Below are 55,318 nucleotides of genomic sequence, written 5' to 3'. Positions count from 1 at the left end.
CTCACGGAAAGCTCGCATCCACCGTCTATGTGACGACGCTCTCACCAAGCCGATGACCTGGCAGTACTACAGGAACCCACTGCTCGCCCCTTGTTGATCACGGGAGGCGGGGATAACAATGGCGCATGGGCCGCTCACCCCTGGCGAGCCACGTGCTGTGCCACGATTCAGGCTTCGAGGATTTTCGCGAACGCCTCAACGACCTGTTCTATCCGGCGGATGTCATCTCCCTGTCGGGCGCCGAGGGCACCGGCGGCGAACTCCGTGGCACACGCACGGAACACATCACCATCGGACTGATGACCTTCGGCCAGCGCACACGCGTCGATCCCGGGCGAACGCCGTCGCATTACCACGTCAACGTCGTGCTCCAAGGCTCCATCGAAGCAGCCACCGGACGCCAGGAGATGACGGCCACCGCCGGCGAAGCCATGGTCTTCACACCGACACAGCAGCACCGGCTGCTGAGCTGCGAGGACGGTGCGAAACATCTGGGAATCAAGATCGACCGGAGTCTTGTCGAGGCCGAACTGCAGGCCCTCCTGGGCCGCCCTCTGCAGGCCCCGCTGGAATTCGCGTTCGACTTCGATCTGACGTCCGCGCCCGGGCGCAGTTGGCGCAACACTCTGGACCTGCTGCTGGCCGAGTCCGACAGCGCCGGCGGGCTCATCGGCCTGCGTGCGGTCCAGCAGCATTTCGAGCGCCTTCTGGTGAGCGGCCTACTGCTGGCGCAGACACACAACTACACGGAATCGCTGCTGCGTCCACAGCCGCCCGCCTACCCACGGACGGTACGCAAGGCCGTCGACCTGATAGACGCTCGCCCCGAGACCCCCTTCACCGTCGGGGACCTGGCACAGGCGGCGGGCGTCAGCGCCCGTCGCCTCCAGGAAGGTTTCAGGGAGTACCTCGGCGTGACCCCGATGACGTATCTGCGCAACGTTCGTCTGGACCGTGTCCACGCCGAACTCCTCACGGGCGCCACGGGGGTCACCGAATCGGCCGGACGGTGGGGTTTCACCCACCTCAGCCGGTTCTCCGCCGCCTATCGCCGGCGCTTCGGTGCCGCGCCCTCCGAGACACTGGCCGGGTCCGGCGGCCAGGACCGCGGCGGGTTCGGGGACCTCAGACACGGCGGCAAACGTATGTCGACTGAGCTGATGTGATGAGGTCTGGCCAGGGCTTCTGCCACAACAGGGGGAAGGCACTTTCCGCGTGCACACTGCCGGGTCGCGTCCCAAGTTCATCGTATGGGCCGACGGTCGCGGGGTGGTCAGTCGCGCTGTGTCCCGTCTGCTGGCCATCTGTCCGATGCCGCCGGTGTGACCGCGGCCTTCACCGACGCGCTGCGTCAACTGCGACCGCGCGGCTCCGGTCACGACCTCGATCTGATCGCGGTGGACCTGGCGCTGATGCCGACCGACGACGGTGAGGCGATCGCCGGCCCTGCCCGCCGCGGAACCAGGCCGAGGTGTTCGGCCTGGTCGCGTCCAATCCCAACTCGTGGCGACTGCTGGCGGACGTCGATCCGGCCACACTCAGCGCTCTGCGCTCGGCCTGTGCCACCGCCCATGAGATCGCCTGGCTGCACGGCGACGAAAATCCGGACATACCAGCCTCCCGTGCGGGAGGAAACGAGTGCCGGCTCTGGTCCTGGACATTGACGCCACCCTGGTCACCTGCCACTCCGAGAAGGAGCACGCGGCATTGACCTACGAAAAGGCTTCGGCTACTACCCGCTGCTGTGCTTCCTCGACAACGATGGAGAGGACCTGGCCTGCCTGCTGCGGCCTGGCAACGCCGCGGCGGAGGCCGCACTGGCCGCCGTCACATCGCACGTGACATCCCGGCCGGTTCCTTCGTCAACCTCGGTATCGGCCAGCCCACCAACCTCGCCGACCATCTGCCGGCCGGCTCCGGGGTGGTACTGCACACCGAGAACGGCATGCTCAACATGGGCCCGAAGGCCGAGGGCGACGCCGTCGACCCCGACCTGGCCAACGCCGGCAAGGTCCTGGTGACCGAGTCGCCCGGAGTGGCGTACTTCCATCACGCCGACTCCTTCGCGATGATGCGCGGCGGGCACCGCGACGTCTGCGTCCTCGGTGCCTACCAGGTCGCCTTCGACGGCGACCTCGCCAACTGGACGACCGGCAAACCCGACGACATCCCAGCCGTCGGCGGCGCCATGGACCTCGCCATCGGCGCCAAGGACGTCTACGTGATGATGACCCTCTTCACCCGCTCCGGCGAACCGAAACTCGTGCCGCGGTGCACCTACCGCCTGCACATCCGGGAGACGTACGGCATCAGTGCCCACGACCTCGCGGAACGACGCGGCGTCACGCTGTTTTGGGTTGGGCCTCGCGCCGTTATACGGCGGGGACGGGAACCAGGCTCGATCGGAACCACCGGCTCCCGCCCCGCCTGGCCGGTCAGGCGCCGTCGCTCTGCGGGATGAGCACCCGGAGCTCCGTGATCAGCCCGTCCGCTTCGATGGTCACGTGCTCGATGCCGCTCTGGGATCCGAGTCGGCCGTCAGCGGCGCGCCACGCCGTTATGAAGCGGACCTCGATCGTTCCTTCGTCGAGCACCGTGGTGGTCCACACGTGCTTGCTGTCGGCCAGGTCCGAGTAGAGGTTCCGGTAGAACTCCGTGATGTCGGCCAGGCCGGTCACCGGAGGGAGTTCGCCGAACTGCACGGTGGCCTTCGGCGCGAACACCGCCTCAAGCTGCTTGAGTGCTTCGGGGTCGTGCACCACGCGGTCGACGGTCGTCATGTAGCGATCGACCGCTGTCTCGGTCGTCCGAGTCATTGCATTTCCTCTTTCTGGTGTCAGTCCATCAGGGCTTTGCCGAGCTTGGCGCCGACCGAGGCGGAGGCGGCGCGGATCAATGAGCTGCGGGCTATGCGGCCGAAGCGGTTGGCGGGTATGAAGAAGTGCCATATGAGCAGGGCCTTCTTCTGCTAGCGGCGGCAGAGCGGCCGCCGTGGCGAGGGCTCTGACGAGCACGCGTGCCGGGCTCAGGAGCGCCTGCAGACGCGACAGTTCGTGCCCGTCGGCGCGGTGGATCAAATTCCGCTTTTCGCCGTCGGTCGCGTGCACCCACTCGGCGGCGGTGGCGGGTGTGTCCTGGTCGTAGCGATGATGTGGGGCTCATCCGCAGCTGAGCGAGGCTGAGCAGGGCCCGGCGGCCGACGCCCAGACACCGCCGACGGGAACCCATCTCGCGGCGGCGTCACCAAAACTGTCGGGTAAGCACACGCGGGGCAGAGCTGGACACGTCGACGTCCGACGGTTGGCGAGCACGTGAAGCCTCTGGCCGAGGCCTCATCTACCAGGGGCTTCACCACGTTGTCAGCCCAACTGCCGTGCAGCGGCAGTAGGGTGGCATGGCTCGTTCGCCCTAAATGGTGTTCAGGTCCAGCCCGAAGTGGGCCCTTGCCGTCATGACAGTGATGACAGGCACGTGCTCCGCGATCTGCGCCTTCGACATCTGCGTCACCAGGAAGTAGTCCTGCAGCGGCAGACCCTTCCGCGCCACTGAGGATCCCACCGAGCGGAACAGCAGTTCAGTGGCCTCGTGCGACAGCCGACACGACGCGTACAGCACGTTGCCGAGGGCGACCCAGTCCTCGAAGGAGGGGTGGTCGCCGCTCACCCAACGCTCGCCCAGGCGCTCGTAGTCGCGGGCTGCTGTGAGAAGGACCGCCTGTGCGGCGTCGATCGTCGCCCGCGCCTGGCCCCAGATCCTCTGGCCCTCTTCGTGCTTGTACCGCTCGACCAGCGGCGGGTACAGGCGCTTCTTGGTCAGGATGGTCTCTTCATAGGCATCGAGCGCCGCCCACGCCGCACCGACCTGGACAGCCGCGAGCGAGGCCGGATACAGCGGCTGGATCTGGCCCAGGTACAGGGGGTTACCGGTGGAACGGGTGCCGTGCGTGCCTTCAGGGAAGTTCGAGTATCCCCACTCGAACAGGGGAGACACGTTCTCGGCCGGGATGAAGACGTCCTCCACGACGACCGTGTTCGACCCGCTCGCGCCGAGGGCCATCGTGGCGTGTGCTCCCCAGTCGTCCCGTACGGTGTAGTCGCCGCGCGGGAGGAGAGCCACGGCCGGGACGGGGTCACTGCCCTCGGCCAGGATGATCGTGCTCACCATCGCGTGGGTCGAGTACGGGACACCGGACGAGTACGGCCACACCCCCGTGAGGCGGAATCCGCCGTCCGTGGGGACGAGCGCGCCTCGGGGGGTGGCGGAGTGCGGCGCGATGAAGACGCCGTCCTCGCCGAAGGCCTCCCGCACGACCTCCTCGGGAAAGTGCGCGACCAGGGGGATCGTGTGACCGGTCCCCAGGGTCAGGCACCAGCCGATGCCGGGGTCTCCGCGCGAGATCTCGATCATCGTCCGGTAGTACGTCTCCAGGCCGAACTCGTACCCGCCGTACTTCCGCGGCTGCACCAGGCGGTAGAAGCCGGCGTCCTCGAACGCCTCATGGATTTCGGCGGAGTACTTGCCCTCCTCTGCTGCTTTCACGCGATTCTCGCGGAGAGTCGGGCGCATCGCCGCCGCACGGGCGATGACGTCCTGCGGGGTGAGGTCCGGCTCCGGTACCCGGAGATCGCCGATCACAGCAGTTGTGTCGTTCGACGACATCGTCGTTCCCTTCGTCCGCTCCTTCTCACCTGGCCTCATTGCCGTGGGATGAGGAGTGGACCGAGTCAATCCCCCCACACCTGCGTGTCGCTTGCCCCGATCCGCCAAATCCGTTGCAGCGGATTGCCCCAGGGAGGCAAGCGAAATCGGCGCGCGCCGAATGAGCATGAGAGACGGCTGCTCGACGACCGCGCAGTCCTACGACGAAACGACGGAAGAGTTGGTGACGATGGTCGACGAAGACTTTTCGTACCCACTGACGGATCGGGCAGCGAGCCTGCGCGAGCTGGTCGAAGAAGGGCGCGTCTGATGGCGAGTGTCCAGCACCTGGCCGTACGCGTCTCGGACATCGAGCGCTCCACGAGGTTCTACGTCGAGACATTCGGCGGTAAGGAAGTCCTCCACCCGTATCACACCGGCAAGCAGATGACCGAGATCATCTTCGGCCTGAAGGACACCGACTACCGCATCGGATTCATCGAGCTGCCCGACGGCTTCGGCCTCGAGCTGTTCCAGTTCCTCCCCGATCGCAACCCCACGATCGGCGTGCCGCAGCCGGAGGCGTCGTTCATGCACTTCGCCATCGCCGTCGACGACGTCGCGGCCACGTTGGCGCGTGCAGTGGCGAACGGCGGGGAGAGCTTCGGCGATCCGGCCGGATGGGCTCCGGGCGACCCCGCGAAATACGCCTATGTCAAGGACCCGGACGGGAACATCCTTGAAGTGAACGACACCACGTGGGAGCGCATCCTGCACTCCGCGATCGAGCTGTACCCCGAGGCCAGGCGGTAACACGGGCTGGATCGAAGGGAGGGTCGGAGCGCGGTCCCCGGCCCTCCTGCTGACGCAACCCTTCAGCGAGCCGCGCGCGTATAGTTTGCTGCCATCAGGCCCGACGATATCGGGCGCTCGCAACGATGCGAGAGGGGATGCGGATGTCCGCCACCGGGTCCTGGGTGTGTCGGCTAAGCCCGACCGCTCCCCCTGATGAGCTCGAGCCGGCCTGCCTCCCGGAGACCTGGAACCGGACCGTTGCCGGCATCGGAATCGGGGCGTCCTCGTGGGCCGTCGAGTTCTGTCACGAGCTCGCGGGGCTCGCGGTCGACCCCGACGTCCTTGCCCTCCGCCGCGCAGAGGCCACGGAAGAGCTGCGCCCCACCGCCGAGGCGGTCGTCATGGAGGCCCTGGTGGCTCTTTGCCAGGGCCGTCCTGTCCCCACGACGGTCCCCCCGGAGACGACCCGACAGATCGCCCGAGCGGTGAGACAACGGATTCCGCTAGAGCGCATACTCGCGTTCCAGCGAGCCTCCCATGCTCGCTTCAGCGACGCCCTTGTCAGTGAGTTCCGCCGCCTTGTACCGGCCGATCAGCAGTCGGAGGGACTCTCCGACCTGTCGCGCTTTCTGGTCGACCTGGTGAGTTCGTTCTCGCTCGCATGCAGCGCCGCCTACGCGGCCGAGGAGCAAGCGTGGCTCGCGAGCATCGACGGCTCGCGTGGGGAGCTGGTCAGGACTCTGCTGCGTGGCGACCCCACGGACCTGGACCCCGCCAAGGCGCTGCGGTACGAGCTTGCGAACCGGACCCATGTCGGCCTGATACTGCGATGCGACGCGCGCGACGACGACACGGCGCCAGAGGGACTCGATCGGGTGGCCGCCAAGGTTTTGACGCGCATCGGCGCGACCGCACACCTGGTGATCCCGTCGGACGATCGTGAGGTGTGGGCATGGGGCGGGTTCACCGACCCGCGGAGTGCGGCGGTCCGCTCGATCCCCGTGGTGCCGGATGCCCTGGTCGCGGTCGGTCGCCCATCGCGCGGCCTCGACGGCTTCCGGGCCACGCACGAAGAGGCGAAGGCAGCGGCACGCGTCACGTTGTACTCGCCCGCCCACTCACGCGGCCGCGCAGTCCTCTTCGAAGACGTCCGACTCGCGGCGTTGCTCACCTCGGACCCGGAGCGGGCGCAAGGCTTCGTCCGAGACGAGCTTGGGGCCCTGGGGCATCCGCGAGAGTCGCTGCTCCGGGAGACCGTGCGCGTCTACCTCGAGTGCAACTGCAGCCCCGCGATGGCCGCGGCGCGGCTCGGCGTGGTGAAGAACACCGTCGTGTACCGCATCCGACGTGCTGAAGAGATGCTGGGGCGGAGCGTGAAGGATCAGCAGGGCATTCTGTGGGCGGCGCTCCATCTCGTCGACGTCGTCGACCCCGTGGAGTCGCAGTATTCGGCCTGACGACGGATCGCACAGGCAGAGCGCCGTTGCACCCACTGATCAAACGGTTCGAGCAGCATCTCGCCCGCACGCCGACAGCAGGGGCCGCGTCATCGACGGCACGTGGAGCCGGGTGCGCTTCGACTTCGTCCGGTGGCTTTCGGTGGCACCGGCGAGGCGGTTGGTTCACTCCGGGACGGGTGATTCGGGGGTCTGCACAGCCGAACACCGGCCGCCGACCGCCGACCGCCGACCGCCGACCGCAGCAAGCAAAGCAGGTGCTGACCTGCCGCCCCACAGCCGTTGCCGCGGCGCTGAGCACAACGGATTGCCGCAGGTAGTTGGCCTGCCCAATAAGGCCGCCGGTAAGGTCGTCCCTGTGACAGGGGAAGAGACGACATCAGGAAAGTCGGGAGCGGCGTCCGGCAGGCAGCAGCGCCGGAGGCACCCCGATGATCGCGGTCGTCAACGTGACCCGGTGGGCACTCGGCGGGCCATCCTGTCCGCCGCCGCGACGGAGTTCGGCACCCATGGTTTCGACGGGGCCCGGGTCGTGCGGATCGCGGAGTCGGCCGGTGTCAGTCATCAGCTGATCACCTACTACTTCGGGGGCAAACGCGGGCTGTACGAGGCGCTGAGCGATCAGTGGCTAGAGGAGTCCATGCGCGTCAGCCAGGCCCGCACCTTCGCGGATGCCGCGCGGCGCTACGTCCACTGGGCGCACGAGGACCCGCGGTGGGTGCACACGCTGACGCGCGAAGAGCCCGGCACTCGCCCGCCCGCCGAGGACGAGCGGGCCGCCGAGCTGTTCAAGCATGTCGAGGAACTCCGCGAGCGGCAGGCGCGCGGTGAATTCCGGAGCGACCTCGACGTGGGCGCCGTGGCCCTCGTCTTCTTCGCCGCCTCGATCGCTCCGGTGGCCATCCCGTGGATCGCCCGTGAACTCGGCCAACAGGACCCCGAATCACCGGAGTTCATCGACCACTACGCGGAGCAGGTGGGCCGGATCGTCTCCGCGCTCGCCGAAGCGACAACGGCGACACAAGAGGCACAGGAGCCACAGGAGGCACAGACGACACAGGACGAGGGCTCGCCGGTGGACGGCGAACCCCGGGACTGACGACCACCGGATCCCCGTTCCGGGAGTCCGCGGTCCCGGGAGCGCGCTCCCGCCGTAGGTCTCGACCGGCAAGACGTTCTGGACCGGGCAGGCGATCGAGCACCAGTGAGGGACCGCGGCGTATGGGTTGTCGGGCCACGGCGACGGAACGGCTGCTCTCCGCGTCGTGTGGCCTGCACCTCGACCCGCCACCGCCGCGCTGACGTCGCTGTCGGGCGGTGCAGGACCTCAGCTGATCCGCCAGCACGAACCGGCCGCATTCTGTCGACGACCGCGATGCGGACCGAGGCCGTTGCCCATCTGGGCGCCAACGGGCCGGTCAGCTCCCGCTCCGGGGGGAACACCAGCCCTACAGCGAGGTCACCGCTTGTATGCCTCCAGGCCGGGACGGAACGACTTGTCGTCGAGGAACTGCTTGAGCCCTTGGGCTCGGCCGTGTTCGGAGTCGTTGTAGAGCGCCTCGGCGAACTTGGCGTTGATGTAGTTCTCGGCTTCGGTCCAGCCCATGCCCCGGATGTGGCGGACCGTCTCCTTGGTGCCGCGGACGATCGCGGTGTTCTTGGTCTTCAGCATCTCGGCGATCTCCAGCACACGGGCACGCAGTCGATCAAGGGGAACGGACTCGTTGACCAGACCGACCTCCGCTGCCTTGCGCCCGTCGAATGTCTCGCCGGTGATGCTGTAGTACATCGCATCACGCAGGTTCATGGTGTGGGCCACTGCGAGGGGAACGTTACCCCCCGGGATGATGCCCCAGTTGACCTCGGACAGACCGAACACCGCGTCGTCGGCCGCGACGGCGAGATCACAGTTGCCGAGCGGGAGGAAGGCGCCGCCGAAGCAGTACCCGTTGACCATCGCGATGGTGGGCAGCGGGAACTGACGCAGCCGCGGCCCCTGCCATTCGAAGCAGGAACGCTGCTTGATCTCCCTCTCGGCCTGTGACAGGGCGTCGGTGTCGCGGAAGAACTCCTTCAGGTCCATGCCGGCGGAGAACGCATCACCGGCGCCGGTGAGCACCATCACCCGGGACTCTCGGTCGAGGGCGACCGTGTCGAGCACGTCGAGCATCTCGTCATTGAGGGTCGGGTTCATGCAGTTGCGCTTCTCAGGGCGGTTGAGCACCACCCACGCGATCTCGTTCTCGACAGAGGCCTTGACGGTACTCCAGGTGCCGAGTTCCCTGCCGGCCGCAGGAGCGGCGGCAGAGGTTTCGCCGGTGGTCGCCATGTTCGTGTCTCCATTCCCTCTGGTGAATGGTCAACGGGGCCGATGCCATCACCCCGGAGCCCCACATTAGATGTTTTTACATCCCACCATCAAGGATTGTGACGAAGGTTTGGGTTGGCTATCATCCCTGGCATGGCGGGATCGCTGGACACTTCTTCACCGCTCGAACCCGAGGTCGCCCGTGCGCGGCGCCCCAAGTGGATCGCCCTGATGCTGCTGGGATTCCTTGTTCACGAGCGACCACTCGCGCTGTCGACCGGCACGTTCATCGAGCTGCTGTCCCGGCTCGACGTGTCCAGTCACGCGGCACGATCCACGCTCACCCGGATGACGGACCGGGGGCTCCTGGAGCGCCATCGGCAGGGCCGAGAGACCTACTACGCCCTCACCCCACACGGTTCCCGCGCCCTCCGTGAAGGCAACGCACTCGCCTGGCACTCCGCTGATGCGGAGCGGAACGGCACATGGACCGTCCTCGCCTACTCGATTCCCGAGGAGCGACGTGCCCTCCGGCTCCGGCTTCGATCACGACTGGCCTGGGGCGGGTTCGGCATGCTGCGCAGTGGTCTGTGGATCGCACCCGGGTGTGTCGACGTCACGGGCCTGCTGGACGGCATGGGCGTCCTCGACGATGTGCGCGTCTTCTTCAGCACACCCGCCCCCCTGACGAAGACGACTGATCTCATCGAAGAGGCCTACGACCTGGACGAGATCGGCGATCGCTACCTTCGCTACATCACGCGGTGGAGCGGCGACCCGTTGGCCGGACTTCCCGACGAGCTGTGTGCGTTTCTCGTACTGCGCAGCGAGTGGCAACAGCTCGTGCAGGCCGATCCCCGCCTCCCCTCCGAATATCTGCCGGCCGGATGGCCTGCCGCCGACGCGGAAAAACTGTTCCGGGGTCTCTACGAGCGCCTGGAAACCCCGGCCAGGCGGATCGTGAAGGAGTTCGCGGGTCTGGTGAGTCTCAAGTAGGCCATCACGCCGGTGACCACGGTCCGGCCATCCAGACACACATGGCCGGACCGTGCCGTCGCGGAACTACTTGAGGTGGCGGATCGCGTGGTCCTCGACGTACTCAGGCAGGGCCGCGGCGCCGAACTCGCGGCCGATGCCGCTCTGTTTCACGCCACCGAAGGGCATGCGCAGATCCAGCGATGCGAAGGAGTGCGTGTTGACGAAGGTGCTGCCGGCCTCTATGCGACGCGCCACGGCAAGGCCGCGCTCCGGGTCCGTGGTCCACACCGACGCGCACAGACCGTAGTCGCTGTCGTTGGCCCAGCGGACGGCCTGCTCCTCGTCGTCGTATGCGATGAGGGGGACGACCGGGCCGAACTGCTCCTCGCAGGAGACCGGCGCGGAGTGCTCGACGTCCCGTACGACGTGCGGCAGCAGGTAGTAGCCGTTCTCCCAGGAGGAGGCGTCCAGCTTGCGGCCGAGCTGCACCACCTGGGCCGAGGAGTTGCGGGTCTTGTCCAGCAGATCCAGCACCTTCTTGAACTGTGCCTCGTTGTTGAGCGGGCCGAAACCGGCCCGCGGGTCGAGGCCGTGACCGACCGCGTACTCGTCGACCCGCCCGCACAACTCGTCCGCGAAGCGCCGGTACATCCCGCGTGGCACGTAGATCCGCTTGACCGCGAAACAGATCTGCCCGCTCCGGGTGAAAACACCGGTCAGCATCCGGTCGAGGACGGCGTCGACGTCGGCATCGTCGAGGATGACCGCCGGGTCGTTGCCGCCGAGTTCCAGGGTGACGTTCTTGATGGTCGGGGCAGTGGCCTCGATGACCTTCTGCGCGGTCACGCCTCCACCGGTGAAACCGACCTTGCGGACAAGCGGGTGGGCACACAGCGCCGCTCCCACGTCGCCCTCGCCGTGGACCACGTTGAGCACGCCGGCCGGGAGCTCGGCCGCCATCTTCTGGAGAGCGAGCGTCAAGGCGGCCGGCGCGAACGGCGAGGGCTTGAGCACGACGGTGTTCCCCGTCGCCAGCGCGGGCGCCACCTTCAGCATGGCCAGGACGATCGGCATGTTCCACGGCACTATCGCGGCCACGACACCGCGGGGAACCTTCTCCACGCTGATGAAGCTCTGCTCGTCGTCGAACTGGACGGGGCGGAGGAACTCCTCCACCAGGCCCGCCGTGTACTGGAGCACCCCGGTGCCCAGTGCGAAGTCGGTCTGGGCCTCCCCCAGCACGCCGCCGCCTTCGCGCACCAGCAGCGGGCCGAGTTCCTCACCGGCGGCCGCCAGGGCGTCCGCCGCCGCGAACAGCCGCCGGACCCGCTCCGGCGCGGGGGTGTCCCGCCAGGCCGGATAGGCGGCGTGCGCGGCGTGGACCGCGCGGTCCACGTCGTCGGCGGTCCCGACGGCGACCCGGGCCACGACGTCGTCGAGGCGCCCCGGGTCATGTACCTCCCTGAGATCGGAGGCGAAGACTTCTCCCCCGATCAGATGTCCGATCTGCGGCACTGCGATATCGGTCATGATGCGGCTCTCTTCCGTGGTAACGGCGTTGTCATCACTCGCTCCGCGACCGCACCGCAGGCGACCGGAAGCACACTTACGGCGGTAGTTCGAGTAAGGGGACGGGGTGACGGGCGGTCAGGTGCCCACCTCGGCCACGTGGTTCACCAACACCTTGTCGATGGCGTCCGTGAGTGCGCAGGGCTGCTCGTCCATCGGATAGTGACCGGAGTCCTTGAGGACCTTCAGGCAGCTGTTGGGGTACCAGGACAGCCATGTGTCGGTCATCCGCCGAGGGCTCAACGAGGGGTCGTGCTCCCCGGTGATAACCCCTACCGGGACGGTGCTGCCTCGGATCTCGGTGTGGAAGTCGCCGTCCGCCCATGAGTCGAGGTAGCCGCGGACCGCATCGGCCTCGGAGCAGGCCAAGGATCGCTCCGTGAGGTCCCGTACCCAGCGGTCGCCCCGCCTGCTGCCGGTGGAGCGGTCGATGACCGTGGCCCGCGCCTGGAAGTCCTCGACGGCCCGGTCGAACAGGGTGCGCCGCTCCCCCACCAGTCCTCCCCCGCTGGCCGGCACCGGCGTCACCCCGACGAGGGCACGGACCCGCTCCGGCGCGGCGATCAGAGCCCGCTGGATGGCGAGGCCGGTCATGGAGTGCCCCACCAGGGAGAACTCCTGCCAGCCCAACGCGTCCGCGACCGTCAGCGCGTCCTGCGCGATCTCGGTCATGGTGTATGTGCCGCGGCGCTCCCGGGAGAGGCCGTAACCGCGGGCGTCCATGAAGCACCAGGTGAAGGTGTGCCCGTCCGCCGTCTGCCAGACGGGCAGCCAGGATGCGGCGTCCGAGAGCCAGCCGTGCAACACGATGACCTTGCGGGGGCCGTCTCCGACCAGGTAGTAGCCGTTGCGGGCTTCGGTCGCCGGCCTCGGCTCGGCATGCACTGCCCGCATGCTCAACACTCCCACAGTGTCTCGTTGACACCGACCTGGACGAGCTTGAAGGCCCCGGTGTGGAACAGCAGCGGCTCTCCGTCGCGCATCTGAAGGTGCTCCACCTGCCCGATGAACAGGGTGTGGTCCCCGGCCGGCTGCCGGCCCACGATCCGGGTGGTCAGCTGCACCAGCGAACCGGCGATCACCGGCACCCCGCCGAGCCACTCGAACTGCGGTGGCGGCATCGGGTGCCTGCTGCCGGCGAACCGCCGGGCGACCGACTCCTGGGAATGGGCCAGGATGCTCACCCCGTAGTGGTCCGACTCGGCCAGCCGAGCCGTCATCCTGGCGTTGTTCCCCAGGGAGACCAGCACCAGCAGCGGGTCGAGGGACACCGACATGAACGCATTCGCCGTCATGGCGTGGACATCCTCGCCCACCGTGTTGGTGATCACCGTGACGCCGGTGGCAAAGCGCCCCATCGCGGAGCGCATCGCGGCGCGGTCGATGCCGGGGTGCGTGTCCGCCATGGGGGTCTTCACCGCGCTGCTCATGAGCCCGTGACCGCCGGCTCGGTGTGCTTGGCGATGAAGGCCTGCGCCTCGTCGGCATCGGCCCAGGCCGGGAAGAACTCCTTCGGGTCGCTCCGGGAGTCGGCGTGCCACTGCCGGATGGCCTGCGACCGCGTCCCCGCCCGGACCAGGTCGCGCACGTGCTGCGGGCCCTCCAGCGTGATGTTGGTGTACGCGGTGGCCCACTGGACGTAGTCCCAGTAGGTGTCGAAGGTCCGGTTCATCCACGCCTCGTCGAAGGGCTCGCTGCCGTGCTCGACGATCGCCTCCAGGTAGGTCCTGGCGCACTTGACGGCGTTGTTGGCGCCCTCACCGGTGATCGGGTCGTTGAGCACGACGAGGTCCGCCATGCCCAGCACCTTCCGCCCCGACGGGAGCGTGGCGACGGGCTTGCGCACGGTGGGCGGGTAGCAGCCGCGCAGCACGGCGTTGTCGTCGGTGAGGGTGACGTCGGCGACACGGTCCGCGGCCCAGGGCACGAACTTGCTGACCACGGTCTTCGCCTGTCGCAGGTAGTCGGCGGGCGTGTCGATGCCGTCCCAGCAGTCCATCGGGCCGCCGATCCTGCCTTCGAACATCAGCAGATCGGCGGGTCCGGTGATGGTGAGGACGGGGAAGAAGAACACCTCGCCGACGCCGGGGATGACGGTGACCTCGGTGGCCAGTCGCTGCCCCGTCTGCAGGCCGTCGACATATACGGCCGAGATGTACCGCTGCGGGGTGTCATAGGTGCATCGGGCCTTGTCCTTCTCGAACAGCTTGCCGATCTCGCCCTTGCCCGTGCTCATGATGGTGAGGTCGTGCGAAGCGGCCAGGGACTCCAGCTCCGCGACATCCACCGAGGCGATCAGCAGGCGTCCCCCGCGGCGGCGGAAGGTGTTCATCCAGTACGGGACCCGCACCCGGTAGTCCACCGAGGTGGACGGCCCCGGCCGGTACTGCGCGTTCCAGGTGAAGTCCAGGCCTCCGTCCGGGCCGGTGACCGTCACCTGGAGGTCCTCGGCCGGCGGTGCGGACTGCTGCCAGAAGTCCAGGCCCAGCTCCCGCTCGATGCCGCGGGCGGCCGGGTACAGCAGCTGGGTCGAGGTGATGCGGCCGGTGGCGATCTGGGCCGGGGTCCGGTCGGACACCAGGGTGACCTGGTAGCCCTTGTCCTGGAGCCCGAGCGCGAGGACGAGGCCGGCGTGCCCGGCACCGATGAGCGCGATGGACGGCTTGGTCGACATGGTCAACTCCTTGGTCGACAACTGGTGGCGGGGTCGGTCAGGTGATGGTGACGGAGTCGCCGCCCGTCTTGATCAATCGTTCGGGAACCAGGTTCTGCCGGCGGGCGCTGGCGATCATGGAGGCTTCGAGCATCCACTCCCTGGCCCGACGGGGGTCGCGGGAGATCTCACGCAGTGCGTCCAACCGCGCGTCGCGGGCCTCACCCTCGTCCAGGGACAGGTCCCGGGTGTTGCGATGAGTGATGCGCTGAATCTCGGACAGAGCGACCTGCCGGCGCTGCTCCGCCCAGGAGTCCAGGTCCGGCGCCCCGTGGGCGCCGGCGAGGGTCCGGCCCAGGGTCCAGGCGTCATGGACGCCGGAGTTCAGCCCCAGTCCGCCGATCGGCGAGTTCACATGTGCTGCGTCTCCGATGAGCACCACGGGCCCGCGGCGGAACTCCGCGGCCACCCGCTGGTGGACCCGGTACACCTGCCGCGAGAGGACCTGCGGCATCGGATGCGGGTCGAGCAGGGCCTTGAGGCGTCCTTCGATGAACTCGTCCGTGACCACCTCGTCGTCCGCGGGCCCGTCGGTGACCTCGAACATCACGCGCCAGCAGTCCGGTATCCGCAGCAGCATCATGTGCTCCGTCGGGTCCGAGACGTAGTTGACGTAGGAGATGCCGGGGAAGTACTCCTCCAGCGGCGCGTCGATGCCCAGCAGCAGGTAGCGGTGTTCGTAGGTGATGCCCTCGAACTCGACGCCGAGGTCCTGCCGGACCGTGCTGCGCGCCCCGTCGGCGCCCACGAGGTGGCCGCCGGTGACGGAGAGGTCGCCGGAGGGACCGCTCACCCGCACGTCCACCGAGGCCGGACCGGTGACCCGGTGGCCGGTCACCCGGTGGGAGAAACGGACCTCGACGGTTTCCTCGTCGGCAAGCTTGTCGAGCAGCATCCGTACGTACTTGTACTGCTCGAGTTGCAGACGGTACGGGTACTGGGTCACGTCCGACAGGGTGGAGAAGTCGAAGTCGGCGATGAGACCGCCGGTGCGGTCGCGCAACTGGTAGGTGGGAGCCACCAGCCCCTCGGCGAGCATGTCGTCGATGAGGCCGAGCCCCTCGGCGAGCTCCAGGGTCGGTGAGTGGAAGGTCGAGGCCCGCCACTGTGTGGCCGGCTCCGCTTCCGACTCCAGCACCAGTACGCGCTTGCCGGCCCGCCCCAGCACCAGGGCCGCGGTCAGACCGACCGGGCCGGCACCCGAGACGATGACGTCGTGGCCGACGGCCTCACCCTGCCCGATGGAATCAGACACAGCACTCCTTTCCGCAGGTCAGGGGTGTTTCTCCGCAAACAAGCGGATGTGGTGTGTCGGTGACGTTACGAGCCAGGGCCGAGTTCCGGAACATCGCGGAATCAGGTCGCCTAATATTCCTCCATGCGGCACGCACGGTCCCAAGGAGCGGCACCAACGCTGAGTTCGGTCGTGAACGCCCTGCGGGTGATCGCCCTGGCACACAAGGACGGCAAAGTGACTCTGCCGTCGATCAGCGACCACCTGGGCGTGGGGAAGTCGACGGCGCACCGGCTGGTGACCACGCTCACCGCGGAGAACTTCCTGCAGCGCAACCCGGCGCACCACGCCGAGTTCATCGTCGGGCCGGCGCTGCTGGAGATCGGCGCGGCCGCGATCCGCAGGGCCGATGTCCGGCGTCACGCACGGCGCCCCATGGAGCGCCTGTGCGACCAGCTCGGCGAGACGGTGAGTCTGGTCATCCTCGAAGGCAACTCGACCCGGGTCGTGGACGGCGTGGAATCCCGCCAGGCGGTCCGTGTGGGCCTGCGCACGGGCGTGGTACTGCCGGCCAATGCCACGGCGGCAGGCAAGGTGCTGCTGGCGCAGCTGCCGGAGAAGGACCTTCTTGATCTCTTCCCGCAGGGACTGCCCGCACTGACCGGCGCGACGAAGTCGACGTGGCCCGAACTGAAACGGCAGTTGGCCGAGGTCCGCGCCGAGGGGTTCGCGTTCAACGCCGACGAGAGCGAGCCCGCCATGAACGGGCTCGCGGTGCCGGTTCGCGATCACACAAGTGAGCCTGTCGCCGCCCTGGCCATCGCGGCGCCCTACTACCGGCTGCCCGCGCACACGGCCCAGGCCAAGGCGAGGTTTCTTCGGGAGGCCGCCGCGGTCATCAGCCGCGCTCATGGCTGAAGCGGCCGGAGATGGCTGTCACGCGGCGGAGTTCAAGGGCTGCTGACGCGTCCCAGCTCGGCCGACAGCTGCGCCCCGGCTTCGAGCAGGGCACCGATGTGCTGCGTCACGGAGCCGGTCCGACTCGTCGGCACGAGAACGGCCAGGCTGGCGAGGGCCTGTTCGCTTCCGTCGAGGACCGGTACGGCGATTCCGTGGACGCCCAGCTGAAGCTCGTCGTGCGACAAGGCGTAACCGACGTGCCGGACGCCCTCGAGTTGACGGCGCGCCGTTTCGGGATCCTCCGCCTGACCGGTGATGCGCTCGACGGCCTTGGGATCGAGGAAGGCGAGGATCGCACGGCCGCTGGCGCCCGCGAGCAGTGAATGACGGGACCCGATTTTGTGCTCGACACGCACGACATGCTCGTCCGAGACGGCCTGCAGGAGGACAACGGCGTCGTCGCCGTCCCGGACGTGCATCACAACGGTTTCGCCGATCGATTCGCGCAGCTTCGCCGCGGCGGTTCTTCCGTGCGTCGCGAGATCGGGTTGCACGCGCTCGGCGAGTCGGAGCAGCGCGACACCCGGCGCGTAACCGTCGTCCTGCCGGATGACGAAGCCGCGCTGGTGGAGGGTCGCGAGCAGCCGATGCACTACCGTACGGTTCATCCGTAGATCGCGGGCCAGCTGAGCGGGGGTGCACGGCTGGCCCTCACCGACCGCCAGCAGCACGGCAAGGGCCTGGTCGGCGGTCTTCGAGATCTCAGCCATGGCGACAACCATACCGTCCCCACCGAGGCACACGAACACCCCCGACCGAATATCGGACAGGGGTGTCGGGGGTCTTGCGTACTGCGGGCATCCGGCGACAGCCCGGTCAGCCGGGGAAGCCCTTCGCGAGCCCCTCCCAGACAGCGTCATAGTCCGTCTGCAGATGAGGGGCGCCGACGGCGGCCGACGTGAGCTGTAGGGGCAGACGCGTCTCGAACATGAAGGCGAGCGTGTCGTCGATCTTCTGCGGCCTGAGTTCGCGCGTACTCGCCTCGCGGAAGGTGCTGGCATCCGGGCCGTGCGAAGTGAACGAGTTGTGCAGGCTCGAGCCGCCGGGGACGAAGCCCTCCGCCTTGGCGTCGTACACACCGTGCACCAGCCCCATGAACTCGGTCATGACGTTGCGGTGGTACCACGGCGGGCGGAAGGTGTCCTCACCGACGAGCCAGCGCGGGGCGAAGATCACGAAGTCGGCGTTGGCCGTCCCGGGCACCTCGCTCGGCGATGTGAGGACGGTGTAGATCGAGGGATCCGGATGGTCGAAGCTGACGGTGCCGACGACCATGAACTTGGCGAGATCGTACTTGTACGGCGTGTAGTTCCCGTGCCAGGCCACCACGTCCAGCGGCGAGTGATCGTACTGGGCGGCCCAGAGCCCGCCGCCGTACTTCTGGACCACCTCGACACTGCCGTCGGTGTCCTCGTACGCGGCGACAGGCGCGAGGAAGTCACGATGATTGGCGAGTCCGTTCGCACCGATGGGGCCGAGTTCGGGGAGCGTCAGCATCGCGCCGTAGTTCTCCAGGACGTAGCCGCGGGCCTGGCCGTCCGGCAGCACGACACGCCAGCGGATGCCTCTCGGCACCACGGCGATCTCCCCCGGCGACACGTGGAGAACGCCCATCTCGGTGTGCAACAGCAGGGTGCCCGACTCCGGAACGAGCAGCATCTCCCCGTCGGCGTTGACGAAGTAGCGCTCGGTCATGGATGCCGTGGCCGTGTACTGGTGGATCGCGACGCCGGTCTGCGCCTCGGCATCTCCGTTGGCGCCGATGGTGAACAGCCCCTGGACGAAGTCGGTCGGCGCCGTCGGCATGGGCGGGGGATCCCAGCGCAGTCGGTTGGGGTTCAGGGGCTCGTCCCGGACGGGCGCGGTCCGCAGGTGGCCGGACCCGATGGGGGTGAACGCGGGGTGGGCTGCGGACGGCCTGAGCCGGTACACCCAGCTGCGCCGGTTGGTCCGGCGCGGTGCGGTGAACGCGGTACCGCTGATCTGCTCCGCGTACAGCCCGAGGGGCGCTCGCTGCGGCGCGTTGCGTCCTTCCGGAAGCGCACCCGCCACCGCCTCCGTGGCATGGTGATTGCCGAATCCGGAGAGATACCGCAGCCCGGAAGCCGTCGGCCCGTCCGAAGGCAGCGCGGTTTTCACCTGTGTCTCAGTCATCGAAACCTCTCGTGGGTGTCGTCCGTTCGTCGGACGCGGGGAGCACACGGCCACTGACCTGCCCGAAGTCGACGCGGCCACCGCCCGGTGCCGTCGCCGTAGCCGAGGCGGCGACCACGTCGTGATCCTGGAGGAACCCCCGCCGTTCGCCACCGGGCAGCTCCATGGGCTGCCGACCGTTCCAGGTCAGTTCCATAAAGCTGCCGTATCCCGACGCGTCCCAGGCGGAGACCGTTCCCGTCCCGTAGAGGTCGCCGGTACGCAGCGAGGCACCGTTGGAGGTCATGTGCGCGAGCTGCTGGGCCGGCGTCCAGTACATCGACGCGAAGCTCGGGGTGGAGACCACATGATCGTTGAGCCGTAGTTCGAACGTGACGTCGTAGGAGAAGGGTGTGGTGCCCGTCAGGTGAGGCAGGGGCGGCGGGTCCTGCGGCGCCGGCTCGACCTTGGCGGCGGCCAGCGATTCCAGGGGGATCACCCAGGGGCTGATGGTGGTGGCGAAGGACTTGCCGAGGAACGGCCCGAGCGGAACGTACTCCCACGCCTGGATGTCACGGGCACTCCAGTCCAGCAACAGCACGGCGCCGAAGACATGTTGCTCGAACTCGTCGACGGTGACGACTTTCCCGAGCGTCGAGCCGGCGCCGACCACGAAGCCGAGTTCGACCTCGATGTCCAGCTTGGCGGTCGGGGCGTAACAGGGTGCGTCCGAGGGCACGGCCCGGTACTGCCCACGGGGCCGTCGGACCGGTGTCCCGTCCACCACCACGGTGCCTGCCCGGCCGTGGTAACCGACCGGGAGATGCCGCCAGTTCGGTTTCAGTGGTGCCTCGCCCGGCCGGAGTATGCGGCCGGCGTTGCTCGCGTGCTCGATCGAGGAGAAGAAGTCGACGAAGTCCGCGACCTCGACCGGCAGGTGCAGCCGCACCTGCTCCTTCGGGATCAGGTACGGCTCCATGCGGGCCTCGGTCCCCGGGCCGCCGCCGTTCAGCGCGTGAAGCAGGGTCGCCCTGGTCTCCGACCACGCCGCCGGGCCCCGCGCCAGGAAGGGGTTCAGGCTCGGGTGGTCGAAGACCGGGTCGCCGAGGGCTGCCGCGAGATCCAACACCCTGTCTCCGACCGCGACGCCCACCCTGGGCCGCTGGGCGCCCACCGAGAACACGCCGAACGGCAGGGGGAGGAACGGCGGGCTCACAGGTGCTTCCCTCCGTCCACGACGAAGGTGGTCCCGGTGGCCGTCCGGAAATGGGTCACGGCTCCGACGACGGCGACCGCCACGTCGTCCGGGGCGACGACGACCTGGAGCGGGGTGTCCCTCGCCTGGTCAAGGACCGCCTGGCGGTCACGGCCCGGGACGAACGCGGTGTCCACCGCGGCAGGAGCCACCCCGATCACCCTGATCGCGGGGCCCAGAGCGCGCCCGAGCGACATGGTCAGGTTGTCCAGAGCGGCCTTCGCGGCACAGTAGGCGATGTTGCTCCCCGATGCGGTGCTGCCCGAGATCGAGGACACGTTGATCACGGTCGCCTCGCCCGTGCTCCGCATCAGCGGGGCGAAGGCCCGTACCGCGGCGAACGGGCCACGGACGTTGATCCGCATCAGCGAGTCGAACAGTTCGTCGTCCAATGCGCCCAGATCCGTGTGCGCCACCTTTCGCGTGACACCGGCGGAGTTGACCAGGACATCGCACCTGCCATATTCGCTCTCGACAAGCCGGGCGACCTCGCTCAACCGCGGCGAGTCATCGATCGGCATTGCCAGGTGGCGATGTCCTGTTCCCGGCAGCCGGGCGACCACTTCAGCCGCCCGCTCCGCCCCGTGGTGGAACCCGACCAGGACCGATGCGCCCTGTTCCGCCAGCCGGCCAACGGTCGCGGCGCCGATGCCGCTGCTTCCGCCGGTCACCACAGCGACTTTCCCCTCGAGAGACAGGGTTCCCAGGCCGCCGATCCGAGCTGCGTTCATCTGATCACTTCCCATCTGGACAGCGAGGCTACCCATGGAACGATAATCGAGCAACAACCGACCGATAATCGGTCTACTTCACCCTTGGAGGGGTGAAGGTCGGTCGAGGAAGAGGCGCAGACAGACGCCCCGGGCTGCGCCGGAACAGGATCGGGCGGCACGGTTCGATATTCGGTCTCAAGTATTGACAGAAGCGACTGACGCGCGGAACGCTCACTTGCCCGAGGGCCTGGAGATTCGTCCCGAACAGTGAGGTTCACCGCATGACGAACATCAACGTTGCCCGTCTCGTCACACCGGGCAAACCGCTTGAGGTCGGTACCGCCGAGAAGCCGGTTCCAGGCCCGAAGGACGTCCTCGTCAAGGTCGCCGCCTGCGGCTTCGTACCCAACACCTTCAACGTGGCCAGCGGGTACACTCCCTTCGCCCTGCCGACACTGCCCGGCGTGTTCGGGCTCGACGTGGCGGGGACGATCGAGGCGGTGGGCACGCACGTGGTCGGGCTCAAGGCGGGAGACCGTGTCTACGTCGACCCCTGGCACACCTGTGAGACCTGCCACCAGTGCAGGCGGGGGCGGACCGACCTGTGCCAGAACGGCTACTTCCGCGGATACATGTCCCCGACCGTGGCCGGCGGCCAGTGGCTCGACCAGTACCCGCTGGGCGGTCTGTCCGAGTACGTGGTGGCGCCCCACACCAAGGCCGCTCGGCTTCCGGAGTCGATCGACCTGCTGACCGCGTCCCGGTTCGGCTACATCGGAACCTCCTTCGCCGCTCTGCTCAAGGGCAACCTCGGCCCGGGCAGCACCCTGCTGGTCAACGGAGTGACGGGAACGCTCGGTGTCGCCGCGGTGGCGATCGCCCTCGGCATGGGTGCGACAAAGGTGCTGGGCGTCGGACGCAACCGCGAACTGCTTGAGCGTGTACGGCAGATGGCCCCCAGCAGGGTCGAGACGGTCTCATCTGAGGAGGTCACCGACCTCGTGGGCTGGGCCAGGGAACGGACCGGCGACCTCGGCGTCGACATGATGTACGACTGCCTGGGCGTCGGCGGCGACGCCGAGGGCACCAACACCCTCATCCGAGCCATCAAGGCCGGCGGGCGCGCGGTCCTGGTGGCAGGCGGTGTCGTGGGCGATGTCGGTCAGCCCTACATGGACGTGCTGATGAACGACGTCCACGCCGCCGGATCCGTGTGGTTCAACGCGGCGGAGATCGACCACATGATCGACATGGTCGCCGCCGGGGTGATCGACCTGTCGTTCCTCGAACACCGCACGTACCCCCTGTCCGAGGTCAATGACGCACTGCAGTTCGTGGGAGCCCGGCCCGGCGGGTTCGTCAACGTCGTGGTGGTGCCCTAGCAATCCCCTGCGCGTCGCCGAGGAGCCGCTGTGCGTACCTCCCCGACCCACCTCGACACCTGCGCGCACTGGCATCCGCTTCCCCTTCGCCGCGGCTTTCGCTCTCCCCTGCGGCGCGACGAAGCTCGTCGCCCTGTCCTTCAGCACGGCCGGCCACGCATCGTGGCACTTCTGGCTCATCACCCTGACGGGCCTGGCGGACTGGCCACCGCCCTGATCATCCGCCGCCGCGTGCTGCGCGGCGAGCACCCCACCGCACCGGTCGCGACGACGGTGGCCACCGAAGCCACCGGCAGACCGGCGCCCACCACGTACGAGGAGTGACTGACATGGCGATCAGACGGCTGGTGACAGGCGTGCGAGAGGGCAGGTCCACGGTCCTCAGCGACGGCCCCGTCCCCACGGAGCACGAGTTCAAGGCGGTACCCGGCATGACGTCCGCGGTCATCTGGGCCACCGCGCCCTCCCCCGAGGTCGACGTGGAAGAAGCAGCGCCGGCAGGGACGTCGTTGCATCCGGAACCGGGCCACACTGTGTTGTGCGTGGTGGATTTCCCGCCGGACTCGGTGATGGCGGCGCCCGGCTTCGACTTCCCGGCCGCCGGCGCCGAGCAGTTCCAGCACCTGCCGGGGCTCGCGGAGCGCTTCGAGATGGACAACCCCGGGATGCATACCACACAGACCGTGGACTACGCCGTCGTCCTGGGAGGGGAGATCTGGCTTGAACTCGAAGACGGCGAACCGGCCCAGCTCGGAGCGGGAGACATCGTCGTCCAGCAACGGACACGGCACGCGTGGCGCAACCGTGGCACGGAGAGTGCCCGGATGGCGTTCGTCCTGATCGGCACCGACCGGGTGCACTGACATCTCAGGCAGGCCGCGAGGCGCAGGCCGACAGCCGCGTTGAGGGTGTGCGGGAAGGAGCAAGGAATGTCTACGGCTAGTCCGCTGACCATGTGCGCCGCGTTCGACCGCGTCGCGCGGTCGTTCCGGGATTCCGAGGCCGTGGTGGACAGCATCTCGCGGCTAACGTTCGGGGAGCTGGACGAGGCGTCACGCCGCATGGTGTCGCTGTTGAGGGCCGAAGGCGTGGCGCCGGGCGAGCGGGTGGCGCTGCTGACGGTGCCGTCGACGGTCCACCTGGTGGCGTGGCTCGCAGTGGTCCGGTCGGGCGCCATCCCAGTGGTGTTCCACGCCCGTGAATCGCCGCAACTACAGGCTCGGCTGTGCGGGAAGTTCGGGATCGGCCTCGTGCTGTACGACGCCTCGTTCGAACCGGTGATGGAGGCGATGGCGAACGACTGCGCCGGCCCGCTGACCGGAGTCGCTCTGCGGTCGGGCGCCCCGGCCTCCGCATCGTCGTCCTCGCGAGTGGAGGTCCCCCGGGACCTGACGGACTTCGCACCGGCACGGGATCTGCCGGTGCCGACCGAGGACGACCCCGCGGTGATCATCCTGTCGTCAGGCACGACGTCCCTGCCCAAGGGCGTGGTGCACACCCACCGCGGGATGCTGGACGCGGCCCGGACCGCCCAGGGCATGTACCCGGGTCTGCGCCCCGGGCAACGAGTGATCGCGCCGTACAGCACCGCGTTCACCGGCTGCTACGCGACATGGGTGCCGTTCCTCAACGCCGGTTCGTGCTGCGTCTTCCTGGAGAGCTTCGACCTGCCCGCATACCTCGAAACGATACGGCGCGAGCGGATCACGCACGTGTCGCTCACCCCGACCATGTGGCGCAGACTGCTGACACTGGAATCGAACGCCGACACGTACGTCAGCGTCGTCCAGGCCCAGTTCGTCGCCGAACCCATGGACCTCACCACCCTGCGCCGCATCCGGGAGACGGTCTCGCCCAACGTCGTCCAGGCCTACGGCGCCACCGAGACGTTCGGCATGGTCACCGTCAACCTCGCCGAGGACATGGCCGGCGAGCGGCTGAGCAGTGTGGGGCGCCCGTTCCTCGACACCGAGATTCGCATCGTCCGGCCAGGCGGCACCTCCCACGACGCCCTGCCGGCCGGTGAGGTGGGCGAGGTGATGGCCACCTCGCCGACCGTGGCCGAGGGCATCTGGGGCGACCAGGCCCTGACGGAGAAGATGTTCCCCGTCGACACGGACGGCCGCCGGTGGTGGCGCTCGGGCGACCTGGGCCGGCTGGACGAGGACGGATTCCTGTTCCTGGAGGGCCGCAGCGACGACATGATCATTTCGGGCGGCATCAACATCATGCCCGCCGCTGTGGAAGAGGTGCTGCTGAGCCACCCGTCGGTGAGCGAGGCGGCCGTGGTCGGTCTGCCGCATCCGGAGTGGGGCCAGCTGGTGCACGCCTTCGTGGTCACCGACGATCCGTCGCTGACGCAGGAGGCGCTCGCGGCGTTCATGACCGCGTCCACGCTGTCGGGTTACCAGCGGCCGCGGGAGTTCCACCTCGTGCCGTCGCTGCCCCGGACGGCCACCAACAAGCTGAACCGCCGCCGCCTTCGTGAAACAGGAGCACCGGCCAGGGAAGCCACCGCGGGGTCCGGCTGAACCCGTCCCCGCCCGAAGGAAGCAGAACGGCCGGCCGCTTCCGCGGCGCACCACTCGAGAGGAACCTCGTGCCCGCCTACCACCCCCCGATCGACGACATGAAGTTCGTCCTCAACGACGTCCTTGCCGTGGGACGCCACACGCTGTTCCCCGGCTTCGAGAACCTCGACGAGGACCTCCTGTCCTCCACGGTCGACGCCTTCGGCGAACTCGCCGCCAAGGAGGTCGGCCCGCTGAACGAGGAAGGCGACCGGGTGGGCGCCGCACTGGGGCCCGACGGGGTCGTGTCCGCACCCGGATTCGCCGACGCCTACCGCACCTTCGTGGAGGGCGGCTGGCCCGCGCTGACCTGCCGTGCCGAAGACGGCGGGGACGGCATGCCCGGCATCCTCTACACCATCGTCGAGGAGATGCTCGCCGGCGCGAACCTCTCCTTCGCCATGGCCCCCCTCACCTCACCCGGCGCTTACGAGGTGATCAGCCGCCACGCCTCCGACGAGATCAAGTCCCGGTACCTGCCGAAGATCGTCACCGGCGAATGGGCCACGGCCATGTCGCTCACCGAACCGCAGTGCGGGTCGGCTCTGAGCCTGCTGCGCACCCGGGCGGAGCCGAACGACGACGGCTCCTTCCGGCTCACGGGCACGAAGATGTTCAACAGCTGGGGCGATCACGACCTCACCGAGAACATCGTCCATCTCGTGCTCGCCCGGCTGCCCGACGCGCCGCCGGGCGTCAAGGGCATCAGTCTCTTCCTGGTCCCGAAGTACCTGGCGGCCCCCGACGGCGCCCTCGGGGAACGCAACAGTTTCTCCGTCGGCTCGCTGGAGAAGAAGCTCGGCCTGCACGCCAGCCCGACGTGCGTGACGAACTTCGACGGCGCGACCGGCTTCCTCGTCGGCGCCCCGCATCGCGGACTGTCCAGCATGTTCATCATCATGAACCACATGCGTCTCGCCACGGGCGCCTGCGCCGTCGGTGTCTCCGAGGCCGCGTACCGCAACGCCCTCGCCTACACCCGTGAACGCCTCGCCGGCCGCTCGGTGACCGGCGCGAAGTACCCCGAGCTCGCCGGCGACCCGATCATCGTGCACCCCGACGTCCGCCGCATGCTGATGACGATGCGAGCCCTGGTGGAGGGCGGCCGGGCACTGTGCTTCTGGACGAGCCTCAACCTCGACCTCGCTCAGGCGCACCCCGACCCGCTGGAGGAACGGGCCCTCGACGCGGTGGTCTCCCTGCTCACGCCCGTCGTGAAGGCCTTCCTGTCCGACAAGGCGACCGACTGCGCCGACACCGCCCTGCAGTGCTACGGCGGACATGGCTACATCAGGGACAACGGCGCCGAGCAGTACCTCCGCGACGTCCGCATGCTGCGGATCGGAGAAGGCACGAACGGTATACAGGCGATGGACTTCGTCGCCCGCAAGGTGGTCGGGGACGGCGGCCACGCTCTCGGCCTGTACTTCGACATCATCCGCGACACCCTCGACCTGATCGACGCGCAGGGCAGGGACGATCTGACGGGCATCGCGGGCGCGGTACGACGGGCCCTGGATCTCACCGTGCGACTGACCGAGGAGGAAATGCCCCGGTGGAAAGCCGTCCCCGAGGACATGGCGGCGGCGGCGTGCGACTACCTCCACCTGGTCGGCCACCTCTCTCTCGGCTTCATGTGGGCCAAGATGGCCGACACGGCGAGCAAGGCGCTGCAGGACTCCCCGGCGGATCCGACGTTCCTGTGGAACAAGCTGCGGACCGCACGCTTCTACTGCTCCTACTTGCTGCCCGAGACCGAGGCACTCGCCGCCCGGATCCGAGCAGGTGCGAGCGACATCATGGCGATCCCCGACAACGACTTCTGAACCAGCCGGTTCAGGGCGCCCGAAGCCGATCTCCCGGCCCGGTGAAGTCGGCGCCGCGATCGCCGATCCAGTTCCCACTGGGTGGCCACCTATGGTTTCGACGGAGCCCGGGTCGTGCGGATCGCGGAGTCGGCCGGCGTCAGCCATCAGCTGATCACCTACTACTTCGGGGGCAAACGCGGGCTGTACGAGGCGCTGAGCGATCAGTGGCTAGAGGAGTCCATACGCGTCAGCCAGACCCGCACCTTCGCGGATGCCGCGCGGCGCTACGTCCACTGGGCGCACGAGGACCCGCGGTGGGTGCACACGCTGACACGCGAAGAGCCCGGGACTCGCCCGACCGCCGAGGACGAGCGAGCCGCCGAGCTGTTCAAGCACGTCGAAGAACTCCGCGAGCGGCAGGCGCACGGTGAATTCCGCAGCGACCTCGACTGACGACCCCCGGATCCCCGGTTCCGGGAATCCGTACGCCGCTCAGCCGGGCGGCAGCCGCCGGGCCATCTGGAGGTGCGCCAGCTGCCAGCCGCCCGACGGGGAGCGCACCCAGACCCGGGTGACGGCGGCCTGGATGACGAACGGGCTCAGCTCGGGCACGAAGGCGACCCGCATGTCCTGGAGGCAGCTGACCACGGCCGTGGTAGCGAAGCGCTGGACGGTCACGTCATGGGTGTCCACCTGACTGGTGCGGCCCAGGCGTGCCGCGTACCGCAGCCAGTCGTCCACGCCGTGGATGTAGCCCACCGCAGAGTGCACGATGACGCAGTCGGGATGCATCAGGGCGCGGAGCACCGGTTCCGGGTCCGGGAGGGTCTGTGCGGCGAGCCAGGCGGCCTCGGCCTCCTCGACCGTGGCGGGAGTGGAGGCGGGGACGGCGAGGTCTTTCGCCACGGTCGAAGAGGTGGTCACAGCTCCAGCTCCAGGATCGGGGACTTCGACCGGGACGAGCACGGGGTGAACAGCCCCTCCCCGCGCTCCTCGTCGGTCAGGACGTCGTCCCGGTGGTCGGGCTCGCCGGCGCGCACCCGCACGATGCATTCGCCGCAGATGCCCTGTCCGCACGAGTTGGGCGCGTCGACGCCGTTCGCCAGCAGGACGTCCAGGACGCTCTGGTCCTCGGGGACGAGGTACTCCGCTCCCGTGGAGGACAGGCGCACGGTGAATCCGCCCTCCCCTCCCCCACCGGGCTCGGCCGCGACCGCCGGCGAGGCGCTGAAGCGCTCCTTGTGCAGGGCGGACGCGGGCCATCCGAGCTCGGCCGCCCGCCCCAGCGCGTAGTCCATGAACCCGCCAGGGCCGCAGACGTAGACCGCGGTCCCGGGAGTGGGGTCTCCCAAGTCGCGTCCCAGGTCCAGGCGTTGCTCCGGGGGTTCGTCGTCGAAGTGGAGGGTGACCCGCGGATGGTTCTCCAGGTCGGCGAGGAAAGCGGCTTCGCTCCGGCTGCGGGCGCAGTAGTGCAGGTGGTAGTCGCCGCCGGTGGCGTCGAGGCTCTGGGCCATCGACAGCAGCGGGGTGATGCCGATGCCGCCCGCGAGAAGCACGTGTCGGCGCGCGGACGTCAGGCCGAAGCGGTTGCGCGGTGCAGCGATGCGCAGCGTGTCGCCCTCGGCGAGGGTGTGCATGGCGCGTGAACCGCCGCGCGAGGCGGGCTCGTCGAGGACCGCGATCCGGTACTGCTTGCGGATGTCCGGCGGTCCGCACAGGGAGTACTGCCGGATCAGTCCCGCCGTACCGACCTGTACGTCGATGTGGGCGCCGGGCTCGTACTCCCACAGCTCGTCGCCGTCGGCCCGGGCGAGGTCGAGGACCGCGATTCTCGGCGTGGCGTCGTACCGGGCCACGACGACCGCGTCCGTCCAGGTGGTGCTCACGCTTCGGTCACGCCCCTGCCGTCGTGGGCGCTGCCGCCCGGTCCGTCCCCGTGGGCGCCTCCGGCCGGGTGACGAGGCCGGCCTCCACATGGCGGACCGGCTCGCCGGGGGTGGCGACGCCGAGCGGGGTGCGTCCGGCCTCGACGTCGTCCAGCATCGTGCGCAGCATGCGCCGGAGCATGACGACGCCCTTGTCGGACGGCGCCAGGGTCTCCTCGGAGTGCTGGGTGATGGGGCCCTGTGACCACTGGGCCTCGTAGTCGCCGGGGAAGCGCTGCTTCTCCTCCTCGCTCAGCAGCCAGCCGTCCTTGCCGTTCTGCTTGATGCCGAACATGAAGGACGTGGCCCGCTCGGGGTCGGCGGAGCGGATGGAGAAGACCAGCCGGTGGTGGGTGTCGTCAGCGGGGACGACCCAGATCAGCATGTCGTTGCGGACGTCGGGGGTCGAGCGGATGAAGTCGGGCAGGGCGATGATGTTGGGCAGCATGCACTCCACCGACCACTCCAGGTCGACGGGCGCGCCGCCCTCGCCCTTGGCGTCCTGGTAGCGCCAGATGTACTTCACGCCGTTGTCGGTGCGGTGGTACGTGGTGCGCTCGGCGGCGGTGCGGTGGTCGTAGTAGTGCTCGGGGAAGCCGGTCGTGCCGGTGCCCTGGAACTGGAACCCGCTGTGGTTGGAGTGCAGCCACGCCGCGTGCACGGGGTCGACGGCGTTCTCGAACAGCTGGAGCCAGTTGTAGTCCTGCTCCAGGCCGATGACCTCGGCGCCGGGCACCATCCAGCTGGTGTGGTAGCTCTCGCCCTCGCCCAGGGGTTCGAGGCTGTCGTAGCGCGGCAGCGGGGGCTTGAGCTCGGGCGGGCCCATGTAGACGAAGACCAGGCCGTAGGCCTCCTCCACCGGATACCACGGCTGACGTGCGAGATTGCGGCGCTTGCCGCCGTCGAGTTCGCAGGCCTGGTCCAGGCAGTGGCCCTGCACGTCGAACTTCCAGCCGTGGTAGCAGCAGCGGATGCCATCCTCCTCGATGCGGCCGTAGAAGAGGCTGCTGCCGCGGTGCGCACACCGCTCGAAGACGACGCCGGGGCGGCCCTGGCCGTCCCGGAAGACGATCAGGTTCTCGCCCAGCAGGCGCACGCGGTGCGGAACGTCGCTGGTCAGGGCGGTGGAGCTGGCGATCGGCTGCCAGTGGCGGCGCAGCGCCTCGCCCATCGGGGTGCCGGGGCCGACCTCGGTCAGGCGGGCGTCGTGGGAGGAGGGCTTACGGCCGTAGCCGGTCCCCGTGTCGGGCACGGTCGTGTCGGTCATGTGGACCATCTCCTCGGCGTTGAGGCAGTGGGGAGGCGTGGAAGAGGGCCGTCCGAGGGGGCGGACAGCCCGCGGTCGAGGCTTCCTGGCGCTGTCGTGAGGCGTCACGGCACGAGCGTGCGGCGGCTCTTCCGGCACGCTCGGACAGGGACGGACGGGCACCGCGAGCGATGTGCGCCACTGAGGCGTTCATGCCGTTGTACGGCTCTGATGAAAAACTGTCAATGGCTCCTACCTGGTTTGATGAATTACTTGCAGACCCCTGTCGGATCGCCGGACGCCCTTGTTACGGTGACCCGGCACCGAGGTGACGACCCGCTCACGGACTCCGCCACACCTCGCGATCAACACCTGAGAACGTGCCGAGCCGGCGACCGCCTCCCCGCGATTTTCCGTAGCTCCTCCAGCGCGCGTTCGCTCCAGAGCCGAAGGAGACGAGATGTCCGGACCCACCGCAGGACCCTCCGTATGAGCGCCGGGCAGGGCGCCGAGTACGACTACGTCGTCGTCGGTGCGGGTACGGCCGGCTGTGTCCTCGCCGCGCGCCTGTCCGCGGACACCGGTACACGGGTGCTGCTGATCGAGGCCGGCCCGCCCGCGGACCGCGGCCTGCTCGTTCAGCTGCCCCTCGGGGTCGGGCTGCTGTCGGGACGCAAGGACATCGGCTGGGGTTACGAGTCGGAGCCCGAGCCGGGCCTGAACGGCAGGCGTATCCCGGTCCCGCGTGGCCGGCTGGTCGGCGGCACCGGATCGATCAACGGCTCGACCCATGTCCGCGCGCACCGTCTCGACTACGACGACTGGGTCAAGTCCGGTGCGACGGGCTGGGGTTGGGATGACCTGCTGCCGTACTTCCGCCGCTCGGAGAGCAGTTGGCGCGGGGACACCGAGCACCACGGCGGGTATGGACCCGTCACCGTGTCGACCACGGTCCGGCGAGGTCCCTTCGGTCGCCGTCTGGACCGCGCCGCCCGGTCGCTGGGCGTCGAGTTCCCCGACGACACCCAGAGCGGGGACCCCACCGGAGCAGGCCAGGTCGAGAACGCCATCCACCGCGGGCGACGGCACAGCACCGCCGCCGCGTACCTGCGCCCCGCGCTGCGGCGACGCCCCAACCTCGCACTGCTCACCGGGGTGCTGGTGGAAGCGCTCGTGCTCGACCGGGGACGCGTCACGGGCGTCCGCGTCGTGAAGGGCGGACAGAGCCGGGTGATCCGGGCGGCCCGCGAGGTCGTGGTCTGCGCGGGTGTCTACAACTCGCCGCAGCTGCTGATGCGTTCGGGGATCGGACCGGCGGATCACCTGCGCGAGCACGGCATCGAACCGGTGGCGGACCTGGCCGGCGTCGGCGCCAACCTCCAGGACCACCCGGCGGCTCCCGTGCTGTTCGACGTCAAGGATCCGGTGACCTTCCACGAGCACCTGCGCCTCGACCGCGCGGCGGTGGGCGCGCTCCGCTGGTTGCTCACGGGGAACGGTCCGCTGGCCGGGATGCCCGAGTTCCTCTCCGCATACATTCGCACCCGCCCCGGCCTGGACCGTCCCGACGGGTTTCTCGGCATCCTGGGCGGCGGTTTCGACGCCCGGCCGTGGTTCCCCGGCATCCGGCCGCTGAAGAATCGGCACTGCGTGGCCCTCAACGCCGTCGCGACTCCCCGCAGCCGCGGCGAGGTCAGGCTGGGCTCCGCCGACCCGGCCGCACCGCCACGGATCACCTTCAACCTGCTCACCGAGCAGGAGGACGTCGCCGCGCTGCGGGAGACCGTGCGCACCACGCTGGCCGTCCTGCGCAGCCCGGAGGTCTCCCCGATGATCCGGGCGGAGCTCGCACCGGGCCCCGACGTGCGCACCGACGCCGACTTCGAGCGCTATCTGCGCGAGACCGGTTACTCCGCCAACCACGCCTGCGGCACCTGCGGCATCGGAACCTCCGAGACCGCCGTCGTCGACCCCGACCTGCGGGTACGCGGCATCGACGGGCTGCGCGTCGTCGACGCGTCGGTGCTGCCGACCGTGCCCGGCGCGAACATCAACGCCACCGTCATCGCCGTGGCGGAGAAGGCCTCGGACCTGATCCGCGGGATCCCGGCAGCCTCCGGTGCCCCGCTCCATGAGAGGACCGCGGGATGAGGGAACCGCTGTCGTACGCCATCGCCTACGGGGCGGCCGAGGCCGCGCTGGAGGCGGCCCGGGCCGAGGGGGCGCGGATCTGCGTGGCGGTCGTCAACCGCAGCGGCATCACCAAGGTGCTGCTCAGCGACGACGGAGTCGGCCCCATCGGGATCGAGACCGCGCGCCGCAAGGCCTATACCGCCGCCGTCACCGGCCTGCCGACCTCGAAGTTCGCCGCTCTTGCCGCCTCCCCCGCGATGGCCGTCGCGCCCGTGCACCTCGTCGACGCCGGCCTCCTCGCCGTACCGGGCGGGGTGCCCATCACCGTGGACGACGGCGAGGTCATCGGTGCCGTCGGCGTCGGCGGAGCCGACGCCGAGACCGACGAACGACTCGCCTCCCGCGCCCTGGAAGGCCTGAAGGACCTGATCGCGTGAGCGCCTCTGCCACCCGTGACACCAAAGGAGAACGACCGTGATCGAGGACTTCCTCGTCGTCGAGGGCGTGGCCCACAACTACAACTTCCGGCCCGAGAACTGCGTCAATCCGCACATCGGGGCGGCCATCGGCGAGCACCTCTACGGCCTGCACAAGCGGGTGAGCGGCCCCGAGTACACCCTCGAACGCTCCACCTACATGCAGGGCGCGGGCGCTGACATCATCGGCCGGGCCCTGCTCGCGGAGAGCCAGACAGACGTGATCGCCTACCACGAGACGCCCATCTACGGCCACTTCCGGGACGGGGGCTCGGCGCTGAGCTTCGGCCTCGAGATGCGCGAGAAGTGGCCGGAGCGCGTGCTGATCTACGGCGCGGTGTCCCCGCTGCGCCCCGGCGCCCTGGACCGGGTGGACGAGCTGGTGGAGAAGCACCGGGTCAACGCCCTCAAGCTCTATCCGATCGACGTCGTCGAGGGCCGGGTGACCGCGCTGGACATGGGTGACCCGGAGATCTGCTTCCCGCTGTTCGAGCGGGCCCGGCAGCACGGTCTGAAGGTCGTGGCCATCCACAAGGCCCTCCCGGTCGGGCCCGGGCCGACCTCCGCCCTCGGGATGAGCGACGTGGAAGCCGCCGCGCTGGCCTTCCCCGACCTCACCTTCGAAGTCGTCCACGGCGGCATGGCCTTCGTCGAGGAGACGGCCCTTCAGCTGGAGTCCTTCCGCAACATATGGGTCAACCTGGAGGCGACGTCGTTCATGGCGGTCTACGCGCCCCGCCGCTTCGCCCAGGCGATGGGCGCCTTCCTGCAGGCCGGCGCCGCCGAACGGATCATCTGGGCGACCGGCTGCGACGCCGTCCACCCCCGGCCGGCGATCGAGGCGTTCTGGAACTTCGAGATGCCCCGTGACCTGATCGAGGAGTACGGGCTGCCCGAGCTCACCAAGGAGATCAAGGCCGACATCCTCGGCCGCAACTTCCTGCGGATGCACGGCATCGACGAGAAGGACCTCCGCGAGCGCATCCGCGGCGACGAGTTCGACACCACCGAATTCCAGAAGCCGTGGGGCGGACGCGTCGCCCCGGTCGACGACACGTTGGCCGGTGCCCGATGACGGTCACGGAAGCCCAGGTCCGCGCGACGCTCAACGAGATCCTCGATCCGTGCAGCATCACCGCGGGAGTCCCCGCCGGACTCGACGACATGGGACTCGTCGGTGACATCCGCGTGCAGGACGACGGCGCCGGCGGTCAGCACATCGCGGTCACCGTCGGCGTGACCGAGCCGAGCTGCGTGCTCATCGGCTCGTTCGCGAGCGAGGCCCAGGTCCGGCTCACGGCTCTGCCCGGTGTGTCCGCGGTGGACGTGCGGCTGGCGGACGACTTCGACTGGACTCCGGACCGGCTCGCACCGCACTACCGGCAACGGCTCGACGAACACCGTGAACACAAGCGCCGTGCCCTCCCCCTTCTCGCCATGACCAAGACAGGACCAGCAGGTGATCAGTGAATCCGCACAGCAGCCGCACACCGTGGACCTGACGGCCGTGGCGGCGAACAACACCGCCGTCATGGGCCGCTTCATGGAAGGGCTCAGCCAGGCACCGCTCCCGCCCGAGAAGGTCGACCCGACTCCCGTCCGGGTGGTGCGCGACATCGCATACGGCGTGGCACCGGGCGCGGACCTGCGGATGGATCTGTACCTGCCCACGACGTCCTCGACGGCCCCCACCCCCGTGATCGTATGGCTGCCCGGTGGCGGCTGGCGCCATCAACGCCGGGGCTACGGCCCCCACTTGCCCCGGCTGTTCGCCGAACGCGGATACGCCATGGCGGACATCGAGTACCGCTCCTCCGAGGTCGCCGTCTGGCCCGCGCAACTGCGCGACGTCCAGGCCGCGTTGGCCCGCCTGCGCGACCTCGCGGACACCCACGGCCTGGACCCGGCGTCGATCGGCCTGTGGGGCAGCTCGTCCGGCGCGCACCTCGCCCTGCTCACGGCCTTCGCCACCGACGCCGACGGCTCCCCCCTGGTGCCCGGCGTACGCGCGGTGGTGGCGGGCTATCCCCCGAGCGACCTGCTCCGGCTCAATGAGGACGCTCTGCCCGGTGGAATGCTGGGCGTCGATCACTCCGATCCGGCGTGGGGTCTGCTGGGCGGCCGGCCGTCGGACCGGGCCGCCGCCGCGGTTGAGGCCAGCCCAGCCAGGCAGGTCCACCCGCGGGTGCCGCCCGTGCTGCTCCTGCACGGCGACGCCGACCTGCTCATCGGCCCAGCCCAGAGCCGCCGCCTCCACGACACCCTGGTCGCCGCGGGCGCCGAGTCCCATCTGCTGCTGGTGCACGGCGCCGACCACGGCCTCCTCAACACCGGCGCCTGGGAACTGAACCCCATGACGGCCACGGTGCGGTCCTCGCGCTTCCCGGACGCCGAGGGCTCCGTGCGGCTGACTCCCGCGCTGATCGAGCGCTTCTTCGACCGCCACCTGCGTACGGACCCCTGGAACGCCTGACACGCCACGGTGTGACGACGACATCGACCGCGCCCTGTCTCGTCGCACTCTGTGGACGCGCACAGGCGGGGACGCCCACGAGCGCAGGGTGTTGTCGGGGTGGCGGTGCGGTGTCCCGATGAGTTCGACGCGCTCGACGCGGCCGGCCGGCGCGGTCGGCACCGCCTCGGCCTCCAAGCGGGCCACGACGGTGGTTGCCCATGCCAAAGCCGACGTGCCCGGAGGAGTCGCGGGTGAGGCCGCCGCGGCGGTGACAGCCCCGAGCGACAACACGTCGGCCGTGGCCGTGGCGCCAAGAAGCCGGGCAGCTTCTGGTACGGCTCGCGCGCATGAAGACGTGTGCCGTCTGCGCCGGGTGGTGTCCGAAGGTGCGGCGGAGACCCGCGAATTGTGGAGTTCTCCCACGGCGCGGCACGTCTGCGGGACATCGTCGACCGACTCGGCCGCGCAGGCGCTCGGGCGCCGGGGCGACGGCGACGAAGGGCACGCCGCAGAAGCCGGGGTGCCGGGCCCCGCCCCGCTCAGTAGGCGACGCTGAACCGTGTCCGGTGGTGAGCAGGCTCGTCGATCTCGTCGAGGAGGGCGATGGCGTAGTCGGCACCGGAGATGAAGGATTTGCCCTCGGCGTCGGAGAGCAGCACGTCGCCACCGACGCGGTAGGTGCCGGTGCGCTCACCGGGGGCTTGGGCTCCGAACTGGGCGGCCGGGCTGAGGTAGAACCAGTCTGCGTCGGTGTCGGCCACCCGCAGCGCGTCCAGGGTCTGGGCGTGCGCGACTATCTCGGCCTTGACGGCTTCCGGGAGATCGATGGTGTCGAGCAGCCGCGGGCCGCCCTCCGTCACGTGCAGGCTGCCCGCGCCGCCCACCACGCCGAGCCGGGCGCCGCCCTCGGCGGCCGCCTTGAGGAGTGACGGGATGAGAGGGGGCAGGAACGGCGTGCCGTCTAGGCTGCTGCGGACCGTGACGACCAGCACATCGGACTTGACCGCCAGGTCGCCCAGGAGAGCCTCGTCGTCGAGAGATCCGGCGACTGGGGTGAGGCCGGGACGAAGTTCGGCGGAGCCGGTGCGGTTGACCGCGAGCACTTCGTGTCCACGGCGCAGAGCCTCGTCGATGATGTGGCCGCCGGCGTAGCCGGTCGCGCCGAACACGGTGATGATCGCCATGATTGGTTCCCTCGGTAGCAGGTGGGTGAGTCGGTCGCGAGCGGGACAGGACCGGTCTGCGGCGAGCACGCGCAGCGGTCCCATCCCACGCCGCCGCACTCGAGTTCGGAAGTCACCACCGTCGCAAGCCGCCGTCGACATGCTCAAAAATCCGACAGCACGCAAGGAACGCCGGGGCGCCGCGGCGGGATGCGGGGTCAGTGCTGGGTGGTGGGGAGGGGCAGGAGTCGGTGGTAGGCGGGGACGGCGACGGCGGTCACGACGACGTGCATGACCATTAGGGCGATGACGGCGCCCCAGCTGGTGCCGGGCCGGCTGGCGGAGACGCCGACCATGACGTCCGGGATCAGGCTGACGACCAGGACGACGGGCACGAGGGTGCGCAGTAGCCGGTTCGGGCGTGCCGAGCGCGCGCGGATGATCGCCCAGGCGGCAGCGGCGGCCAGGACGCCGATGACGGTGAGGGGGGCGTAGGCGGACAGTTGGAGGGGCTGGAAGTCGTCCGAGGCGCCGGCGGCGTGGGCTATCGCGGCGACGACGGCGTTGACGGCGACGGCGACGGCGACGGTGCCGATCAGACCGCCGGTGACGACGAGGCCGCTGGGGCGGGCCGGGCGGGCGACGAGCTGGTGGCTCATGGTGATTCTCCGGTTCGAAGGGGGACAGGGCGGGGAAGCGGGTGGGGTCAGCCGGCTATCACGACGGAACTCCGGCTGGTGGTGGGGTCGGTGAGCGCGGCGAGCATCCAGGCGGCGACGTCGGCGCGGCTGATGGTGTCCCCCATGCGCAAGGTCGCTGACCCGGGCAGCAGCCTGGTGACCCCGGTGGCGGGGCCGTTGGTGAGGCGGACGGCGTGGACGAGGGTGTAGTCGAGGTCGCTGGCGCGCAACGCGTCCTCGGCGATCGCCTTGTCCTTGACCATGGCGCCCATGACCGTGCTGGACATGAGCTTGGCGGGTCCGCTCAGGCGCTCGCGCAGCACGGCGAAGGAGGACATCTCCACGAACCGGCTGACACCGGTGGTGGCGGCTCCGGAGATGACGGCCTGCGTGGCGTCGGTGATGACGGATCCGCCGGTGGCGCCGAGCGTGCTGATCACCGCGCCGACGCCCGCCATGGCCTGCGTGACGTCACCGGCGTCGGTGGCCTGCCCGGCAACCACGTCGAGGCCGGGCCGAGCATCCAGCTTCTCGGGTGAGCGGACGAGCGCGCGCACGGTGTGCCCCGCGGCCAGGGCCTGATCGACGAGCAGGCGCCCGGTGGCACCGGTAGCACCGAGTACAAGCAGCTTCATGGAGGAACTCCTCAAGGCTTCGACGCTGCTCGGAACCCCGGGCAGTCACTTAAAGCGTTAACTGAAAAGTAGCGGCAATGACTTCAGGCTTCAAGTGAAGAAGAGTTGGATTCACTTCAAGCGTGAATCGTCGGTACATTGGAGGGCATGACGAACACCCCCGCTGACGAGGCACCGCGCTGGCTCGACGAAGAGGAGCGCCGCGCCTGGCTCGGACTGGTCGGCATCATGCGGCGCCTGGAACACGCGCTCGACACCCAACTGCGCGACGAAGGTCTGACGCATTTCGAGTACGGGGTGATGGCGGCGCTGTCCGAGTCGCCGGAGCGGGAACTGCGCATGAGCGCGCTCGCCGCGTTCGCCGAGGGCTCGCTCTCTCGCCTGTCCCAGGTCGTGGCCCGGCTCGAACGCAAGGGGTACGCCCATCGCCGGCCCGATCCGGCCGACGGCCGCTACACCCTGGCCACCCTGACCGACGAGGGGTACGAGAAGATCGTCAGCGTTGCTCCCGGCCACGTCGCGGAAGTGCGCCGCCTGGTGTTCGACCCGCTGACCAAGGCACAGGTCAAACAGCTCGCCCACATCGGCCAGCGCATCCTGCACACCATCGCCCCCGACCACTGCGACGGTGACCGCGGCTGAGACCCCCCGCCAGCCGGACATCCGCCCTCGGCCATGCAGGCGTGCACGCAGCGCAGGGCGTGCTGGATCCAGGCGTCGTTGGTGGCGTGCGTGGTGACGGGCAGCACGAGAACCACGGCCAGCGTGGCAGACACCGCGGCCACACAGGCTGTGCGTCACGCCGACGGAGGGCGCATTCCTGGCCTTGCTCCTCGCCCGTTCCCCACCTCGACGCTGCGGCAGCTACCTCTGAGCGTCTCGCCGAACACGGTCCTGAGTGGCACCGTGATCTCATCCGCCGTCTCAAGGCCGCCTCTCATCGCAGGCGACCCGGGAGGCCGCCGACCCGACGCTCCATCCAGGGTCCGGTCACACCGTCAAAGCGGCATGTACGAATCCGGGCTCACCCGAGGCATCCCCGTGCGGGATGTCCTGCTCCGTCCAGATGCATTTGCCGTCGTCGAGATACCGGGCGCCCCAGCGCTGGGACAGCGCTGCGACGAGTTGCAGACCGCGTCCGCCTTCGTCCGTGCAGGCCGCTCGGCGCATGCGAGGGGTAGTGAGGCTGCCGTCGTAAACCTCGCAGGTCAGTGAGTGGCTGCGCATCAGGCGCAGGCGGATCGGGCCCCTGGCGTGCCGGACGACGTTACCGACCAGCTCGCTCACCAGCAGCTCCGTGGAGGGTACGAGATCCTGCAAGCCCCACGCGTCGAGGTGTTCACGAACGTACGCGCGGGCCTGTCCGGCCGCCTGGGGCTCCGCTGGGAGACTGCAGGAAGCGATATCACCGACAGCGGTGCACCGGGTGTGGACGATGAGCAGGCCGGCGTCGTCATTTGTCTGCCCAGGATCGGGCAGCAGAGCCGAGACGACGGTGTCGCACAGATCTTCCAAGCGCCGAACGTCGCTGTCCTGGTCAGCGGGGTCAAAGTACGCGGTGTGGGCAGCGGCCTGGGACACGATGTGCCGGAGTTGAGCCAATCCTTGATCAACATCCCTGGTGGCCGATTCGACGAGGCCGTCGGTGCACAGGACGAGGAGGCTCTCGTCGGGCAGGTCCAGCTGGTGAGTGTCGAACGGCGGTTCGGCGGCGCCCAGCGGCGGGTCCGGGCTCACGTCGACTATGTGGACGGTGCCGTCGGGGTGGACGACGACGGGCGGCGGGTGACCGGCCAGGGAATAGGTGCACCTCCCTGCGACGGGGTCGAAGACGGCGTACAGGCAGGTGGCGTAGCAGTCCTCGCCGAGGTCGCTGACGAGGTCGTTGAGATGGATGAAAAGTTCGTCAGGAGACATTTCGAGGTCGGCGAGGGTGCGTACAGCGGTGCGCAGACGGCCCATGGTGGCCGCCTCGGTGATGCCGTGCCCCATGACGTCGCCGATCACCAGGGCGACCCGGTCGGCGGACAGCGGAATCAGGTCATACCAGTCACCGCCCACATCTTCGTCTCTTCCCGCGGGCAGGTAGCGGGCGGCGGCGCTGGTGGCAGGCAGGCGAGGCAGCATCCGGGGCAGCAGGCCGCGCTGCAGTTCCTGGGCACGGGCGTGCTCCACGTCGTACAGACGGGCCCGCTCCAGCGCCTGGCCGACCAGACCACCGAGAGCCATCAGCAAGGTGCGCTCCCCGTCGCCGAAGGAACGCGGATGGCTGAAGGACACCGCGCACATGCCCAAGACACGTCCGGACGCCATCAGGGGCAGGAAAGCCCAGGCCTCCTTCGGCGACAGCTCCCACAAGCCCCTCATCGTCGGATATCGCCGCAAGAACTCCGCACCCGATTCGACGAACCGGGGAACACGGGTGCTCACTACGTCGAGGACCGTGGCACTGACGGAGGCCGGAATGTCTCTGACCGCTTGGAGGAATTCCGGTGGGTAGCCGATGCCGGCGACCACATGGACTCGCCCGCCCTCCAGCACGGTGAACATCAGCCCGTCGGCTCCGAACGGAGCCAGGACGTGCTTCGCGAACGCCTCCGCCACGTCCTGTGAGGTTACGGCCTCGGCCAGCGCTGCGGTCAGCTCACCCATACGGACGGAGCGATCGGCCCCGGCCACCGGGCCAGCCCCCGGCAGTATGCCCGGCCATCCGCCCAGGCGCCCAACAGCCCACCCCGCCACCGCGCGCAGGAAGGACCGTTGCACCTCACCGGGTTCAGCAGCCCCCGCCGTGAGTACGGACAGCACTCCGACCGGCCCCTCGACCCCCAGGAGTGGCACAGCCGCCGTGCCGGCCGCCCCGACGCCCAGGCTGTCCCCGGCCACCCAAAAGAAGTCGCCACCCCGCACGGCCCGCACGGGCGCCACGTCCTGCTCAGCACGCAGATCCGCCCACGTTTCGGCACTAGCCGAGCCGATCCCACGGACCGACACCAGGCGCAGCCGACCGGCAGCGAAATCCCACCGGTGCAGCAAGGCTCCCAGGCCACCCAGGCACGTCGTCGCCTGCTGAAGCACCAGGCCCAGCATCTCCATGGTCTCCGCGCCCCGCACTCCCTCCCGCCGCGCCCCGTCGTCCCAGGTCACCGGGCAGCCGAACGCCACCGGCTGAGGCTCCTCCTCAGCGCGGTCGTCGCGGCCGACATCGTCAGCGGTCACCTCGGCTCCTTGTCACCAAGAAGTCCGCCCATACACTCCCAGATGGTATGCCCAGCGCTCATCGTCGGCTTGGGCAAGCGGGGAGGCGCCGTCTCGAAGATGTCGGTGGTCAACGAGGACACCAGCTGGTACACGAGGTCGGAGATCCGCATCCCGCTCGGAACAGGGCCCTCCGACAAGCAGGGCGTGGACATCCACACCGACAACATCACCTGGACCGGCGACGCCAAGGAGCAGAAGCTGCGCGCCAAGATCCCCGAGGGGACGATCTACGTCACGCTGCGCCCCCGCGGAAACGTCCTCTACAACCTGGGAACGGGCTACTTGGCTATGAAGGCAGCGCCAAGGTCACCGGCACCTACGACCACGGCAAGGTCACCGGTGCCACCTACGCCGAAATCACCAGCGGAAAGTAGCGCCGATCAGTTCACGGCCTCGGAGCCGCCCCATGGGAATGGCGCCGAGGCCGTCGGCAGGTACGGGGCTGCGCGGAAAACGCTAGGGCAGCGTGATGCCGAGTCGCTCAGCGAGTTCGTCAGCGCTGACGCCGTACGTCTCCCGGATCCGTATGCCCTCAGGGCCGACGTCGAAGACGCCGTGGTCGGTGTAGACGCGGCTGACGCAGCCGACGCCGGTGAGCGGGTAGGTACAGTGCGGCACGAGCTTGGGTTCGCCGGAGCGAGTGAAGAGGGTCATCATCACGTAGACGTCCTTGGCGCCGATGGCGAGGTCCATCGCGCCACCGACGGCGGGGATGTCGTCGGGCTTGCCGGTCGTCCAGTTGGCGAGATCGCCGTCGAAGGCGACCTGGTAGGCGCCAAGGACGCAGACGTCGAGGTGTCCGCCGCGCATCATGGCGAAGGAGTCGGCGTGATGGAAGTAGGCCGCGCCCGGCAGTTCGGTCACCGGGACCTTGCCGGCGTTGGTCAGGTCGGGGTCGACCGCGTCGCCCTCGGCCTTCGGCCCCATGTTGAGCATGCCGTTCTCGGTATGCAGCACCACCCCGGAGCCGGCCGGCAGATGATCGGCGATCTTGGTGGGCTGCCCGATGCCGAGGTTGACGAAGGAGCCGGCCGGGATGTCGCGAGCGATGACGGCGGCCAGTTCGTCCATCGAGAGCGGGTGGTCGGCGTTCACTTGATCGCTCGGCGTGGTGGTCATCGTGCCCCCTGCACGGTGTAGTGACGGGCCTCGACCTGGACGATCCGGTCGACGTAGATGGACGGGGTGACGACGGCCTCGGGGTCGAGCTTCCCGGCCTCGACGACCTGCTCGGCCTGGACGATGGTCGTCGTGGCGGCCGTGGCCATGACGGGTCCGAAGTTGCGGGCGGTCTTGCGGTAGACGAGGTTGCCCAGGGTGTCCGCGACATGCGCGCCGATCAGCGCGTAGTCGCCCTTGATCGGGTACTCCAGCAGGTACGTACGGCCGTCGATCTCCCGCACCTCCTTGCCCTCGGCCAGCGGCGTGCCGACCGCGGTCGGGCAGTAGAAGGCGCCGATGCCGGCACCGGCCGCGCGCATCCGCTCGGCGAGGTTGCCCTGCGGGACGACCTCCAGCTCGATCTTCCCCGCTCGGTAGAGGTCGTCGAAGACCCAGGAGTCGGCCTGGCGCGGAAAGGAGCAGAGCACCTTGCGCACCCGGCCCGCGGCCAGCAGCGCGGCCAGTCCGACGTCGCCGTTGCCGGCGTTGTTGGACACGATGGTGAGGTCCTTGGCGCCCTGGCGGATGAGCGCGTCGATCAGGTCGAACGGCATGCCGGCCAGCCCGAAGCCGCCGACCAGGACGGTGGACCCGTCCTCGATCCCGGCGACCGCCGCGTCGGCGTTGTCGACCAGCTCCGCCCGGCTCACTGGGCCGCCTCCGTGGCAGCGCAGTTCTCCAGGACGACGGCCAGGCCCTGGCCGACTCCGATGCAGATCGCGGCGACGCCGTAGCGCTGCCGCGTCTCGTACAGCACCTTGGCCAGCGTGGCGAGGATGCGGCCGCCCGAGGCGCCCAGCGGGTGGCCGATCGCGATGGCGCCGCCCTTCTGGTTGACGATGGCGGGGTCGATCTTCCAGGCGTCCAGGCAGGCGAGCGACTGCACCGCGAAGGCCTCGTTCAGCTCGACCGCGCCCACCTGGTCCCAGCCGATCCCGGCGCGGGCCAGCGCACGGTTGACGGCCTCGACCGGGGCGTAGCCGAAGGACTGCGGCTCCAGCGCCATCACGCCACGGCCGGCGATACGGGCGATCGGGTCGGCCCCGATCGTGGCCGCGGCCCTCTCGCTGCCCAGCAGCACCGCGGACGCGCCGTCGTTGAGCGGGCTGGCGTTGCCCGCGGTGATGGTGCCGCCCTGCTCCGGTGTGCGGAAGACCGGCTTGAGGCCCGCCAGCACCTGCGGTGTGGAGCCGGGCCGGATGCCCTCGTCGCGCGTGAGGTCGACGCCCTCGACCGGTGTCACCAGGTCGTCGTAGAAGCCGGATTCCCAAGCTGCGTGGGCGAGTTGGTGGGAGCGCGCGGCGAACGCGTCCTGCCGTTCGCGCGAGATCCCGAAGCGCTCCTGGAGCTGCTCGTTGGCCTCGCCGAGGCTGACCGTCCACTCCTTCGGCATCCTCGGGTTGACCAGCCGCCAGCCCAGCGTGGTCGAGACAGCGGTGACATCGCCGGCCGGGAACGGCTTCGCCGACTTCGGCAGCACCCACGGCGCACGTGTCATGGACTCCACGCCGCCGGTCAGCACCACCTCGGCGTCGCCGGACTCGATCGTGCGGCTCGCCGTCATCGCCGCGTCGAGGCTGGAGCCGCACAGTCGGTTGACGGTGGTGCCGGGCACGCTCACCGGGAGTCCGGCGAGCAGCGCCGCCATGCGGCCGACGTTGCGGTTGTCCTCACCGGCGCCGTTGGCGTTGCCCCACACCACGTCGTCGATCGCGGCGGGGTCGAGACCCGGCACCCGGGCCAGCGTCGAGGTGATCGCGGCGGCGGCGAGGTCGTCGGGACGGACGGCGGCCAGCGCCCCGTTGAAGCGGCCGAACGGCGTCCGGGTCGCGGCGTACAGGAAAGCACTCATGGCAGCGACGCTAGCCCCGGGCCGCGATATTCTGAAGTACGCATATCCGAGCCGATTGATATGGACGACATATGGATCTGCGCCACCTGCGGTACTTCGTGGCGGTGGCCGAGGAACGCCACTTCGGTCGTGCCGCCGAGCGGCTCCACATGGCCCAGCCGCCGCTGTCCCAGCAGATCCGCCAGCTCGAAACCGAGCTCGGCGTACAGCTGCTCCACCGCACCACACGCCGCGTCGACCTCACCGAGGCCGGCCGGGGCTACCTGGAGCGGGCGCGCTCGATCCTCGCCGACGTCGACGAGGCCGGCCAGCACGCACGGCTCGTCGCCGCCGGATCGGTGGGCCACCTCGCGATCGGCTGCGTGGGCTCGGCGACGTACAGCCTCCTGCCGGCGCTCTCGCGGCGGCTCACAGAGGAGCTTCCCGGCGTCGACTTCTCCTTCCGCGGGGAGATGCTCGCGCCCGACCAGGTCGAGGCGCTGCGCACCGGCGCGATCGACGTCGCGCTGCTGCGTCCTGTGGCCGCCGACCTCTCCCTCACCGTGCACACCCTGCGCCGGGACCGGCTCGTCGTCGCCGTACCGATCGAGCATCCCCTCGCACGCCGGAAGAGGCTCCGCGTCGCCGACCTCGCCGGCGCGGACCTGATCGTGCACTCCGCCGACCGCCGGTCCGTGATGTACGACGTCGTACTGGGCCTTCTGCGCGCCGCGGGCGTCGAGCCGCACATCCGCCACGAGGTCGGCGAGACCTCGACACTGGTCACCCTCGTGGCCGGCGGCCTGGGCCTCGCGGTCGTCCCGGAGCCCGTGACCGCACTCGCACTCGACGGCGTCGCCTACCTGCCGCTCGCCGGGGCGGACGCACGCGTGGAACTGGCCGTAGCCCACCGCGCCGACCGCTCCGAACCCCACCTGGAGCGCACCGTGGGGATCATCCAGGCGATGTTCTGAGACATCCAACGACGCCTGACATGGTTCGACGTGGACCGCGGGGGGAAGGTGCGACCGGAGCCTGCGGATCTTGTCTCAAGCTCACCTGGCCACTCTCGGCGACGAGGGTGCGCGGAGGCAGCGCGTCCAGGTCGATGTCGGCGGTACTCATTGGAGGACCTTGTCTGCAGCCCTCCGACGTGGAACCAAACACAAATCACCGGACCGATCGCTCAGTTGGTCGTGTCGGCCGAGGGTGTGTCGGTCAGCGGAAGTCGTCGACGGTTTGTACGCCGCTCCAGCGGCTGGTCTCGGCTGCCAGGTCCAGGGGTTCGATGGGCACGGTGGTCGCGTACGCGGCCCACTGCTCGCGCGGGAGCATCCACATGATCTCGAATTCGTTGCCGTCGGGGTCGGCACCGTAGACGCTCTTGGTTGTGCCCCCGTGGCTGGACTCTCCGGTGTACGCGCCGACCCCGGCCAGCACTTCGCGGGCGTGCTGGAGCTCCTCGATGGTGTCGACCTGCCAGGCCAGGTGGTAGAGCCCGATCCCACCGCGCCGCTTGGGCGGCGCGGACGGGCCGACGCCCATGAGGCCGAGATCGTGATCGTTGGCGGAGCCCGGCAACCGCAGAAACACGGCCCGGCCCCCGGGTGCACGCGCGGCGACGTCCATGCCGAAGACTTCGGTGTAGAACCGCTCGGATCGCGCCACATCGGCGACGAACAGAACGGCGTGGTTGAGTCGCACCGGACCGATGCTCATCGGAATTCTCCTTGTTGTGACTGCTCAGGAAAGGGTTGCTGGTTGGCCCCGGGCCGCTCGGGGGATGTGCGGCCGGCAGCGCTGCCGGCCGCACATCCCCCGAGCGGTGATATCACTGGGCGAGGGCGAATCCGCCGGTCCAGGAGATCTTCTCGCCGACGGCGAGGGTGAGTTGCAGGAAGCCGACCGCCTCCAGCTCCCGCGCCCGCTTGAGGCCGCCCGCGTCCACGGCTCGCAGCCCGGCGGCACTGATCACACCGGCGAGCACCGCCTTGGCGTCCGCGTCGTCGCCGGCGAGCAGCACGGTGGTCGGCTGCCCGCCGACCGTGCCGGTGGCCAGCGCGCCGGCGAAGTTGGTGTTGAACGCCTTGACGACGCGCGAGTCGGGCAGCGCGGCGGCGATCTCGGCGGCGGCCGAGCTGTCAGCCGGGACGGTCAGCGAGTCGAAGGTCTCGAAGTTCAGCGGGTTCGTGATGTCGACGACGACCTTGCCGGCCAGCTGCGCACCGCGCTGGGCGATGACCTGCCCGACCGCCGGGTAGGGCACGGCGAGCACCACGATGTCGCCGGTGACCGCCTTGTCCGCGTCGGAGCTGCCGATGAGCTCCACGGTGTTACCACCCTTGCCGGCCAGACCGGCAAGAGCCTGACCCATGTTCCCCGTGCCGATGATGCTGATGTGCGTCATGACGACCTCCAGAGGTTGTAGCTACAACCATGCCACATCGATCCAGTTGTAGCAACAACTATTTTGGTGACATACTGTGCGCGTGGACACGCGATGGCTCACCCGGGAACAAGTGGCGGCATGGGTACGGCTGGCTGCCGTACTGGAGTTGCTGCCGACGGCCCTGGACGGCCAACTGCGACGCGACGCTCAACTGACGCACTTCGACTACTACGTGCTCGCCCTGCTCTCCGAGGCGCCCGAGCGCACGATGCGGATGACCAAGCTCGCCCAGAGCACCACGGCCACCCTCGCCCGACTCTCCCACGTAGTGCAGCGCCTGGAAGGCCGCGGCCTGCTCGAACGCGTTCCCTGCCCGACAGACCGGCGCGCCACCAACGCCCGCCTCACCGAGGCCGGCTGGCAAAAGGTGCAACAGGCCGCCCCAGGCCACGTGACCTTCGTGCGAGACCACGTAATCGACGCACTCACACCCGACCAGGTCACCCAACTCGCCGACATCGCCCAGGCCATCCTGTACAGGCTCGACCCCGACGCCGGCCGGGCCGACACGAACCGGTTGTACGACTCGCTCGACTAGCCTCTCGCTTTCGCGAGTGTGAGTGGCCGTGGCCGCGCACGCCAGCCGGGTCGCACCTGCCCGGAAGCCTCAGTCCATCCCTTCCGCAGCAACATCAGCCATACCAGGTCCGCCGCGGCCTGACTGCGGACCGTCTGTTCACGGGTGAAACAGCTCATGAGTCTTCGTCAGTACCAGCACATATGGGCTCTGCCGCGTGAGCCGGTGGCGCACCTGCAGCTCGGCGGAGTCGATCGTGATGACACCATGCCGCCATCCTTCCTGCACGACCACGTCGTCCAGCTCCGGACACCGCAGAACAAGCGGTTGCCTCATGCGGGGAGGCCGCGACCAGCACCGGGAACGCAGGCGGCCGGTGCCGCACCCTCCACGCCCACCCTCCACTTCCGGGAGAGCCACAGTCAGCACCGGAAGAGCGTTCTGTACCCTGACCCCAGATTGTTCAAATTTGAATAACTCATGGAGAGTAGGCCCCATGCCCGGTCCCCTTGTCCACTGGTCCGCCGCCGAGACGGAACGCGCCGGAACACCCCTGGTCCTCGCCCTTCACGGATGGGGCGCCGACGAGCGGTCCTTCGCCGAGCTGGCACCGCAGCTGCCTGCCGGGACGACCGTCGCCTCCGTCCGGGCGCCCATCCCGGCAGGCGGCGGCTACGCCTGGTTCGCCAACCGCGGCATCGGACGGCCGCTTCCGGACTCGATCGCCGACACCGCCCGCTGGCTCTTCGACTGGCTCCACACCGTGCAGCCGCAGCATTCCTCCGTCACCGTGCTGGGCTTCTCGGGCGGCATGGTCATGGCTGGCGGTCTGATCCTCGCACGCCCCGGGGAGTTCTCTGCCGCCGTCCTGCTCTCCGGCACCCTGCCCTGGGACGCGGCCCTCCCGGACGAACCCGGCCGACTCGGCGGGCTCCCCGTCTTCTGGGGGCGCGACACCGAGGACCAGGTAATCCCGGCCGATCTCGTCGCGCGCACCGGCACCTGGCTCCGCGAGCAGTCCGGCGCAGTCCTGCGTGAGCACACCTACCCGGGCCTCGGCCACGGCATCAACGCGCAGGAGGTGGCGGACATCCGCGACTTCCTCACCGCGCTCCCCGCACCCACCGCCAGGGGGTCGGCGTCAGGAGCGTGAAAGGCACTGTCACGTTGACTGACTCGCGGGATGATCAAGTTGATCAGGCTCAGGAGGCTGTCCGTGGGGGACGTATCGTCGTCGCACAAGGGCTGCGGTACCCGGTCTGGGTAATCTCCCACTGCGAGTGGCTGACCACCGCTTCCCGCTGTCGTTCCGCGAAGTCGAGGAACTGATGCTGGAGCGCGGTGTGAGCGTCTGGTGCGCCAAGTTCGGGCGGGCAGTACGCAAACGCGCCGCGCCGTCGGCGTCCCCAGCCAGGGGGCAAGTGGCACCTGGCCGAGATCTTCACAAGGATCAACGGCAAGCTGAAGTTCCTGTGGCGGGCCATCGACCAGCACAGGACGGTACAGAACCGCCGGGACAAGACCGCGGCCGAGCGTTTCTTCCGTGGCCTTCTGAAGAAGACCCGCACGGTGCGCCCGGGTGGTCGTCGCCGACGAGCTCCGCTCCTACGGCGCGGTCCACCGCGAGGTCCTCCACGTCAAGGGCGCAGGGCACTACTTCGAAGGTCCGTCGCACCTGCTGACCGGTACAGTCACTGAGATGGTCGACTGGGCTCTCAGTGTCTGACCGCGGGCTGCGCGCGTCCCTGAGGTGTGCCGGCGTCGCGCACGTCGGGGCAGACAGGCCCGGCACGGTGCTGGTCGAGTGCGGTCAGGAGGCGCCGCCGGACGCGTCAGCAGCTGGGGCGTGCCGGCTACGCGTCGGCGCGGCCCCGGTGCTGCGGCGCTACGGCGTCTCCGACGACGATGCCTTCGCTGTCGGCCTCACGTGCGGCGGCATCCTCGACGTCTACGTCGAGAAGGTCAGCCGGGACACCTTTCCCGAACTCGGCGCCATCGTGGCCGACATCGAGGCCGGTCGGCCCGTCGCGGTCGCCACGGTCGTGGAGCACCCCGACCCGTCGTACATCGGGAGACGGCAGGTGATCCGCCCGGACGGCTCGACCGGCAGCCTGGGGGCAGCGCGGATCGACGACGCGGTACGCGACGACGCACTCGGACTGCTGGCGGCCGGCCACCACGGCGCCCTCTCCTACGGCCTCAACGGCGAGCGTCAGGGAGAGGGGATGCGGGTCTTCGTCCGGGCGTTCGCCCCCGCGCCACGGATGCTGGTATTCGGTGCGATCGACTTCGCCGCAGCGGTCGCCCGGGTGGGCGGATTCCTCGGCTATCGCGTCACCGTCTGCGACGCACGACCGGTGTTCGTCACCGCAAGCCGGTTCCCCGAGGCGGACGAGGTGGTTGTCGAGTGGCCACACCGCTACCTGGCCGCCGAGCAGGAGGCCGGGCGCGTCGACGGGCGGACGGTCATCACGGTGCTCACCCACGAGCCCAGGTTCGACGTCCCGCTGCTGGAAGTGGCACTGCGATTGCCCGAGGTCGGGTATGTCGGGGCGATGGGCTCGCGTCGTACCCACGACGACCGGATGACCCGGCTGCGGAACGCGGGGCTGACCGAGGAGGAACTGGCCCGTCTCTCCAGCCCGATCGGCCTGGACCTCGGCGCACGCACGCCCGAGGAGACCGCCATCAGCATCGCCGCCGAAGTCGTCGCCCACCGTTGGGGAGGATCGGGGCAGCCCCTGGCCCGCTTGGCAGGGCCGATTCACGGGCTGAGGCGATCCGGGCACGCCGACCAGCGCGAGGGCCTCCTCAGCGACGGGCGTGAGCTGGTTCAACCGGGGTGGCCTCCGGCTCACCTGTCCGCGTAGGCAGCGCCCTCGCCGCATCGGCCCGGGGCCACGTCCCCGCAAGAGACAGCCGCGCGACCGGGATCACGCACGCCGGCCGGCGCCCGGAAACCAGCCACACCCACGGGTCGCAACGGCGGCAGCGGCTCTCGACACAGCCGCCGTACCAACCAGGAGGCAGCCCTGCGCGACAAGAACCTACGCGACGATCTTCGCGACGGAATCGCGAGCCTGCTGCGCGATGCGGTCGTCCGTGGTGTCGTCCGCCCCGCCCACGCCGATGGCGCCGATGACCTCCCCGTCGGCCGTCACGATCGGCACGCCGCCGGCGACCGGCAGAAGGTTGGAATCGACCAGGTGAGGAGGCGCCACCTGCATCTGCGGGGATGCCGCGAAGGCCGCGAACTTGGCCGTCGGGACACCGCTCACGGCCGAGGTGTAGGCCTTGCGTCGCGCGGTCTCCACGCCGAGGAGGCCCACGCCGTCGTCACTGAGGAGAACCTTCGTGACACCACTTCGGTTGACCACGACAGCGCACAGCTTGTGCCCCTCGGCCCTCCCTGCTTCCAGCGCGGCGAGCGCGGCGCCGTGTGCGATCTCGTAGCTGAGCGGCTCTCGCATGGAGCGGTTCCTTCCCTTGCCGGCCGGAAGGTCAACCGGCCGCCTTCCGTGAAGTCCGCTCAGTATGTCGCCGCCGGACGCGAATGTGAAGGGTGGATCGCATTCGCATCTGATGGCCCAGAGCTCACTGCGCCGGTACGCCGAGCAGGTACAGGCAGGCGACGTTCACCAGCTCGTCGGTGAGCCGACACCACGTCAATGGCCGGTCGGACTCGAACACTTCGCCGTACAGCACGCGGTTCTGACAGGTCCCGTAGATCAAGCGGTAGACGACATCCACACACACCTCCGGTTCCGGCGCGTCGATCATCGGCACGATCGGCTCCAGGAACTGGCGGAAGACACGGGCGGCGTCGATGGCGGCCTCGGAGCCGACCCGGGCCACCGCGGGATCGGTGGCGCCCGCGGCCAGGAAGACGCGCATCAGGCGCTCGTGCGCTTGATACGTCTCGGTGAGTCCGGAGACCGCCGAAGCGATCAGCGCGGCCGGATCCGTGCGCAGTGGAGTGAAGCGGCGGACGATGTCGGCACGGAACTGGTCGATCATGTCGTGCTGCAAGGCCGCGATCAGACGGTCCTTGTCACCGAACCGCCGATAGACGCTGCCCACCGAGACGCCCGCCCGGGAAGCGACGGCCGCGACGGTGAGCGCTTCGGTGCCGCCCTCTTCGAGCAGGGCCGTGCCTGCCTCCAGGATCCTCTGTTGGGTCAGTCGGCTGCGCGCCTGCTGCGCCGGCGGTAGATCGAGAGACGGTTCGGTACTCACCGCATCAGCGTATACGCCGCCAACATCCCCTCCGGTGGCCCGCGCACGCGGGCCCGTCGGACCGTGACGAGCGGTGCGCCTGGCCGCCCTCCCGCCCCATCAGGCCTTCTGTCGACCGATCATCTCCCCGGTCCACGAGCACTTGAATGTGACCCTTGACGCACTCGCAGGTTAAATGCGAATGTGAATCAACAATTCTATTCGAGGTCGCACACGACGGTGCCCTCGCAGGTCCCCCCACCGCCCTGCATGCTCCATCTGCTGTGCACCCGAGCCGCACGGGAGACAGAACGATGACCACCACTTCAGAGATCGACACCGGCACGGCCTATGGCCGCCCGAAGCCCTCGTACAACGCCCGCCTGCGCGAGGTCGGGCCCGGCACGCCCATGGGCGAGGCTCTGCGCCGCTACTGGCACCCGATCGCCAGCTCGGAGACGCTCGTTGCCGGCGCCCTGCCGCAGAAGACCCGGGTGCTGGGCGAGGACCTCGTCGTCTTCCGGGACGGCCAGGGCAACCCCGGCGTTGTGATCGAACGATGCACCCACCGCGGCGCCAGCCTCTTCTACGGCCGCGTGGAGGACGACGGCATCCGCTGCTGTTACCACGGCTGGAAGTTCGACGTCCAGGGCCATTGCATCGAGCAGGCCTGCGAGCCGGGCCTGGGGCGCCGGCGCGACGCCGCCCGGCAGCCGTGGTACCCCGTCGCGGAGCGCTACGGCCTGGTATTCGTCTACATGGGCCCGCCCGAGCTCAAGCCCGAACTCCCCCGCTACGACGCGCTGGAGAACCCCGCCGAGGACGAGAAGTACTTCGCCAGCTGGCCGGTCCCGCACGCGGCGGTCCTCGGCATGCCGTCGGACTTCAGCTGGCTCAACATCTACGAGAACTCCGCCGACCCGACGCACGTTACCTGGCTCCACTCCACGCACAGCGGCTACCAGATGCTGGGGACCGGCACCTTCGGCTACCCGGAGAACTTCTTCGACCCGGCGACCATCGCCGAGCGCCTGACGTACGAGCGCACCGACCACGGCGTGAAGTACACCCAGCGGTTCGAGATGGAGGGCGAGGACGGCGAGGTCACCGAGTACGGCTTCGCGGTCGATCAGCACCTTCCCAACGTCTTCGGCCTGCCGGACTACGTGAAGCCCACGCCCGACGGACGGTCGGACCAGTTGCTGTGGGTCGTGCCCTCCGACGACACCAGCCACCGGGTCTTCTTCTCGATCCGCACGAACGACCCCGAGCGCATGGTCCGCTTCGTCATCGGCATCACGCAGGACGGCAAGCAGAACCACGAGCTCACCGACGAGGAACGCCAGAAGTTCCCCGGCGACGCGGAGGCCCAGGGCTCGCAGGGAGCGATCACCCTGGACTCCGAGGAGACCCTGGCCACCGGGGACCGCGGCGTCGTCATGCTGCGTCGCATGCTTCTGACGATGGCCGACGATGTCGAGGCCGGGCGCGACCCGATCAACATCATCCGCGACGCGTCGGAGGTCCACCACGTCGAGACCGGCCTGTTCACCCTCGGCAAGCGTCCTGAGGGCGACGACGCCGCGGCCCAGGCCACCGCTGGAGTCTGAGCAACAACGATGAGCAATGAGTGGTTCGACACCATCGTGGTCGCCCGGCGCGACGCGACTGCCCGGATCGTGGTGCTCGACCTGGTCAGTCCTGACGGCATCGAGCTCCCGGAGTTCGCCGCCGGCGCCCATGTCGACGTAGCGGTGGACGGTGGCGCCGGGCTGGTCCGCCAGTACTCCCTGTGCGGGCCACCGCACGACCTCACCCGATACCGGCTGGCCGTGCTGGCCGAGACAGAGTCGCGCGGCGGCTCGCTGGGCATGCACCGGCTCCGCGAGGGCGACAGGCTGCGGATCTCCCCTCCGCGCAACAGGTTCGGCATATCGGACCAGGCAGGTCGCCATCTGCTGGTGGCCGGCGGGATCGGCGTCACACCCCTGCTGGCCATGGCGCACGAGCTGGAAGCCAGGGGCGCTGACTACGAGTTGCACTACTGCACTCGAAGCCGAGCGGATTCCGCGTTCCTCGACGAGCTGGAGCACAACCCCCGCGTTCGGCTCCACTTCGACGACGGCCCGGACGACCAGCGATTCAGCATCGCCACCGACATCGGCCGGCCCGAACCCGAGACGGCGATCTACGTCTGCGGTCCCGGGGGCTTCATGGACTTCGTGATCTCCTCCGCACTCGGAGCGGGATGGCCTGCCGAAGCGATCCACAAGGAGCGCTTCGCACCGGTGGCGGACGCCGCCGAGCACACCGCCGGCGGGACGTTCACCGTGCGGCTCGCCAAGTCCGGCGACGAGTACGAGGTCAAGGACGGCGAGAGCGTCCTCGACGTCCTGCTCGCGGGCGGCGTCGACGCCCCCTACTCATGCCAGCAGGGGATCTGCGGTGAGTGCATCGTGCGCGTACTCGCCGGAGAGCCCGACCACCGCGACGACATCCTGACCGACCGTGAGCGCGCGGACGGCATGTTCACCACGTGCTCATCGCGAGCACACTCACCGATTCTGGAGCTGGACCTATGACATCCGCGTCCACCGCGAACACTGAAGCCGTCGAGGCGATCAAGCAGGCAGAGGCCGCATGGCTCGCCGCTCTCGTCGAGGGCGAGAAGGCGTTGATCCCCCTCATGCTCGAGGACAGCCGCGTCGTCCATGGCCCGGTCGGGATGGTCGACGACCGGGAGGCCTGGGCCCATTTCCATGTGACCCGCCGCCGCTCCGTCGCCGCAAAGGCCACGGAGCTCGAGATCACGGTGCGAGGCAACACCGCGATCACCACGAGCTTCCACGAGATGTACACCGTCCTCGACGAGAACCTCGCGCCGTTCCCGATGCAGGAGGTGGTGACCAAGGTCTGGGAGGAGACCGCGGAGGGCTGGCGCCTGGCGCACATGGTCATGGGCAGGCGCTTCCCGCCGGTGTGACGTCCTGGAAGGCCGACGGCACAATCCTCCCGCCGCTGTTCGATGAATGGACAACTGCGTTCAGGGTCTGCCGCCGGTCAGCCAGTGTTCGAGTACATGGTTCCTGCGGCGATCGCCATGCATGGTTCATGCGGCGATCGCCGCTGTCGTAGAAGTGAGGCAACACATGTCAGCCACTCAGACCGAGGCACCCGCATCCGGCGCGGTCCGGACCAGTGACCTCCTCATCGCGGGCGAGCGCGTCGCGGCCAGGGACGGCCGCTACTTCGAGACGACCGAGGCCCTCACCGGCGAACCGATCGCACGGGTCGCCGCGGCCTCCGTCGAGGACGTCAACCTCGCGGTGGACGCGGCCGCTGCCGCCCTTCCGGAGTGGTCGGGACTTCCGCCGGCCGCACGCCGGTCGGTTCTGGAGCGGGCCGCCGTCCTGCTCGGCGAGCGCACCGACGACATCGTCGCCACGATGAGCCGCGAGATGGGCGCCACCCTCCCCTGGTGCGGCTTCAACGTGCACGTCGCGAAGGGCATGCTCGTCGAGGCGGCAGCCCAGGCGTACGCGGCCGTCGGCGAGGTCATCCCGTCGGACGTGCCCGGCCTCACCGCCCTCGGCGTGCGTCAGCCGGTCGGCGTCGTCGTCGGCATCGCACCGTGGAACGCGCCGCTGATCCTCGGCGTACGCTCCATCGTGTGGCCGCTGGTGTGGGGCAACACCGTGGTGCTGAAGTCCTCCGAGCAGACACCCCTCACGCAGGCCGCCATCGTCCAGGTGCTGCACGACGCCGGCGTGCCCGCCGGAGCGGTCAACCTCATCAGCAACGCGCCCGAGGACGGTCCGGCCGTCGTCGAAGCGCTGATCGCCCACCGCGCCGTCACGCGCGTGAACTTCACCGGATCGAGCCGTGTCGGCCGTATCATCGGCGAACTCGGCGGTCGCCACCTCACCCGTGTCGTGCTCGAACTCGGTGGCAAGGCGCCTTTCCTGGTGCTCCCCGACGCCGATCTGGAGGAGGCCGCCGCGGCGGCCAGCTTCGGTGCCTTCATGAACCAGGGCGAGATCTGTATGTCGACCGAGCGCGTCATCGTCGACAGGACGGTCGCCGACGAGCTCTCCTCCCGCCTGGCAGAGCGTGCCGCCAAGCTCGTCGTCGGCCCCCCGAGCGACCCCACCTCCCAGATCGGCCCGCTGGTCCACGCCGCCGCCCGTGACCACGTCGTCGCCTTGATCGAGGACGCCCGCGCCAAGGGCGCGCAGGTCCTGACGGGTGGCACGCACGACGGCCTGTTCGTGAAGCCCACGGTGCTGCGCGGTGTCACACCGGACATGCGCATCTACACCGAGGAGACCTTCGGACCGGTGGTCTCGATCATCGAGGTGGATTCGACCGACGAGGCCGTCACGGTCGCCAACGACACCGAGTACGGGCTCTCCGCGGCGGTCTTCGGCAAGGACGCGGCCGCCGCGCTCGACGTGGCCCGCCGGATCAGGTCCGGCATCTGCCACATCAACGGCGCCACCGTGCACGACGAACCCCAGATGCCCTTCGGCGGTGTCGGCGCCAGCGGCTGGGGCCGGTTCGGCTCCCGCGCCGCGCTGGAGGAGTTCACCGAGCTGCGCTGGATCACCATCCAGTCCGGATCCCGCCACTACCCCATCTGACCTGCGCAACGAGATCGA

55 protein-coding genes and 1 pseudogene are annotated in these 55,318 nt (G+C 69.2%); 30 read left to right on the top strand and 26 right to left on the bottom strand.

Features of this window, described 5'->3' with window-relative positions; genetic code table 11:
* Positions 1 to 125 precede the first annotated feature (125 nt).
* Both ACGFNV_RS02270 and ACGFNV_RS02265 read left to right on the top strand, forming a co-directional pair.
* The gene (locus tag ACGFNV_RS02270) at positions 126 to 1,166 is read left to right on the top strand and encodes an AraC family transcriptional regulator (RefSeq protein ID WP_393618681.1); all 1,041 of its coding nucleotides are present in this window, start codon (positions 126 to 128) and stop codon (positions 1,164 to 1,166) included.
* Positions 1,167 to 1,777: 611 nt separating this feature from the next.
* Positions 1,778 to 2,461 carry a CoA-transferase gene (locus tag ACGFNV_RS02265; protein WP_393619975.1) on the top strand — a complete coding sequence of 228 codons (684 nt, stop codon included), beginning with the start codon at positions 1,778 to 1,780 and terminating at the stop codon, positions 2,459 to 2,461.
* Here the strand turns inward: ACGFNV_RS02265 and ACGFNV_RS02260 are convergent.
* A complete protein-coding gene (locus ACGFNV_RS02260) occupies positions 2,436 to 2,816 on the bottom strand; it encodes a nuclear transport factor 2 family protein (RefSeq protein WP_393618680.1) in 381 nt (126 codons plus the stop codon). The two genes, ACGFNV_RS02265 and ACGFNV_RS02260, sit on opposite strands and share 26 nt — an antisense overlap.
* Before the next feature lie 592 nt (positions 2,817 to 3,408).
* Positions 3,409 to 4,659 (bottom strand): acyl-CoA dehydrogenase family protein, encoded by a 1,251-nt coding sequence (locus ACGFNV_RS02255; protein WP_393618678.1) that lies wholly within the window; start codon positions 4,657 to 4,659, stop codon positions 3,409 to 3,411.
* Positions 4,660 to 4,819: 160 nt separating this feature from the next.
* On the opposite strand from ACGFNV_RS02255, the gene ACGFNV_RS02250 reads away from it, so the two are divergent.
* The 4 genes from ACGFNV_RS02250 (at position 4,820) to ACGFNV_RS02235 (ending at position 7,989) form a co-directional block, all read left to right on the top strand.
* A complete protein-coding gene (locus tag ACGFNV_RS02250; protein ID WP_393618677.1) occupies positions 4,820 to 4,969 on the top strand; it encodes a hypothetical protein in 150 nt (49 codons plus the stop codon).
* Positions 4,969 to 5,451, top strand: a complete 483-nt coding sequence (locus ACGFNV_RS02245) for a VOC family protein (protein WP_393618676.1) — start codon at positions 4,969 to 4,971, stop codon at positions 5,449 to 5,451. Before ACGFNV_RS02250 ends, ACGFNV_RS02245 begins: the two co-directional genes overlap by 1 nt.
* Positions 5,452 to 5,594: 143 nt before the next feature.
* Positions 5,595 to 6,890 (top strand): PucR family transcriptional regulator, encoded by a 1,296-nt coding sequence (locus tag ACGFNV_RS02240; protein WP_393618674.1) that lies wholly within the window; start codon positions 5,595 to 5,597, stop codon positions 6,888 to 6,890.
* Between the two features lie 457 nt (positions 6,891 to 7,347).
* The gene (locus tag ACGFNV_RS02235) at positions 7,348 to 7,989 is read left to right on the top strand and encodes a TetR/AcrR family transcriptional regulator (RefSeq protein ID WP_393618672.1); all 642 of its coding nucleotides are present in this window, start codon (positions 7,348 to 7,350) and stop codon (positions 7,987 to 7,989) included.
* A 360-nt stretch (positions 7,990 to 8,349) separates the two neighbouring features.
* On the opposite strand, the gene ACGFNV_RS02230 is transcribed toward ACGFNV_RS02235, so the two are convergent.
* Complete coding sequence (locus ACGFNV_RS02230; RefSeq protein ID WP_393618671.1) at positions 8,350 to 9,219, bottom strand: p-hydroxycinnamoyl CoA hydratase/lyase; 870 nt, start codon at positions 9,217 to 9,219, stop codon at positions 8,350 to 8,352.
* 132 nt (positions 9,220 to 9,351) lie between these two features.
* On the opposite strand from ACGFNV_RS02230, the gene ACGFNV_RS02225 reads away from it, so the two are divergent.
* Positions 9,352 to 10,194 carry a PaaX family transcriptional regulator C-terminal domain-containing protein gene (locus tag ACGFNV_RS02225; protein WP_393618669.1) on the top strand — a complete coding sequence of 281 codons (843 nt, stop codon included), beginning with the start codon at positions 9,352 to 9,354 and terminating at the stop codon, positions 10,192 to 10,194.
* Positions 10,195 to 10,260: 66 nt separating this feature from the next.
* Here the strand turns inward: ACGFNV_RS02225 and ACGFNV_RS02220 are convergent, their stop codons facing one another.
* From ACGFNV_RS02220 to ACGFNV_RS02200, 5 genes are all read right to left on the bottom strand, one after another.
* Positions 10,261 to 11,706, bottom strand: a complete 1,446-nt coding sequence (locus ACGFNV_RS02220; RefSeq protein WP_393618668.1) for an aldehyde dehydrogenase family protein — start codon at positions 11,704 to 11,706, stop codon at positions 10,261 to 10,263.
* A 117-nt stretch (positions 11,707 to 11,823) separates the two neighbouring features.
* Positions 11,824 to 12,639, bottom strand: coding sequence for an alpha/beta fold hydrolase (locus ACGFNV_RS02215; RefSeq protein ID WP_393618666.1), 816 nt, complete (start codon positions 12,637 to 12,639; stop codon positions 11,824 to 11,826).
* 2 nt (positions 12,640 to 12,641) lie between these two features.
* A complete protein-coding gene (locus ACGFNV_RS02210) occupies positions 12,642 to 13,175 on the bottom strand; it encodes a flavin reductase family protein (RefSeq protein ID WP_393618664.1) in 534 nt (177 codons plus the stop codon).
* Positions 13,172 to 14,419: a styrene monooxygenase/indole monooxygenase family protein gene (locus ACGFNV_RS02205; RefSeq protein WP_393618663.1), complete on the bottom strand. Its 1,248-nt coding sequence runs from the start codon at positions 14,417 to 14,419 to the stop codon at positions 13,172 to 13,174. Before ACGFNV_RS02205 ends, ACGFNV_RS02210 begins: the two co-directional genes overlap by 4 nt.
* Before the next feature lie 37 nt (positions 14,420 to 14,456).
* Positions 14,457 to 15,713: an FAD-dependent oxidoreductase gene (locus ACGFNV_RS02200; protein ID WP_393618661.1), complete on the bottom strand. Its 1,257-nt coding sequence runs from the start codon at positions 15,711 to 15,713 to the stop codon at positions 14,457 to 14,459.
* 123 nt (positions 15,714 to 15,836) lie between these two features.
* On the opposite strand from ACGFNV_RS02200, the gene ACGFNV_RS02195 reads away from it, so the two are divergent.
* The gene (locus ACGFNV_RS02195) at positions 15,837 to 16,610 is read left to right on the top strand and encodes an IclR family transcriptional regulator (RefSeq protein ID WP_393618660.1); all 774 of its coding nucleotides are present in this window, start codon (positions 15,837 to 15,839) and stop codon (positions 16,608 to 16,610) included.
* Positions 16,611 to 16,642: 32 nt separating this feature from the next.
* Here ACGFNV_RS02195 and ACGFNV_RS02190 read toward each other — a convergent pair whose 3' ends face one another.
* The 4 genes from ACGFNV_RS02190 to ACGFNV_RS02175 form a co-directional block, all read right to left on the bottom strand.
* On the bottom strand, positions 16,643 to 17,374 hold the full coding sequence (locus tag ACGFNV_RS02190) for an IclR family transcriptional regulator (protein WP_393618658.1): 732 nt from the start codon (positions 17,372 to 17,374) through the stop codon (positions 16,643 to 16,645).
* Positions 17,375 to 17,468: 94 nt separating this feature from the next.
* Positions 17,469 to 18,806 (bottom strand): homogentisate 1,2-dioxygenase, encoded by a 1,338-nt coding sequence (hmgA, locus tag ACGFNV_RS02185; protein WP_393618656.1) that lies wholly within the window; start codon positions 18,804 to 18,806, stop codon positions 17,469 to 17,471.
* Positions 18,799 to 20,001, bottom strand: a complete 1,203-nt coding sequence (gene fahA, locus ACGFNV_RS02180) for a fumarylacetoacetase (RefSeq protein ID WP_393618655.1) — start codon at positions 19,999 to 20,001, stop codon at positions 18,799 to 18,801. Before fahA ends, hmgA begins: the two co-directional genes overlap by 8 nt.
* Positions 19,998 to 20,711, bottom strand: coding sequence for an SDR family NAD(P)-dependent oxidoreductase (locus ACGFNV_RS02175; RefSeq protein WP_393618654.1), 714 nt, complete (start codon positions 20,709 to 20,711; stop codon positions 19,998 to 20,000). The genes fahA and ACGFNV_RS02175 overlap by 4 nt, the downstream gene beginning before the upstream one ends.
* A gap of 323 nt (positions 20,712 to 21,034) precedes the next feature.
* On the opposite strand from ACGFNV_RS02175, the gene ACGFNV_RS02170 reads away from it, so the two are divergent.
* The 6 genes from ACGFNV_RS02170 (at position 21,035) to ACGFNV_RS02145 (ending at position 26,966) form a co-directional block, all read left to right on the top strand.
* Positions 21,035 to 22,135, top strand: a complete 1,101-nt coding sequence (locus ACGFNV_RS02170; RefSeq protein ID WP_393618652.1) for an alcohol dehydrogenase catalytic domain-containing protein — start codon at positions 21,035 to 21,037, stop codon at positions 22,133 to 22,135.
* A 162-nt stretch (positions 22,136 to 22,297) separates the two neighbouring features.
* Complete coding sequence (locus ACGFNV_RS02165) at positions 22,298 to 22,459, top strand: hypothetical protein (protein WP_393618651.1); 162 nt, start codon at positions 22,298 to 22,300, stop codon at positions 22,457 to 22,459.
* A gap of 5 nt (positions 22,460 to 22,464) precedes the next feature.
* Positions 22,465 to 22,998, top strand: a complete 534-nt coding sequence (locus ACGFNV_RS02160) for a cupin domain-containing protein (RefSeq protein WP_393618650.1) — start codon at positions 22,465 to 22,467, stop codon at positions 22,996 to 22,998.
* A 66-nt stretch (positions 22,999 to 23,064) separates the two neighbouring features.
* The gene (locus ACGFNV_RS02155) at positions 23,065 to 24,666 is read left to right on the top strand and encodes a class I adenylate-forming enzyme family protein (RefSeq protein WP_393618648.1); all 1,602 of its coding nucleotides are present in this window, start codon (positions 23,065 to 23,067) and stop codon (positions 24,664 to 24,666) included.
* Positions 24,667 to 24,734: 68 nt separating this feature from the next.
* Positions 24,735 to 26,531 (top strand): acyl-CoA dehydrogenase C-terminal domain-containing protein, encoded by a 1,797-nt coding sequence (locus ACGFNV_RS02150; RefSeq protein WP_393618646.1) that lies wholly within the window; start codon positions 24,735 to 24,737, stop codon positions 26,529 to 26,531.
* An 81-nt stretch (positions 26,532 to 26,612) separates the two neighbouring features.
* Positions 26,613 to 26,966, top strand: coding sequence for a TetR/AcrR family transcriptional regulator (locus tag ACGFNV_RS02145; RefSeq protein WP_393618645.1), 354 nt, complete (start codon positions 26,613 to 26,615; stop codon positions 26,964 to 26,966).
* A gap of 39 nt (positions 26,967 to 27,005) precedes the next feature.
* Here the strand turns inward: ACGFNV_RS02145 and ACGFNV_RS02140 are convergent, their stop codons facing one another.
* Genes ACGFNV_RS02140 through ACGFNV_RS02130 form a run of 3 tightly spaced genes read right to left on the bottom strand, consistent with a single transcriptional unit; the run spans position 27,006 to position 29,705 of the window.
* The gene (locus tag ACGFNV_RS02140) at positions 27,006 to 27,437 is read right to left on the bottom strand and encodes a nuclear transport factor 2 family protein (RefSeq protein WP_393618644.1); all 432 of its coding nucleotides are present in this window, start codon (positions 27,435 to 27,437) and stop codon (positions 27,006 to 27,008) included.
* A complete protein-coding gene (locus ACGFNV_RS02135) occupies positions 27,434 to 28,399 on the bottom strand; it encodes a PDR/VanB family oxidoreductase (RefSeq protein ID WP_393618642.1) in 966 nt (321 codons plus the stop codon). Before ACGFNV_RS02135 ends, ACGFNV_RS02140 begins: the two co-directional genes overlap by 4 nt.
* A 7-nt stretch (positions 28,400 to 28,406) precedes the next feature.
* The gene (locus ACGFNV_RS02130; protein ID WP_393618640.1) at positions 28,407 to 29,705 is read right to left on the bottom strand and encodes a Rieske 2Fe-2S domain-containing protein; all 1,299 of its coding nucleotides are present in this window, start codon (positions 29,703 to 29,705) and stop codon (positions 28,407 to 28,409) included.
* Between the two features lie 468 nt (positions 29,706 to 30,173).
* Between ACGFNV_RS02130 and ACGFNV_RS02125 the strand changes: the two genes are divergently transcribed.
* From ACGFNV_RS02125 to ACGFNV_RS02105, 5 genes are read left to right on the top strand one after another with little or no spacing between them, the layout of a single operon-like run.
* Positions 30,174 to 31,835 carry a GMC family oxidoreductase gene (locus ACGFNV_RS02125; RefSeq protein ID WP_393618639.1) on the top strand — a complete coding sequence of 554 codons (1,662 nt, stop codon included), beginning with the start codon at positions 30,174 to 30,176 and terminating at the stop codon, positions 31,833 to 31,835.
* Positions 31,832 to 32,254, top strand: coding sequence for a heme-binding protein (locus ACGFNV_RS02120; RefSeq protein WP_393618637.1), 423 nt, complete (start codon positions 31,832 to 31,834; stop codon positions 32,252 to 32,254). The genes ACGFNV_RS02125 and ACGFNV_RS02120 overlap by 4 nt, the downstream gene beginning before the upstream one ends.
* Positions 32,255 to 32,291: 37 nt before the next feature.
* Positions 32,292 to 33,368, top strand: a complete 1,077-nt coding sequence (locus ACGFNV_RS02115) for an amidohydrolase family protein (RefSeq protein WP_393618636.1) — start codon at positions 32,292 to 32,294, stop codon at positions 33,366 to 33,368.
* The gene (locus ACGFNV_RS02110; RefSeq protein WP_393618635.1) at positions 33,365 to 33,763 is read left to right on the top strand and encodes a metal-sulfur cluster assembly factor; all 399 of its coding nucleotides are present in this window, start codon (positions 33,365 to 33,367) and stop codon (positions 33,761 to 33,763) included. The genes ACGFNV_RS02115 and ACGFNV_RS02110 overlap by 4 nt, the downstream gene beginning before the upstream one ends.
* Positions 33,753 to 34,766, top strand: coding sequence for an alpha/beta hydrolase fold domain-containing protein (locus ACGFNV_RS02105; protein ID WP_393618634.1), 1,014 nt, complete (start codon positions 33,753 to 33,755; stop codon positions 34,764 to 34,766). The genes ACGFNV_RS02110 and ACGFNV_RS02105 overlap by 11 nt, the downstream gene beginning before the upstream one ends.
* A 521-nt stretch (positions 34,767 to 35,287) precedes the next feature.
* Here ACGFNV_RS02105 and ACGFNV_RS02100 read toward each other — a convergent pair.
* The 3 genes from ACGFNV_RS02100 to ACGFNV_RS02090 all read right to left on the bottom strand — a co-directional run bounded on the left by ACGFNV_RS02100 (position 35,288) and on the right by ACGFNV_RS02090 (position 37,226).
* Complete coding sequence (locus ACGFNV_RS02100) at positions 35,288 to 35,932, bottom strand: NAD(P)-dependent oxidoreductase (protein WP_393618633.1); 645 nt, start codon at positions 35,930 to 35,932, stop codon at positions 35,288 to 35,290.
* 197 nt (positions 35,933 to 36,129) lie between these two features.
* Positions 36,130 to 36,570, bottom strand: coding sequence for a DUF6069 family protein (locus ACGFNV_RS02095; protein WP_393618630.1), 441 nt, complete (start codon positions 36,568 to 36,570; stop codon positions 36,130 to 36,132).
* Positions 36,571 to 36,617: 47 nt separating this feature from the next.
* Positions 36,618 to 37,226: an NAD(P)-dependent oxidoreductase gene (locus ACGFNV_RS02090; RefSeq protein WP_393618629.1), complete on the bottom strand. Its 609-nt coding sequence runs from the start codon at positions 37,224 to 37,226 to the stop codon at positions 36,618 to 36,620.
* A 147-nt stretch (positions 37,227 to 37,373) separates the two neighbouring features.
* On the opposite strand from ACGFNV_RS02090, the gene ACGFNV_RS02085 reads away from it, so the two are divergent.
* Positions 37,374 to 37,868, top strand: a complete 495-nt coding sequence (locus tag ACGFNV_RS02085; protein ID WP_393618627.1) for a MarR family winged helix-turn-helix transcriptional regulator — start codon at positions 37,374 to 37,376, stop codon at positions 37,866 to 37,868.
* Between the two features lie 348 nt (positions 37,869 to 38,216).
* On the opposite strand, the gene ACGFNV_RS02080 is transcribed toward ACGFNV_RS02085, so the two are convergent.
* From ACGFNV_RS02080 to ACGFNV_RS02065, 4 genes are all read right to left on the bottom strand, one after another.
* A complete protein-coding gene (locus ACGFNV_RS02080) occupies positions 38,217 to 40,391 on the bottom strand; it encodes a SpoIIE family protein phosphatase (RefSeq protein WP_393618626.1) in 2,175 nt (724 codons plus the stop codon).
* Positions 40,392 to 40,943: 552 nt separating this feature from the next.
* Positions 40,944 to 41,606: a 3-oxoacid CoA-transferase subunit B gene (locus ACGFNV_RS02075; protein ID WP_393618625.1), complete on the bottom strand. Its 663-nt coding sequence runs from the start codon at positions 41,604 to 41,606 to the stop codon at positions 40,944 to 40,946.
* Positions 41,603 to 42,298 carry a 3-oxoacid CoA-transferase subunit A gene (locus ACGFNV_RS02070; RefSeq protein ID WP_393618623.1) on the bottom strand — a complete coding sequence of 232 codons (696 nt, stop codon included), beginning with the start codon at positions 42,296 to 42,298 and terminating at the stop codon, positions 41,603 to 41,605. The genes ACGFNV_RS02075 and ACGFNV_RS02070 overlap by 4 nt, the downstream gene beginning before the upstream one ends.
* Positions 42,295 to 43,500 carry a thiolase family protein gene (locus tag ACGFNV_RS02065; protein WP_393618622.1) on the bottom strand — a complete coding sequence of 402 codons (1,206 nt, stop codon included), beginning with the start codon at positions 43,498 to 43,500 and terminating at the stop codon, positions 42,295 to 42,297. The genes ACGFNV_RS02070 and ACGFNV_RS02065 overlap by 4 nt, the downstream gene beginning before the upstream one ends.
* A gap of 71 nt (positions 43,501 to 43,571) precedes the next feature.
* Here ACGFNV_RS02065 and ACGFNV_RS02060 point away from each other — a divergent pair, with 71 nt between their 5' ends.
* On the top strand, positions 43,572 to 44,453 hold the full coding sequence (locus tag ACGFNV_RS02060) for a LysR substrate-binding domain-containing protein (RefSeq protein ID WP_393618620.1): 882 nt from the start codon (positions 43,572 to 43,574) through the stop codon (positions 44,451 to 44,453).
* A gap of 244 nt (positions 44,454 to 44,697) precedes the next feature.
* Here ACGFNV_RS02060 and ACGFNV_RS02055 read toward each other — a convergent pair whose 3' ends face one another.
* Together ACGFNV_RS02055 and ACGFNV_RS02050 are read right to left on the bottom strand one after the other, a co-directional pair.
* Positions 44,698 to 45,198 (bottom strand): VOC family protein, encoded by a 501-nt coding sequence (locus ACGFNV_RS02055; protein WP_393618619.1) that lies wholly within the window; start codon positions 45,196 to 45,198, stop codon positions 44,698 to 44,700.
* 112 nt (positions 45,199 to 45,310) lie between these two features.
* Positions 45,311 to 45,886, bottom strand: coding sequence for an NADPH-dependent F420 reductase (locus ACGFNV_RS02050; RefSeq protein ID WP_393618617.1), 576 nt, complete (start codon positions 45,884 to 45,886; stop codon positions 45,311 to 45,313).
* An 82-nt stretch (positions 45,887 to 45,968) separates the two neighbouring features.
* On the opposite strand from ACGFNV_RS02050, the gene ACGFNV_RS02045 reads away from it, so the two are divergent.
* The 5 genes and pseudogenes from ACGFNV_RS02045 to ACGFNV_RS02025 all read left to right on the top strand — a co-directional run bounded on the left by ACGFNV_RS02045 (position 45,969) and on the right by ACGFNV_RS02025 (position 49,315).
* Complete coding sequence (locus ACGFNV_RS02045; protein ID WP_393618615.1) at positions 45,969 to 46,466, top strand: MarR family winged helix-turn-helix transcriptional regulator; 498 nt, start codon at positions 45,969 to 45,971, stop codon at positions 46,464 to 46,466.
* Between the two features lie 475 nt (positions 46,467 to 46,941).
* The gene (locus tag ACGFNV_RS02040; protein WP_393618614.1) at positions 46,942 to 47,598 is read left to right on the top strand and encodes an alpha/beta hydrolase; all 657 of its coding nucleotides are present in this window, start codon (positions 46,942 to 46,944) and stop codon (positions 47,596 to 47,598) included.
* 275 nt (positions 47,599 to 47,873) lie between these two features.
* Positions 47,874 to 47,963 (top strand): annotated as a pseudogene (locus ACGFNV_RS02035) (IS6 family transposase); the annotation flags it as partial.
* Between the two features lie 61 nt (positions 47,964 to 48,024).
* Positions 48,025 to 48,171, top strand: coding sequence for a hypothetical protein (locus ACGFNV_RS02030; RefSeq protein WP_393618612.1), 147 nt, complete (start codon positions 48,025 to 48,027; stop codon positions 48,169 to 48,171).
* Positions 48,164 to 49,315: an XdhC family protein gene (locus ACGFNV_RS02025; RefSeq protein WP_393618610.1), complete on the top strand. Its 1,152-nt coding sequence runs from the start codon at positions 48,164 to 48,166 to the stop codon at positions 49,313 to 49,315. The genes ACGFNV_RS02030 and ACGFNV_RS02025 overlap by 8 nt, the downstream gene beginning before the upstream one ends.
* A gap of 177 nt (positions 49,316 to 49,492) precedes the next feature.
* On the opposite strand, the gene ACGFNV_RS02020 is transcribed toward ACGFNV_RS02025, so the two are convergent.
* Positions 49,493 to 49,915, bottom strand: a complete 423-nt coding sequence (locus ACGFNV_RS02020) for a heme-binding protein (RefSeq protein WP_390807963.1) — start codon at positions 49,913 to 49,915, stop codon at positions 49,493 to 49,495.
* 124 nt (positions 49,916 to 50,039) lie between these two features.
* The gene (locus tag ACGFNV_RS02015) at positions 50,040 to 50,681 is read right to left on the bottom strand and encodes a TetR/AcrR family transcriptional regulator (protein WP_393618608.1); all 642 of its coding nucleotides are present in this window, start codon (positions 50,679 to 50,681) and stop codon (positions 50,040 to 50,042) included.
* A 293-nt stretch (positions 50,682 to 50,974) separates the two neighbouring features.
* On the opposite strand from ACGFNV_RS02015, the gene ACGFNV_RS02010 reads away from it, so the two are divergent.
* The 4 genes from ACGFNV_RS02010 (at position 50,975) to ACGFNV_RS01995 (ending at position 55,300) form a co-directional block, all read left to right on the top strand.
* Positions 50,975 to 52,270 (top strand): Rieske 2Fe-2S domain-containing protein, encoded by a 1,296-nt coding sequence (locus tag ACGFNV_RS02010; RefSeq protein ID WP_393618606.1) that lies wholly within the window; start codon positions 50,975 to 50,977, stop codon positions 52,268 to 52,270.
* Positions 52,271 to 52,279: 9 nt separating this feature from the next.
* Positions 52,280 to 53,242, top strand: coding sequence for a PDR/VanB family oxidoreductase (locus ACGFNV_RS02005; RefSeq protein ID WP_393618604.1), 963 nt, complete (start codon positions 52,280 to 52,282; stop codon positions 53,240 to 53,242).
* The gene (locus ACGFNV_RS02000) at positions 53,239 to 53,643 is read left to right on the top strand and encodes a nuclear transport factor 2 family protein (RefSeq protein WP_393618603.1); all 405 of its coding nucleotides are present in this window, start codon (positions 53,239 to 53,241) and stop codon (positions 53,641 to 53,643) included. Before ACGFNV_RS02005 ends, ACGFNV_RS02000 begins: the two co-directional genes overlap by 4 nt.
* A gap of 166 nt (positions 53,644 to 53,809) precedes the next feature.
* Positions 53,810 to 55,300: an aldehyde dehydrogenase gene (locus ACGFNV_RS01995; protein WP_393618601.1), complete on the top strand. Its 1,491-nt coding sequence runs from the start codon at positions 53,810 to 53,812 to the stop codon at positions 55,298 to 55,300.
* Positions 55,301 to 55,318 lie beyond the last annotated feature (18 nt).

It is taken from the genome of Streptomyces sp. NPDC048751, assembly GCF_043198595.1.
Lineage (GTDB): Bacteria > Actinomycetota > Actinomycetes > Streptomycetales > Streptomycetaceae > Streptomyces.
The sequence above is the reverse complement of the archived record's forward strand: the minus strand, read 5'-3'. Positions and strand labels throughout refer to the sequence as shown.

Excerpts from the sequence above, each read along its gene's own strand:
- ACGFNV_RS02270 (WP_393618681.1), top strand. The coding sequence starts at position 126 with ATGGGCCGCTCACCCCTGGCGAGCCACGTGCTGTGCCACGATTCAGGC.
- ACGFNV_RS02260 (WP_393618680.1), bottom strand. The coding sequence starts at position 2,816 with ATGACTCGGACGACCGAGACAGCGGTCGATCGCTACATGACGACCGTC.
- ACGFNV_RS02255 (WP_393618678.1), bottom strand. The coding sequence starts at position 4,659 with ATGTCGTCGAACGACACAACTGCTGTGATCGGCGATCTCCGGGTACCG.
- ACGFNV_RS02250 (WP_393618677.1), top strand. The coding sequence starts at position 4,820 with ATGAGCATGAGAGACGGCTGCTCGACGACCGCGCAGTCCTACGACGAA.
- ACGFNV_RS02245 (WP_393618676.1), top strand. The coding sequence starts at position 4,969 with ATGGCGAGTGTCCAGCACCTGGCCGTACGCGTCTCGGACATCGAGCGC.
- ACGFNV_RS02240 (WP_393618674.1), top strand. The coding sequence starts at position 5,595 with ATGTCCGCCACCGGGTCCTGGGTGTGTCGGCTAAGCCCGACCGCTCCC.
- ACGFNV_RS02230 (WP_393618671.1), bottom strand. The coding sequence starts at position 9,219 with ATGGCGACCACCGGCGAAACCTCTGCCGCCGCTCCTGCGGCCGGCAGG.
- ACGFNV_RS02225 (WP_393618669.1), top strand. The coding sequence starts at position 9,352 with ATGGCGGGATCGCTGGACACTTCTTCACCGCTCGAACCCGAGGTCGCC.
- ACGFNV_RS02220 (WP_393618668.1), bottom strand. The coding sequence starts at position 11,706 with ATGACCGATATCGCAGTGCCGCAGATCGGACATCTGATCGGGGGAGAA.
- ACGFNV_RS02215 (WP_393618666.1), bottom strand. The coding sequence starts at position 12,639 with ATGCGGGCAGTGCATGCCGAGCCGAGGCCGGCGACCGAAGCCCGCAAC.
- ACGFNV_RS02210 (WP_393618664.1), bottom strand. The coding sequence starts at position 13,175 with ATGAGCAGCGCGGTGAAGACCCCCATGGCGGACACGCACCCCGGCATC.
- ACGFNV_RS02205 (WP_393618663.1), bottom strand. The coding sequence starts at position 14,419 with ATGTCGACCAAGCCGTCCATCGCGCTCATCGGTGCCGGGCACGCCGGC.
- ACGFNV_RS02195 (WP_393618660.1), top strand. The coding sequence starts at position 15,837 with ATGCGGCACGCACGGTCCCAAGGAGCGGCACCAACGCTGAGTTCGGTC.
- ACGFNV_RS02190 (WP_393618658.1), bottom strand. The coding sequence starts at position 17,374 with ATGGTTGTCGCCATGGCTGAGATCTCGAAGACCGCCGACCAGGCCCTT.
- hmgA (WP_393618656.1), bottom strand. The coding sequence starts at position 18,806 with ATGACTGAGACACAGGTGAAAACCGCGCTGCCTTCGGACGGGCCGACG.
- ACGFNV_RS02170 (WP_393618652.1), top strand. The coding sequence starts at position 21,035 with ATGACGAACATCAACGTTGCCCGTCTCGTCACACCGGGCAAACCGCTT.
- ACGFNV_RS02160 (WP_393618650.1), top strand. The coding sequence starts at position 22,465 with ATGGCGATCAGACGGCTGGTGACAGGCGTGCGAGAGGGCAGGTCCACG.
- ACGFNV_RS02155 (WP_393618648.1), top strand. The coding sequence starts at position 23,065 with ATGTCTACGGCTAGTCCGCTGACCATGTGCGCCGCGTTCGACCGCGTC.
- ACGFNV_RS02130 (WP_393618640.1), bottom strand. The coding sequence starts at position 29,705 with ATGACCGACACGACCGTGCCCGACACGGGGACCGGCTACGGCCGTAAG.
- ACGFNV_RS02125 (WP_393618639.1), top strand. The coding sequence starts at position 30,174 with ATGAGCGCCGGGCAGGGCGCCGAGTACGACTACGTCGTCGTCGGTGCG.
- ACGFNV_RS02120 (WP_393618637.1), top strand. The coding sequence starts at position 31,832 with ATGAGGGAACCGCTGTCGTACGCCATCGCCTACGGGGCGGCCGAGGCC.
- ACGFNV_RS02110 (WP_393618635.1), top strand. The coding sequence starts at position 33,365 with ATGACGGTCACGGAAGCCCAGGTCCGCGCGACGCTCAACGAGATCCTC.
- ACGFNV_RS02100 (WP_393618633.1), bottom strand. The coding sequence starts at position 35,932 with ATGGCGATCATCACCGTGTTCGGCGCGACCGGCTACGCCGGCGGCCAC.
- ACGFNV_RS02095 (WP_393618630.1), bottom strand. The coding sequence starts at position 36,570 with ATGAGCCACCAGCTCGTCGCCCGCCCGGCCCGCCCCAGCGGCCTCGTC.
- ACGFNV_RS02090 (WP_393618629.1), bottom strand. The coding sequence starts at position 37,226 with ATGAAGCTGCTTGTACTCGGTGCTACCGGTGCCACCGGGCGCCTGCTC.
- ACGFNV_RS02085 (WP_393618627.1), top strand. The coding sequence starts at position 37,374 with ATGACGAACACCCCCGCTGACGAGGCACCGCGCTGGCTCGACGAAGAG.
- ACGFNV_RS02075 (WP_393618625.1), bottom strand. The coding sequence starts at position 41,606 with ATGACCACCACGCCGAGCGATCAAGTGAACGCCGACCACCCGCTCTCG.
- ACGFNV_RS02065 (WP_393618622.1), bottom strand. The coding sequence starts at position 43,500 with ATGAGTGCTTTCCTGTACGCCGCGACCCGGACGCCGTTCGGCCGCTTC.
- ACGFNV_RS02060 (WP_393618620.1), top strand. The coding sequence starts at position 43,572 with ATGGATCTGCGCCACCTGCGGTACTTCGTGGCGGTGGCCGAGGAACGC.
- ACGFNV_RS02055 (WP_393618619.1), bottom strand. The coding sequence starts at position 45,198 with ATGAGCATCGGTCCGGTGCGACTCAACCACGCCGTTCTGTTCGTCGCC.
- ACGFNV_RS02050 (WP_393618617.1), bottom strand. The coding sequence starts at position 45,886 with ATGACGCACATCAGCATCATCGGCACGGGGAACATGGGTCAGGCTCTT.
- ACGFNV_RS02040 (WP_393618614.1), top strand. The coding sequence starts at position 46,942 with ATGCCCGGTCCCCTTGTCCACTGGTCCGCCGCCGAGACGGAACGCGCC.
- ACGFNV_RS02020 (WP_390807963.1), bottom strand. The coding sequence starts at position 49,915 with ATGCGAGAGCCGCTCAGCTACGAGATCGCACACGGCGCCGCGCTCGCC.
- ACGFNV_RS02010 (WP_393618606.1), top strand. The coding sequence starts at position 50,975 with ATGACCACCACTTCAGAGATCGACACCGGCACGGCCTATGGCCGCCCG.
- ACGFNV_RS02005 (WP_393618604.1), top strand. The coding sequence starts at position 52,280 with ATGAGCAATGAGTGGTTCGACACCATCGTGGTCGCCCGGCGCGACGCG.
- ACGFNV_RS02000 (WP_393618603.1), top strand. The coding sequence starts at position 53,239 with ATGACATCCGCGTCCACCGCGAACACTGAAGCCGTCGAGGCGATCAAG.
- ACGFNV_RS01995 (WP_393618601.1), top strand. The coding sequence starts at position 53,810 with ATGTCAGCCACTCAGACCGAGGCACCCGCATCCGGCGCGGTCCGGACC.